Source organism: Specibacter sp. NPDC078709 (genome assembly GCF_040686795.1).
GTDB lineage: Bacteria > Actinomycetota > Actinomycetes > Actinomycetales > Micrococcaceae > Specibacter.
In genome coordinates this window covers 24321-79914 of sequence record NZ_JBFBLU010000007.1, presented here as the reverse complement: position 1 = coordinate 79914, position 55594 = coordinate 24321, and the positions used below count along the sequence as shown (strand labels likewise).

Below are 55594 nucleotides of genomic sequence, written 5' to 3'. Positions count from 1 at the left end.
CACAGCAATCTGCTGCTCACGAGTGGCATTCTCCGGGGCACCAACACCACCAAAGGCGGCCCATGTGCTCGGGGTGAACTGAAGCCCACCGGAGAAACCGTTACCTGTATTGATAGCCCAGTTGCCGCCACTTTCACACTGAGCTAGTGCGTCCCAGGTGCTACCGTCGGCCGCGTTGGCGCCGGTTCCGGCCATAGCCATGCCGCCACCGGCGATAGCGCCAATGACCAAGACACGGCCGATATTGCGAGTAAGTTTAGTATTTTTCATCGATGCATTCTCCTGCAGGTCACCTGCGCTCCATCCGTCCCCGGACATCTGCGCGCCACCGTCCAACCTATAGATATGGAGGTTGTTTCCGGAGCCTTCCCAATGACGGTGTGCGGTGCTGGAAGGCCCGGGCAATCGTGGGGGCATGAAGTGCCACCCGCCCAATAGGGCATAACTAAGGGTAAAGCGATATCAAATCGATACGCAAATCAGCAAACTGTTACCTAACTGTCATATCTTTTAACAGGCCGATGGTGTATTTAAGCACTTAGTGTTTTGGGGGGGACCCGAAAGGCAGGTTTTCGAAGCTAACTTCGTGGGCCTAAATTCTTCTCGCAGCGGCCATTAAGTGCACTGCTGGTGCGTAAATTCGGGTGCTGCAACGTTGTAGGCCACTTCCGAAAATCGAGGTCATCCTGGTGATGGGGACTGTGAGGACGGTAACCAGGAGGAAGGCGATCTATAACTAGCTCCGAAACAACAGACGCTATCGCGGCAATGGCTGGATTTTTGGAAACCCTATCGCACTGACTGCGATAGCGTTCACGAAAAACAGACCATTGCTGCGATAGCGTCTGGGGGCGGGGCGGGGCTAGGACAGGGTGTTCAGGGCCTGTTCCAGATCAGCCAGCAGATCAGCCACGTCTTCGATGCCTACGGAGAGGCGGATCAGGTTTTCCGGCACGGCCAGCTCGGTGCCCTTGACGGAGGCGTGCGTCATTTCCGAAGGGTAGTTCATGAGCGATTCAATGCCGCCGAGTGACTCTGCCAGGGTGAACAGGTGCGTGGATTCGGCCACCTTGCGTGCAGCAGCCTCGCCACCCTTGAACTGCACCGAGATCATGCCGCCGAAGCCGCGCATCTGCTTGGCAGCCAACTCGTGGCCGGGGTGATCGGGCAGGCCCGGGTAGAGCACCTTCTCAACCTCGGGCCGGGTCAGCAGCCACTCGGCGATGGCCTGAGCGTTGGTGCAGTGGCGGTCCATGCGGACGCCGAGTGTCTTGAGCCCGCGCGTGGTCAGCCATGCTTCCATGGGTGCTGAAACGGCGCCCACAGCGAACTGCACGAAGCCGATCTTCTCGGCAGCTTCGGCGTCGGAGAGGATGATGGCGCCGCCGGAAGCATCCGAGTGTCCGCCGATGTACTTGGTGGTGGAGTGCACCACAATGTCGGCGCCTAGGGCGAGGGGGTTCTGCAGGTACGGGGACGCGAAGGTGTTATCCACAACCAGCAGCGCGCCGGCGGCGTGGGCCACCTCGGCGAGTGCAGCAATATCGGTGATCTTCATCATCGGGTTTGAGGGGGTCTCCACCCACACCATCTTGGTCATGCCGTTAGGCCCGCCGGCGGCGACAGCGGCAGCCAGCGCCCCGCCGTCGGACATGTCCACCGCAGCGTTGCTGATGCCCCAGACCGACAGGACCCGGTTGATGAGCCGGTAGGTGCCGCCGTAGACGTCGTTGCCCATGATGATGTGGTCGCCGGGGACCAGCAGGGCGCGGATCAGGGCGTCCTCAGCGGCCAGGCCGGAGGCGAAACTGAACGCGAATTGGCCGCCTTCCAGGGCTGCGAGCTGGGTCTGGAGCGCGTCGCGGGTGGGGTTGGTGCCGCGGCCGTATTCGTAGCCGTTGCGCAGCTTGCCGATCCCATCCTGAGCGAACGTGGTGGTTTGGTACAGCGGCGGAATGACCGATCCGGTGGTGGGATCGGGGGTCTGCCCAGCATGGACGGCGCGGGTGTTGAAGCCTTCAGTCATGGTGTTCTCCTTGCAAATCAGTGGCAAATCAGTGGAAAAGCAGTCGGTAAATCAGTCGTTGAGGTAAGTCAGTAGATCGTGACGGGTCAGCACACCAACGGGTGCCCCCACAAACGTCACCATCAGCGCGTCCACATCCTGCAATTTGGTGCGGGCGGCAGAAATCGGTTCCAGCGAGCCGATAATGGGCAGCAGCGGCTGCATGTGTTCGGTAATGACGTCCGTCAGCTTGGCCTCGTGCCGGAACAGCTTGCCGGTCAGGGTGCGTTCATCGACCGAGCCAATCACCTCGCCCATCACCACGGGCGGTTCAGCGGTGAGCACGGGAATCTGGGAGACGCCGTATTCGCTCATCAAGTTGATGACATCACGCACTGTCTCGTTCGGATGAATGTGCACCAGCGCCGGCAGCTGCCCGGTCTTGGCCTTGAGCACATCGCCAATGGCTGGCTCGTCGGTGACCTTCAAGAAGCCGTACGACTGCATCCACTTGTCATCAAAAATCTTGCCCAGGTAGCCGCGTCCGCTGTCCGGAAGAAGCACGACGACGACGGCCTCAGGTCCCAGATCCTTCGCAGCTTCCAGCGCGGCCACCACGGCCATGCCGGAGGAACCTCCCACGAGCAGGCCCTCCTCGCGTGCCAAGCGTCGGGTCATGGCGAAGCTGTCGTTGTCCGTGACGGCGATGATCTGGTGCGGCACGCGCTTGTCGTAGGAGTCGGGCCACATGTCCTCGCCCACGCCTTCTACAAGGTACGGCCGGCCTGTGCCACCTGAGTAGACAGAGCCCTCGGGGTCGGCGCCGATGATCTTGACCTCGCCGCCGTCGGACTCGGGACGGTCCGCGGAGGCCTCACGCAGGAAGCGCCCGGTGCCGGAGATGGTGCCGCCGGTGCCAACGCCGGCCACAAAGTGGGTGACCTTGCCTTCGGTGTCGCGCCAGATTTCGGGGCCGGTGCTTTCGTAGTGGCTCAACGGGCCGTTCTGGTTGGAGAACTGGTCCGGCTTGTAGGCGCCGGGAATCTCCCTGACCAGACGGTCCGAGACGCCATAGTAGGACTGCGGACTGTCGGCCGCGACCGCCGTCGGGGTCACGACCACCTCGGCACCGTAGGCCTGCAGCACGGCGCGCTTGTCCTCACCCACCTTGTCCGGGACCACGAACACGCAGTTGTAGCCGCGCGCCTGGGCCACCATGGCCATGGCTACGCCGGTGTTGCCACTGGTGGGTTCCACCACGGTCCCGCCGGGCTTGATTTTGCCTTCTTTGGCAGCCTCGTCGAGCATTTTGACGGCGATGCGGTCCTTGGCGGAGCCACCCGGGTTCATGTACTCAAGCTTGACCAAAACGGTGGCGGCGATGCCCTCGGTCACCTTGTTCAATTTCACCAAGGGGGTGTTGCCAATAAGGTCCAAGACAGAGTTCGCATACTTCATACACCAAACGTAGTACCCCGCCGTGGAACTGGCCAAGACAGGTTACTCTTTAGGGCTTTGGGCGCAATAAACTGTGGAGCATGTTCACAGCCGCAGATCCTCCCCCGGAGCATCCGCAACGCATCCTTGTTGCCGGGGTTTCCGGTTCGGGAAAGTCCACCCTTGCCCGGAGTCTTGCCGCGCTGCTCGGGATTAGGTACACGGAGCTGGACAGTCTCTTCCACGGGCCCAACTGGGTGCCGCGCGCGGAGTTCATGGACGACGTCGAGAATCTCACCCAGGAGCCCACCTGGGTTTCGGAGTGGCAGTACTCGGCCGTGCGCCGGCTGTTGGCACAGCGTGCTGACACCCTCATTTGGCTGGACTACCCCATGCCGTTATCCATGGTGCGGCTTATTCGGCGCACGGTCCGGCGCCGGCGTCAGCGTGAGGAACTCTGGAACGGCAATTACGAAGGCCCGCTCTTGGGGATTTTCACCGACCCTGACCACATCATTCGGTGGGGCTGGCAAACCCGGAACAAGCTCAAGGCGCTGGTGCCGACGCTGGAGCGAAAATTTCCGGGGTTTCGTGTGGTGCGTTTGAGGTCGCCGCGTGAGGCAGATATGTGGCTGGAGCGCTTGGCTGCGGAGGTAACTGCAGCCTCTGCGAGCCAGGATCAACCAAGGCAGGACCAGGCCGTTCGGGAGCAGCTATTCCGGGACCAGTCATGACGCCGGAGGAGTTGGCCACACTCACGCTGCTGCGTAAGGCCCGGGACATGATTGACCGGGACTACGCCCAACCCTTGGATGTGCCCACCATTGCGGCGAAGGCCTTTATGTCCCCGGCGCATTTCTCCCGAAAATTTCGCGCAGCCTATGGGGAAACACCGTACAGCTACCTCATGACGCGGCGGATCGAACGTGCCGCGGCGCTGCTGCGGGCCGGTGTTTCGGTGACGGACGCCTGCATGGCCGTCGGTGCCACATCGTTGGGCTCCTTCAGCACACGATTCACCGAGATCATGGGCGAGTCCCCCAGTAGCTACAAGTCCCGGGACCACAGCGTGATTGAGGCTATGCCGCCGTGCTTTGCCCGGGTCACCACCCGGCCCCGCCGGGACGCTCAGCCACGCAGCGCAGGAAACACCAGCAGCGTGAGCAGTGCGGGGAAACCGAGCAGGATTCAAGAAGCGTCAGAGCGCACCGGACCATAAAATTGGTGCCATGACCATTTCACTGCAATACACGCATTTGACCGTCCACGATCCCGATCAAGCCATCGCGTTCTACCGCGACGCTCTGGGCTTGGAAGTCCAAAACGATGTCAGCAATGGCGACTTCCGCTGGGTCACCATGGGCACCAGTTCCCAGCCCGGACTCGGCATTGTGCTATCCGAACCGCACGCTGGCCGCTCTGAGGAAGACGGCGACGCCATGGCCCGGCTCTTGGCCAAAGGCGTGCTGCCCATGCTGAATTTCACTGCCACCGATCTTGATGCCACATTTGAAACGGCCGTGGCCGCCGGTGCCGAGGTGCTACAGGAACCCATCCAGCAGCCCTGGGGCCCTAAGGATTGCGCCTTCCGCGACCCGTCCGGCAACACGGTCCGCGTCGCACAGGCCTAACCGCATAATTGCCTGCGCCCGCGTGCGCCCCAGCAAAAAATGCGCCCGCCTCCCATAAATGAACCCTGTAGACCGGGCGCATTAATGGGAGGCGGGCGCATTTTTGTCAGGACGTAGGCAACAACCGGCCAGGTGATGCTCTGGCCCGCCGCGGCACGGCTCCAGAGTTATCCACAGGTCCGCTGGATCGCTCTTATACGGCAGCCCCATATCTGGAATCCTTGAAGGCATGGACACGCCACGGTTGATTCTTCCTTCCGATGTGGAGCTGGCCGGCCAGGATTCACGTCTTCTTGTCAGACTCTGCAACAACGGACGATACGTCCGTGTCCGCCGCAGCGTTTACACGGAAGCGGCGCAATGGCAGGAGCTTGATGAGGCGTCGCGGTATGGCCTTCGTGCCACCGCATTTCAGCTGACCACCAAGCGCCCGCCGATCTTTTCCCACACCACCGCAGCACTCCTGTGGGGATTGTGGGTCTTGGGCCTGCCGGAGAATTTGCACATTCTCACGGACGAGTCGAACGGTGGGCGCAGCCGCGGTGACATCACCCGTCATTTGCGACGGCAAGATGACGTGGTGGTACGTTGCGGGCCGTTTCTCCTTACGGACAAGCTCACCACCACGATTGAATTAATCACCCGGTTGAAATTTGAGCAAGCTGTCGCCGTGTGTGATTCCAGCATGCATCTGGTGAGATATCCCAAACCCGGCAACGTGTTCACATCATTGGCAGTCCCCACCAGCGATCATGCTCCACAGTGGAACACGGACACCCCGCAAGGCCAGCCCCTTTTGAAATCCAATCTCCTGAACGCCGCCGAGTCGCTGCCGTCCAGGTCTGCCCGCAATCGGGCGGTGGCAGTCGTTGAGTTTGCCTCCGGACTTTCCGGTTCTGCCGGTGAGTCCATCAGCAGAGTCCGCATGTCCCAGCTCGGTTTTGTCGCTCCGACACTGCAACATGGCTTCGTGCTCCGAGACGGCCGCAACGCATTTGTCGATTTTTGGTTCGAGAAACAACGCAAGGTCGGTGAATTCGACGGCAGGAAAAAGTACCTGCGCAAGGACTGGGCGGGCGGCAAGTCACTCGAGGACCGGATCATTGACGAGAAAAACCGCGAGGACCAGATTCGGGCCCAGTGCGCTGGCTTCTTTCGGTGGATTTGGGCGGACTTGATGGACCTCAATGGCTTTGAGCGACTTCTCCGACAGGCCGGCATTCCGAAAAGGTAATTCACCTGCGAGAAAATGCGCCCGCCTCCCATTAATGCGCCCGGTCTACAGGGTTCATTTATGGGAGGCGGGCGCATTTTTCGTCAGACGGACGGCCAGGCCTAGATCAACCCGTCCGAGAGGTTGTTGGGCGTGCCGAAGCGATGCGCCGTGATGCTGACGGCCTGTTCGTGCAGGAACGGCAGCATCTCCACACGCCCGGCCTCGGTAACCTCACCGTGGTAAATTGCCAGATCCGGGCGTCCGCCAGTTGCCTCGTATACCGCCAAGGCGTCCCCACTGATGAGGCGGATACGACCCGCTCCGAAGCGCCGCGCATGAGCCAGCCACTCGGCGTCCTTCTCTGCTGTGACGGTGATACGCAAGCTCAGCAACAGGGCCTTCAAGGCGTTGGGAAGTTCGACGCCGGAGGAGACTTCCGGGGTTGCCCCGGCCAGGATTCCTGCCGCAAGTACGCGCATGAGCCCGGCTACCGAGCCTCCCTCGGCAAGGCGAACCAGAGGGTTCAGCGGCAGGTAGCGGAACACATTGCGCTCGGCCGACAATGCTGAAACATCGCGTGCTTCGCCAAACTCGGAAGCCCATGCCGCGGCGTCGCTGTGCAACGAGCGCTTCAGGAACGCCTGCTCCTCGGCGGACAAATCCGAAGCCGCATTCAGCATCTTGCGGGCAGCATCGCCCAACGGTGCGGTTGCCGCAGCCGTGGCAGGAACCCAAGACCCCAGGCCCACCAAGTAGTTGGGCCCGCCAGCCTTGGTGCCCGCGCCGACGGCCGACTTCTTCCAGCCACCGAATGGCTGACGCTGCACAATGGCGCCGGTGATGCCGCGGTTGACGTACAGATTTCCGGCTTGGACGGTGTCCAGCCACAGACCAATCTCAGCGGAATCCAGCGAGTGCAGGCCGGAGGTGAGCCCGTAGTCAATGGCGTTGACCATGGCGATGGCTTCTTCGAGCGTCGCGGCCGTCATGATGCCCAGAACCGGGCCGAAGAACTCGGTCAGGTGGAAGTGCGATCCGGGCGCAACGCCAGTGCGAACACCCGGGGACCAGAGCTTGCCACTCTCATCCAACTGGCGCGGTTCGATGGCCCAGCTCTCGCCTGCATCCAAGGTGGTCAGCGCGCCAAGCAACTTGCCGGCGGCCGGTTCAATGATGGGTCCCATCTGTGTGGTGGCGGTTTCAGGGTACCCAACGGCAAGGCTGGAGGCCGCGTCGATGAGCTGATTATGGAAACGAGCAGATTGAGCCACGGATCCAACCATGATGACCAACGATGCTGCCGAGCACTTCTGGCCCGCGTGGCCGAACGCCGACTGCACCACATCCTTGGCGGCCAAATCAAGGTCGGCGCTGGGGGTGACGATGATCGCGTTCTTGCCGGAGGTCTCAGCCAGCAACGGTAGATCGGTGCGGAAGCTACGGAACAGTTCGGCGGTCTCATAGCCACCGGTCAAGATGACGCGGTCCACGGAGGGATGAGACACCAACGCCTTGCCGAGTTCGTTTTCGCCAAGCTGGACCAGAGCCAGTACTTCGCGGGGCACGCCGGCATCCCAGAGGGCCTTGACCATGAGGGATCCACTGCGCTGGGCTTGCGGGGCGGGCTTGATGACCACTGCGGAACCGGCGGCCAGTGCGGACAAAGTGGAGCCCGCTGGGATAGCCAACGGGAAGTTCCACGGCGGGGTCACCACGGTGAGCTTCGCTGGGACGAAGGTTGCGCCGTCGACCGTTTCTAGATCTTTGGCACGCTCGGCGTAGAAGTGGGCAAAGTCGACGGCCTCGCTGATTTCGGGGTCGGACTGGTCCAGCGTCTTGCCGGTCTCCGATGCCATGACCTCCATGAAATCGGCGCGGCGGGTGTCCAGGAGATCGCCGGCACGGTGGAGGATGGCCGCGCGCTGCGCACCGCTCATGGCACCCCACGCCGCACCGTGCTCAAGGGCGGTGGCCACGAGGGTATTCAGCACCTCCAGCTCGGTGACGGTGGTCTCGGCGACCAGGTCATTGCCCAGAACCGAGCCGGGGATGCGGGCCAGGATCTCCTTGCCCCACACCTGATTGGGCACCAGCGACGGGTCAGTGTCCGGGGTATTGGCGAACCCGGATGTGGCAGCTGGAATCGCAGGCAGGTTGCGGTCCTGGACACGGTTGCTGGGCGGCACCGTGGTGTCCAATTCGGCCAGAGAAGCCAGGAAGCGCTCCTGCTCGCGAGCGAACAGAGCCTCGTTCTCGGAGAGTTCAAAGACGGCTGACATGAAGTTGTCCTGGCTGGCGCCTTCTTCCAAGCGCCGGATCAGGTAGGCGATGGCGACGTCGAACTCGCCCGGGTGGACCACGGGTGTGTACAGCAGCAGCGAGCCCACATCCTTGCGGACGGCTTCGGCCTGACCGGTGGCCATGCCCAGCAGCATCTCAAACTCGAGCGCACCGCTGGTGGTATCGATGCCGCGCTGCTGAGCGAGCAACCAGGCGTGGGCCACGTCGAAGAGATTGTGCCCGGCAACGCCAATATGGACGTTGTTGATGTGCTCGGGGGTCAGCGCGTAGTTCACGATCCGCTTGTAGTTGGTGTCGGAATCCGCCTTGGTGCCCCAGGTAGCCAGCGGCCAGCCAAACACCGAAGCCTGGACCTGTTCCATGGGCAGGTTGGCGCCCTTCACGATGCGGACCTTGACGGCGGCGCCACCCTCTGCGCGGCGGGCGGCGGCCCACTCCTGCAGGTCAATCATGGCGGCGAGCGTGTCCGGCAGATAGGCCTGGAGCACAATGCCGGCTTCGAGATTCTTGAACTCGGGTTTGTCCAGAATGCGCTTGAACACCGCGATGGTCATGGTGAGATCCTTGTACTCCTCCATGTCCAGGTTGATGAACTTGGGCTTGGCGAAGGAGTTGGCCAACGTGTACAGCGGGGTGAGTTTCTCCACCACGTGGTTGACGGCGTCGTCGAAGGCCCACGGTGAGTGAGGCGCCACGGTGGAGGATTCCTTGATGGAGACATAGTCGACGTCGTCCCTCGCCAGTAGCTTGAGGGTCCCCTCGAGGCGTCGGGCGGCTTCGTTCTTGCCCAACACGGCTTCTCCGAGAAGGTTCACGTTGAGGTCAACGCCGTCCTTGCGGATCTTGGCGATGGCCGGACCCAGCTTGGCGTCGGTGGCGTCAACAATGAGGTGCCCCACCATCTCGCGGAGCACCTTGCGGGCAATGGGAATGACCAGCTGCGGCAGGACCGGGGCCATCACGCCACCGAGGCGAACGGCACTGCGCATGTACCAAGGCAGGAAGGCCGGAACCTTGGGCGCCAGGATGGCCAGGTTGCGGGCGGCGACGGATAGGTCCTCGGGACGGACCACGCCGTCAACAAAACCAACCGTGAAGTCCAGTCCGTTGGGGTCCTTCAAGACACCGGCCAGACGCTGGGCCGAAACATCGGCCGGGAATGTGGCGGCCTCGCTCAGCCAGTGCCGCACAAGAGCAATGGTTTCCTGGGCAAGATCATTGCTGGGAACCGGAATGTTCGCGGCGGTGGCCGCAGAGACGGTGCTTGTCATAGTTTTTACGGGCTTCTTTTCTGCTGGTGCCTGATGAGTTGCTGCTTAGTGATCAGGGAAGCGAGCGCACCTGACATTTGTGAGCCTGTGCGGCGGCGCGTAGCGTTCCCCTCAGCTCCAGTATGAGAGTAATGTTCAATTAGCAAAAGTGGTGATTTATGATGAATACTCAACACTTTTCCTAATCAAATCCTCATCAAACTTGGAGAAGCCATGCTCGAGCTGAAACGGCTGCGATTGCTGCGTGAATTGCACATTCGCGGAACCTTGGCCGACGTGGCCGCAGTGATGCAATACAGCCCCTCTGCCGTGTCCCAACAACTGGCACTGCTGGAGAAAGAAGTGGGTGTTCCGCTGTTCCGCAAGGTTGGCCGGCGCGTTCAGCTGACGGCTCAGGCAGAAATTCTGGTGGAGCACACCGCCGAACTTCTGAAAACTCTGGAACGCGCCGAGGCTGATATGTCAGCCTCTCTGACAACCGTGACCGGCACGGTCAAGATGGCCGTCTTTCAATCGGCAGCACTAGCCCTGATACCGGATATGCTCACCGCAATGGCGCAGCGCTATCCAGATGTTCGCATTGAGATGATCCAGCGCGAGCCGGAAACGGCCCTGCATGAGACTTGGGCTAGAGACTTCGATCTGGTTGTCGCCGAACAGTACCCCGGCCATGCCGCTCCCCTGCAGCCAGAGCTAGACCGAGTGGTGTTGACCACCGACGCCATCCGCCTCGCCGTCCCTGCTGCAGGCGTTAGTGGTGGGATGAGCCGTCTTCGCGCCGAACCCATCACTTGTATTGCGGACACCGAAAATCTTCCTTGGGTCATGGAACCTCGCGGTGCAGCCTCGCGGCACTGGGCCGAACAAGCATGCCGGCAAGCGGGATTCGAACCGGATGTGCGGTTCGAAACGGCTGATCTGCAGGCACAGATTCGCCTCATTGAATCCGGAAATGCCGTGGGGCTCATGCCCGATTTGATGTGGACTGGCCGCCCGACCCCGGTGACCCTGATCGATCTGCCCGAAGCACCCCGCCGCACCATATTCACCTCAGCCAGGCGCTCCAGCCGCAACCGCCCGGCGCTGCTGGCCTGCCGGGATTTACTGCAGCAGACAGCCGAAGAGCTGGCCGCCGCCGATCCTACCGCAGGCCCCTCCGCCGGCTCGACATCCGGCCACGCAGATTCCGATCAGGGCGCTTCCGGCCCGGTATAGGCTTCGTAGACCGGGTAGGGGGCCTCCAAATCTGGCGCTTCGAACCAGTCCGGAGGCGTGAAACCAACAGGTAGTTTGTCGGGTAGCGTCACCAGGTTGGGTGGTGGCACCTGGTCCGGATCAGGCATGAAGGCTGGCAGCGGCTTGGCAATAACCATCCCGATCGGAAATGCACTGCCACTGGAGCTGGCCTGAGTTTGTTCCTGCGCCTGTTTACGGACAAGATCGGCCGTTTCGCGCAGCATCGAGGTTGCCTGCTGGATTTTCTTTGCGTGACTGGCACGGAATTCGCCCTTGGCACGGTTCGCGTCCTCGCCGACCCACCGCACTCGTTGAAAATTGCTCAGCAAATCCGCTCGTGTCCCGTCGAGCTGTTCGGCGCTGTTGTCCATATGCTTGGCGAGGTTGCGGAGTTCTTCCGGGTCCGCTCCGATAAATCCTGACATTGTTGCCTCCACTGCGGGGCACCGCCCACGTCGATGTTCGTGATCTTTTTCGAGCCTACGCGCCACCGCAACGCCTTGCCATGGGTAGAGGTGCCCTCCGATTCCGGCCCAGGATCGGGAAAGTGCGACGCCGGATGGCTGGCTCAGTGAGCCAGTTCCCTAACGATGGGGCCCAGTAGGCGGCCCATGGCGTCGGGGTCTGACTGAATCTCAAAGCTCATGAGCACACAGTTGGGTGCCACCTGATGCACCCACAGCCCCGCCACCGGCAGGATCCGGAATTCAAGGTTGAAGGGAGCGGCCTTTCGACCCAGTTCCTTCTCGATGGAGTGCACCAGCTTGGGCAGCGCCAGTCCCGGGCTGTTCCTGCGGGTCCGCCATTGTTCAACTTCATATCGCTTGGCCGTTTCGGCTGCCCCTGTAGCCTGACGCAGCCGGTTTTCCACAGCCTGCAGGAAGGCCGGCGAGCGTTCCTCCAGCAACAGGCCAGCGACATCGTAAATGGAGGCCCGGCTGCGTACGAGCTCCCCAAACCAGTGGGCCCATTCAGCGGCCAGAGCAGTGTCTCCGGCAGGTCCGGTGACGGGAATATGCTCCGGAACTGCAGGCGACATGGGCGGCACGAAGAAAGGCCGCGTGGCGGGCAATCCGTAGACGTCACGGATGTAGAGGGCCACACTTAGCGGCCAGGAGATGCCTCCGCTAGCGCGCCAGCCCTGAGGCACACGCTCACTCGCTGCGCTTCTTTTCCACATAGCTGCCCCTCACCGTCGTGACATATTCGCCCAGCCTAGGTCCGGCGTCGTGCTTTGGCCACAGTAGAAAACTACGCCAGCTCCAACAGCTCCCCTACCTCGCAGTCCAACGCCTGGCAGATGGCCAGCAGCGTGGAGAAACGGATGGCCTTGGCTCTGTCATTTTTCAGGACGGAGAGGTTCACAATACTGATGTCTACCAGCTCGGCCAGCCGGGTCAGCGTCATGCCGCGCTGGGCCAACAGCTCATTAAGTCGGCAGTGGATCCCGGATTCTTCATCGTCCGCCATCAAATGAGCCCTGCCGCATCTTTTTGGACCTTACTGCCCTGACGGAACAGCTCAGCTAAGACCATGAGCACCAAGGCAACACCGATGGGCCAGAAATTGAATTCCCAAAAATAGGCCACGGACGGCATGCCCACAATATTGTGAATATCGGTCCATGCAATGGTTTCACCGCTCAGCTCCCACGCATTGGCACCGAGCACTTGTTCGGCAGCCATACTGCCGCCGAAGATTTGGCACGCCTGCCAGATCGTCCCGCCCATGAACACCACACCGGCAATTATTTGCACACCCTTGACCAGCGCAGGAACAAACAGTGTCCTGTTCATGACCGAGGTGCACAGTTTAATAATGACCAAACCGGCCCCCACAGCTAGGGCAGATTGCGCCACCACTGCTCCGGCGAGCATCAGTCGGGTCGCAATAGTCAGTCCACTGACGCTCACATTGGCCCACGTGAACCCACCCGATTCAACGGTGGCAAGAGGCGTGTCAATGGTTACGGTCCCTGGCAGCGCGGGCCAGAACTCCTGAACGGGCAGTTTCACGGTGACAGAATCACCCCACACCGTAGACACCATGGCGGTGAGGCCGCCGACAACACAGCCCGCTACGTAGAGCCAGGCAATGCGGCGAGTGGCCCTGACCATCCCCCCGCCAGCCACGGCTTCGGGGTCCTTGACCGAGCTCCTGCCTGCAAACAAGATCAACGCCACGATAGCTAGCACCGCCACCACCAACAGCCACGACCACATTGAAAAAGCCACCAGAATCCCCACCCTTAACGCTGATCGATAATAACGATAAACGTTAACCTAGCATGATTCCTCAGCTTGCACACCCCTTGTCAGTCGCGCGTGCGACCATGGATCTATGACCACCACGCACCAGGACTCCATCGCAGTTTGGGATGCCGGCGCCCCCTATTCGCTGACGCAGACGTTGGGCATCATTGGTCGCGGCCCGGGCGATCGGACCGTGCGGCTGACCCCGGAGAACGCGTGGTTGGCATTCAACACCCCCGCCGGCCCGGCAACCTTGGGCATTTCTCAGCGAGGCACCGAGCTGCATGCACGGGCCTGGGGGCCGGGCGCCGACCATGCGCTGGAATCCGCCCCTGCACTGCTAGGAGCCCACGACGACTGGTCCGCTTTCGACTCCCCCACCGTTACCGAGACGCTCCCGGCCCGCGTCCGGGAAGCACGACGACGGCACCCGGCCCTGCGCCTGCCTGCCACTGGGCGGATGGTTGACGCCCTGGTACCGGCCATCTTGGAGCAGAAAGTCACGGCCCTTGAGGCCCGCCGCGGCTATGCGGTTCTGTTGAGAAAGTTCGGCTTGCCCGCCCCCGGCGCTGGAACAAATGCAGCAGTCCCCACCGATTTGATGGTGGCCCCGACACCTGCCCAATGGGCTCAGATTCCGTCATGGGAGTGGCACAGGGCTGGCGTTGGACCACAGCGTTCGGCCACGGTCCAGCGGATGCTGCGCTCGTCGTCGGGCTTGGAGCGTTTGAGCGCGCTGCCAGCCGCAGAGGCTGGGGCCAAGCTGCAGAGCATTCCCGGCATTGGGGCCTGGACGGCAGCAGAAGTCACCCAACGCACGCACTCGGATGCCGATCAGGTGGCGGTGGGCGACTACCATCTGGCCGCCTATGTGGGCTGGGCACTGGCCGGAAAACCAGTGGACGATGCGGGCATGTTGGAACTTCTTGAACCATGGCGCGGCCACCGCCAGCGCGTGGTGCGGCTGCTCCAGCTCAGCGGTTTCCGCAAACCCACGTTCGGGCCACGAATGACTATTCAGGACCATCGAGGACACTAACTCACTGATCGGGACCCGCCCACGTCACTTTTGCGGATCTTGCGCACGCGTTCATAGAGCGGAACAACTTCCCGCCCGAACCCTCGCATCACTTAGGCTGGTTGCATGAGCGAGATCATCAACCTACAGGCCACTTTTATCCCCAACGAGGGCGAATTCTTCCGTGTGAAGCTTGCACTGGACATCGCGATTGAGCAGGTCGTCGAAGAGACCGGCTGCATTCAGTATGAAATCACCGAAGAATCGGAAGAGAAGATTGTTTTGACCGAGCAGTGGGCCTCCGAAGAGGACCTGACCAAGCACAGCAAGGGCATTGCCGTGCAGGACCTCAACGAATCTCTCAGCGCCCTGCTGGCAAAGCCGGTGGAACTGGTTCGCAGCTAAACCAGCTGGCCGTGGGGTCCTGAGCCCTCGGACACCCAAATGACCCGTTAGATAAGGTCGCTTAGATGGATCTAAGCGACCTTATCTAACGGGTCATTTGTGGTTGCGAACTTTGGCGAGTCCTTGGGCGCGGAACCCTATTCGGAAGCGGTGCCTTCGGCTGCCTTCGCAGCAACTGCTGCGTGAACTTCGCTCATGTCTAGGGCCTTGACGGCGTCAATGACAGAGTCAAGCTGGGTACCGTTCAACGCGCCGGGCTGGGCGAAAACCAGCACCTTTTCTCGGAACGCCATCAGTGTCGGGATGGAGGTGATATTAGCTTCGGCGGCAAGCTGCTGCTGCGCTTCCGTGTCAACCTTGCCGAACACAATGTCGCCGTGCTTTTCCGAAGCTGCCTCAAAAGTGGGCGCAAAGCGCACACAGGGCTGGCACCAAGATGCCCAAAAATCAACGATCACAATGTCGTTGCCCTCAATGGTGGGGCCAAAAGATTCTGTGGTGATTTCAACTGTAGCCATGCCTTAACCGTACGGGATTAGTCCGGCGTTTGGCTGTGGTTTCGCTCACCGCGTGAGGGAATGGGCAGCCCGTCCGCCTGCCGGTGTGGCACCCGGGCGGGCAAGGGAAGAGAAGCCAGCAGCCGGCGTCGTGCGCTCACAAAGACAAAGGCGCAGGCAGGTTCACGGAATTTTGAACGGAAAAACACCCTGAGTTCACGGCGAGTTCACCTTGTCCGGGCAAACTGTCGGTGTAAAGAAACGAGAACTGGAAGCAGCGATGACTTTCGTATCAGGAGAAACCATGGCACGACGCACTCACCACACAGCCTTCATTAACCCCGACAACCACGACGTGTGGCCGACGATGAGCAAGGACGCTCCGGTGGCTTTGGTCAACGACCGCGGCTGGCGTCTTTCGGGCCGCGTTGAAACACTGTCCCACGACCGCCAATGCTTGTGGATCCAGCTTGATTCCGGCATGGGGCGCCAGCTGATTCACCACCAGGACGGCTTTGTGCTGGAAGACGAAGCCAGCTAGGGCTGCCACTGAAAATAATTGCCCGGCCCTATAAACGGGACCGGGCAATTGCTGTTCCCGTTACTCGTCGGGCCCGATCATTGAAACGAATTCCAGCGCCTGTGCCTCGCCCACATCCGAATGATTCCGCAAGAGTCGGACGGCTTCGTCGTGATTTCCGGACAGGGCCAGCTGACGGATCTGCCCGTAGATTTCTGCGTTGAGGCGAGTACTGGCCACCTCACGGACTTCATTGCCCTGCGAAACGATGGCCCGGTATCGGTAGCTGCCAGTGGCGGCAACTGCAGGGGTTGCGGGTGTGGCAACCGACGGCGTGGCGCTGATGATGTCATCTACGGTCAGCGGCCCCTCCTTAATGCTGGGTGCAGTCTGCGTGGTGGGCTCATGCTGCGGGAGCTGTGCAGGTGTCGCGGGCTCAGGCCTGGGCTGCGGAAACTGTGCCAAGGCGGCTACAGCCGCGGCCGCATCTCCCAGCCCAGTCTTGGTGGCTTTGCGGTATTCCTTGACGGCATTGAGTACCTGGTGCTGGGCGATCAGGGCGTACACCCTCCGATGAGCTTCCGGGCTGAGCCTGGCACTGGCCTCCTGTGCGTCCTCCCGCGTGATTTCATTGCGGGAGCGCTTGCGGGCTGCCTCCGGAGCAGAAGATACCGAGTCCCGGTTTCGGTCGTGGACCGAGTGTGGGCCTTGCCTCGTATCTTGCCCAGGTGAGTGCTGCTGGCTGCGGCCCTGAGCTTGGGCGCCGCGCCGTCCCATGAACCGTGCACCAGCAATCACGACAATAACAATGACAAGCACAATGACCAGGGGCACGACGTATTCCATGCCTTAACTGTAGTTCGCGTTTGACGTCCCGTCCGGCCCCACTTTGGCTCTGGTACAACAAAAAACCCGGAACTTGCGATTTCTCGCGAAGTTCCGGGTTTCCGGTTTGGTGGCAGATACTGGATTCGAACCAGTGAAGGCGTTGCCAGCTGATTTACAGTCAGCCCCCTTTGGCCACTCGGGTAATCTGCCATGGCCACCACACCCAAACTTCGGGTCCGGCTTTCGCCCCCAACAAGTGGAAGCAGTAAAACAATACAAGGAATTTCGCCAAGAATCTAATCGAGAGGCCTCAGGCGCCGAAATCGGCGCGGACAGCAGTACATTCCCCTACAAAGTCGCTCATCAGCCGACGGTGTCAGGCCTTGTTTTGGATCCGCTTGACCAGCTCATTTTCTAGGAACGCTGCCTGCTCAGTTGTGAGTTGTTGCAGCTTCACGGCCCGGGCCATATCTTCATGGACGCCAGCAATCCGTGACGAGGCAGAATTTGGCGGAGACGTGATGATACTTCCCGGCTCCAAGCCATGGGCCGAGCCGCTCACCAGTCCGGGCCCGCTCAATACTGTCACCGCAGCCAGGGTCACCGCGGCCACAGCAGCACCTACCGATTTCCGTCCTACCGCGCCACGCCCTACCGACAGCGTGACGGCGGATGATGACGCGGGGCTTGATGATGCGGGGCTTGCGGGGCCTGGATTCATTGTCATTGTTTCTCCTAGAGCTAGGCGCTGGCAGTCTCAACACCTTCTACTCTGTCCTGCATAGATGTGCACTTGCCCCGATACTCCTTATAGGACACTGTGAGCGGCACGCTACACCGCAGAACGGGCGAGTAGGACAGCGGCCAGCTAGGCTAGGAGGCAAATCAACCGTTCAAGTTTTTGAGCTTTCGAACCTGTGGAGGAATCATGGCCAGTGAGTCAACGTTCGACGTCGTTAGCAAAGTCGATAAGCAAGAAGTCGCCAACGCTCTGCACCAGGCCCAAAAGGAAGTAGTCCAGCGCTACGACTTCAAGGGTGTGGGCGCCGAGATCGATTTCAGCGGCGAGAAAATCCTGCTGAAGGCCAACTCCGAAGAACGCGTCATGGCCATCATGGACGTCTTCGAATCTAAACTGATCAAGCGCGGCATCTCTTTGAAGTCCCTCGACGCTGGCGAACCTTACGCCTCAGGCAAGGAATACCGTCTGGAGGCTGAGATCAAAGAAGGCATCGCCCAAGACATCGCGAAGAAGATCAACAAGCTCATCCGCGACGAAGGCCCCAAGGGCGTGAAGTCCACCATTCAGGGCGATGAACTGCGCGTGAGCTCCAAGAGCCGCGACGACCTTCAGGAAGTCATGGCCATGCTGCGCAAGTTCGAGGACGCCGACCTGCAGTTCGTCAACATGCGCTAACTGCCACAGCTGTATATTTGCAGCTCCAAGCACAGTTGAGCTAAAAAGCGTCTGCTACTGAAATTCACCCCAAACTCGGGGGAAACTTTCAGCCAGCAGGCGCTTTTTGCTCTTGCCCGGGCGCCGCCCGGGGCATAGTCTTCCTTTGCCCCCTAGATCCACCTCCTAGATCCACCTCACAGCAACTGAAGACGTTTGGAGCTGCCATGAACCCTCAAGGAATTCCCGCCGGGGCACCGTGCTGGATTGATCTGTTGACCTCGGACATGAACAAGTCCAGGGAATTTTACACAGCCCTTTTTGGCTGGAGCTACGACGTAGGCGATGAGGAAAAATACGGCGGCTACACCATGGCTTTCAAGGACGGCAAGAGCGTCGCCGGCCTCATGCAGTCCCGAGAAGACACCGACGGCTATCCGGATATGTGGACAACTTACCTGCGGGTTGACGACATTGAGACGACTATCGGAGCAGCTAAAACTGCTGGCGCCATGGTCTTCATGGAGCCCATGGATGTCCCTGAGCAAGGCAAAATGGCCATGCTCGGCGATCCCAGCGGCGCCTCGGTTGGCCTGTGGGAGTTCGGCGGCCATACGGGCTTCCAACTGCACGAGGAAAACGGCGCTGCCGCCTGGCACGAGCTCCACAGCAAAGACTATCCGGAGGCGGTCACCTTCTATCGGGACGTGTTCGGCCTGACTACCTCCGTCATGAGCGACTCCTCCGAGTTCCGCTACACCAACCTCATGGCTGGCGAACAAAGGCTGGCTGGCATCATGGATGCTGCCAATTTCCTGCCTGATGAGGTGCCGTCCAGCTGGCAGATTTACTTCCAGACCGACGACGTCGATGCCTCCATCGCCACGGCGCTCACCTTGGGTGCCACCATCATCAACCCGGCCGAAGATTCCCCTTATGGCAGGATCGCCGGCCTCAGCGACTGCACGGGCGCCATGTTCAAACTGGTCCAGCCACCAGCCTAGAATCAACACACAAACAGCCCCCAGCAGTGGCCGCACCGGTTTATAGAAAACGGGATTGACCACTGCTGCGGGCTGTTTGTTCAAAGTAAGAAGTGCGGGGCGATAAACTCCAAGCGAGAAGAGTTAGAGACCCAACTCGCCCAGCTTCTTGATGGATGCCGAATTCAGCAGGGCCGTCGCCAGAACAGGGGTGGGGCTCAATCCAATCCACTTCTGGTTACTGCCCGTGTTACTGGCTGCGGAGGTCAAATGCCCGTCGGACCTATACGTCCACTGCTGAGCACCATTTGATGAGTCACACGCAGCCGGGCGGCTGGGATCTAGCCAAAATGGCAGCGCAGTCTTAGCCCTCCTTCGCCTCCCCGACGCCGGTGGCTTGCCACCCACGAATCAGCTTCCGGGTTCCACCAGACCGGTGTCATAGGCGAGCACTACGGCTTGCACCCTGTCGCGAAGATCCAGCTTGGCTAAAATCTTGCTGACGTGGGTCTTCACCGTTTGTTGGGCGATGAACAGCTCGGCCGCAATTTCCTGGTTTGATTGCCCTCGTCCAATCAACGTCATCACCTCAAGCTCCCTGTCTGTGAGTCCGGCCAGCCGTTCCTGGGAAAGTTCGGGCCTCGCTCGGGAAACCGCAAACTGCTCGATCAACCGCTTCGTCACCGACGGAGCCAGTAGCGCCTCCCCGGATGCCACGATACGCACGGCGGCGACCAGTTCTTCGGCGAGCGCGTCTTTGAGGAGGAAACCGCTGGCCCCGAGTTGAAGGGCATCGTAGACGTAGTCGTCCACGTCAAAGGTGGTCAGCATCAACACATGCGTGGCATTGACATCAGGGGACCCGGCAAGGATCAGGCGTGCCGCTTCCAAACCGTCCATGACGGGCATGCGGACGTCCATCAACACCACGTCCGGACGGTGCAGCGCGGCTAGGTCCACGGCAATGGCCCCGTTCTCGGCCTGCCCCACAATTTCAATGTCGTCCTGGGCGCCGAGCAGGGCCGCAAAACCCTCCCGGACCATTGCCTGGTCATCAACAACCAACACTTTAATGCTCATGATTTGGTGTTTCCTTTGCCATTATTGGCGCTGAGGGGCAGTTTTGCAGTGACCGAGAAGCCACCGTCGGACGTTGGTGCACAAACAACGGACCCGCCCACAATGGCTGCCCGCTCCCGCATGCCGATCAATCCCTGCCCTACGTGCGCGCCCTTGTCTAGCTGAGCCATGACCATTCCCACGCCGGAGCTGGAGTTGACCACGGAGATTTCCAACAGTCCCCCGATCACGGTAAACCGCACCTGCACGGTGGCTCCGGGTGCGTGCCGGATCACGTTGCTCAGCGCTTCCTGCACGATCCGGTAGGACGTCAGGGCAATAATCTCGCCAATGTCATGGTTTTCAATGTCGGTGAGGACCGGTTCGGGGATGCGCACCCCCGTGGACCGGGCCGATGCGAAGAGCTGCGGAAGGTCGGCCAGCGTTGGTTGTGGCCCCAGTTCGCGCCCGGCTTCGCTGTTGCGCAGCGATCCGAGCATGCTGCGCATTTCAGTCATGGCTCGCCTCGAGTTCGCGGCGATGTCATCAAATTCCTGTTTGAGTTCCTCGCTGAGCCCTGCGTGCCGGTAGCGTGCCGTAGTTGCCTGTACCACCACCACGGACATTCCGTGGGCCACTACGTCGTGGAGCTCACGGGCAATGCGTGCACGTTCCTCAGCCAGCCTGCGCCTGGACTGTTCCTCAGCGCTGACACTCCGTTCGGCGGCAAGTTCGGCCCTCAGGTGCTGCCATTGCTGAACCACCACGGCGGCCACCATGAGCCCACCCGAGACGGCAGCGAAGATGACAACATTGTTTTGGGCCCCCAGCGACTGGCCATTTGGCATGGTCAAGTAATTTAGAACCACACCCACCATGACACTTGCCAGCCATCCCGCGGCTGAAACCATCCAGTGCACACGTAGCCCGGCAATACAGATCACCAACACCTGGGTGATCATGGCAACCACGCTGAAAGGCATCGGGGCTGCCCCCACAGGGTCCGAGGCCAGCGGCATGACAGCCATCGGAATGAGTGAAACAATCACGCCGGCCACGGGCCGGGCTGCGGTCAGGCCCAAGGACGCCGAATGCAAGATCGCCATACCCAGCGCGAAGGGCAGGGCCATCTGGTACAAACTCATGTTCAGCGGTGCGCCCACGGCGAGAAGGGCGATACAGACGGCCGCCGTTCCCAGCCAGACCCAACTGATTCCCTTTAGCCGCCATAGATTGACAGAACTAAAGGGCGCAGTGGCTTCAATACCGCCGTGGGCAGTTGTCATCGCCGCAGTTGCCGTCTCGGGGCTGCGTCTCGCTGCTGGCTCAGCGGCCACGTTCACGGTCTTATTCTTAGCTGTTTTCATGCCCACAGGCTCAGGCTTCTGTAGTGATTTCCGCTGTGGGGCCATCAGCGTCCAGGCCGCTCAGTCCGCCAGCCGGCTTTCCCTGCCAAGACTGGATCCGCCAGCCTCCCGGCGCTGTTTTACCGGTCGGCTCGCCATCCAAGGTGACAATGCCGGTGTTTGAAAGATCATGGTATTTGGGGTCGGACCAGTCGATGTTGATGCCTCGGTGTCCAGCCCAGAAACGGATCATGGCACCGTGGCTGACCATGGCGGCGCTCTGATGAGTCTGGGCGGCTTCCTCCACCACCGCATCAAAGCGTTCCAGAATTTCGAAACCGTTGTCGGCCCCGGGCATCCGGACCGAGAGGTCACCTGTCAGCCAGGACTTGAGCGTGTTCAGGTACGCCTCAATCGAGGCCTTGTCGCCCTTCATTTCAAGATCGCCTGCGCTGATCTCCCGGAGCCCATCCCGCACTACAGGGGTGAGCTGGAGGGCGGCAGCGAGCGGGGCCGCCGTCAGCGCGGTGCGAGTCAGGTTCGAGATGTACAGGGCGTGCAGACTCTGTCCCGATACAGCGTCCGGGACCGCTGCTGCCTGCAACTCACCGAGCGGGGTCAACCCTGGCCCCGGGACGGCGGTATCCAGCAGGCTACGCACATTGTTGGGTGTTTGGCCGTGCCTAATCAAGATCAATCGCATGCTCCCATTCTGTCCTACTCCACTGAATTGCGTGCGACGCTCGACAACAGTGAGTTAGGCTGACAACAAATTCCACTGCCCGGGAGGTATGCGTGCCAGATACACGGGAGCAATTGCTCACATCGACGTTTTGGAGCATCCGCCGTCCCAAGTTCCCCTTGACCGAGGGCCATTTTGTGATCCGACTCAATGACCCCTCCATTGCTTTCGGCCCCGAGTCGGCCGCGGATTTGCTGCATTGTTACGGTGAGCTGCGGCGCGCCCTAACCGATTTGGTGGGTGCCACTGCGGCGCAACTGTACATCTCCCGGAATTGGCAGCCTGTGGGTGACGCCATTGGCGAGCCCATTGCCGAAACGTCCACCCCGTCGCTGCACACCTTTTTTGTCTGGCCGGGAAGTCCGACGCCGGCTGCCGCACTCACCCGCCCGGCTCACCGGCGCATTGCGGCAAAAAGCGCAGGAGATGTGGATGAGGAACTAGGCCGCTGGCTTGCACTGGCAACCGCGGCAACTGAGCCTGGAACAGAGACGACCCCGCCGGCGCCTGAACATTCGCCTGCCCTCGAGCCTCTGGAATCCCCGGTAGCGGGCCCGGAAAGCCCTGCAGGATCAGAAGGGTGGCAGAACCGGTCTTTTCTGGTTGCGCCTGTTGATCCGGCCCCCGGCGAATCCATGGGAGCCGGCCAGTGGAGTGCATCCCCTCATTCAGCTGTCGACTCACTGGACAGGATGAGCCTAGAAGCGCTGTTGGAGCTGGTCCACGGCATCGAGAATTTGGCATGGGAATCCAGCCCCCGGCATGTGGGCATGTCGGTGTGGGCAACGGATCTGTGGGCCATTTCGATGTCCATTAATATCTTTGCTCGTGAGCACGGCAACGATGGCCGACTTACCGCGTTCGTTAACGCCGGAGGGCTGGATCTGCCACTGTCATCGCGAACGGTGAGGACAAGCACCAGCCCATCGCCTACTGTGGAGAAATGACCAATAACCCCTCCCTCAACGAAGAACAGACGGCCCAGCTGATCGCCATAGCCATGGACTTTGCCCGCGAAGGTAAGAGCGCCGAGCTGGCGGAGTTCCTTGACCACGGGCTCGAGCTAAACGTCCAAGACGCCGGTGGCAACACGCTCTTGATGCTGGCCGCTTACAAGGGCAACGCCGAGACGGTTTCCATGCTGCTAACGCGCGGAGCCGACCCGGATCTGCGCAACGCCCGGGACCAGTCACCCCTCGCCGGAGCCCTGTTCAAGGGCGAGGACGCCGTGGCTACGCTGCTGGTGGCAGCCGGGACCGACCTCGACGCTGGCACGCCTTCCGCCCGCACCACAGCCGCCATGTTCGGCCGCGAACACCTCCTCGGCTAGCCCTCTCCGCCTGCCCCGCCCCTTCCCCAGCCCCTCTCGCGAGGCTGGTGAACCCAGAAACCGGCGTTAACCAACGACGGCGGCACTCACCGTCCGCAATATGCGAAGGTAAGTGCCGCCGTCGTACGTCTTTAAGGACTAAGCCTTGGACGCCTGGTGAGCCTCAATGGCCGCACGAACACCTGCGCCGTAAGCCGGATCGGCCTGGGTGCAGTTGTAGATGTGACGCTCGATGGTGGCCTGTGAGGCACCGTCGATGGCGCGGGCGGTGTTCTCGAAGAGCACCTGGCGCTGCTCGTCAGTCATCTTCTCGCGGAAGAGGATACCGGGCTGCTCGAAGTAGTTGGCATCATCTTCGCGGTAGTTGAATCGGTCCGCGACAGCGCCAATGGCCTGTGCCGGATCGGCGTAGGCCGGCTGTTCCTGCCAGCGGCCGTACGAGTTCGGCTCGATGCCGGGGGTGCGCCCCTGGTTGCCGTCAACGCGGCCCTGGCCATCACGGTGGTACGTGTTGGCCGAGGCGTTCTTCGGTGCGTTTACAGGGATCTGGTGGTGGTTGACACCGAGGCGGTAGCGCTGGGCGTCACCGTAGGAGAAGAGGCGTGCCTGCAGCATGCGGTCCGGCGAGAAGCTGATGCCGGGGACAACGTTGGCCGGTGAGAATGCTGCCTGCTCGACGTCGGCAAAGTAGTTCTCGGCGTTGCGGTTCAGTTCCCACTCGCCAACCTCGATCAGCGGGTAGTCCTTCTTGGACCAGACCTTGGTGAGGTCAAACGGGTGGTACTTGTAGGTCTCGGCGTCGGCCTCGGGCATGATCTGGACCATGAGCTTCCACTTCGGGAAGTCGCCGTTCTCGATCGAATCGAACAGGTCGCGCTGGCTGGACTCGCGGTCGGCTGCGACCACGGCACCTGCTTCTTCGTCGGTCAGGTTCTTGATGCCCTGCTGGGTCACGTGGTGGAACTTGACCCAGAAACGCTCGCCTTCGGCGTTGATCAGGGAGAAGGTGTGCGAGCCGAAGCCGTGCATGTGGCGGTAGCCGTCAGGGATGCCGCGGTCGGACATGACGATCGTGACCTGGTGCAGGGATTCCGGGAGGTTGGTCCAGAAGTCCCAGTTGTTCTCTGCACTGCGCAGGTTGGTGCGGGGATCGCGCTTGACGGCACGGTTCAGATCTGGGAACTTCAGGCCGTCGCGGAAGAAGAAGACGGGGGTGTTGTTGCCCACCAGGTCCCAGTTGCCCTCTTCGGTGTAGAACTTCACGGAGAATCCGCGGATGTCGCGCTCGGCGTCGGCAGCGCCGCGCTCACCTGCAACGGTGGAGAAGCGAGTAAAGAGCTCGGTCTGCTTGCCCACCTCGGAGAAGATGTTCGCCTTGGTGTACTTGGTGATGTCGTTGGTGACCGTGAAGGTACCAAAAGCACCGGATCCCTTGGCGTGCATACGACGCTCGGGGATGACCTCGCGGCTGAAGTGGGCCAGCTTCTCAAGGAACCAGGCATCCTGGAGCAGCATCGGGCCGCGGGGTCCTGCCGTGAGGCTGTCCTGGTTGTTAGCAACGGGCGCACCTGCGGCCGTTGTCAGGGGTGCGGTGTTTTCGAAAGTCATCTTTACTTTTCGCTCCTTGTGGTATTCAGATCTTGCTCGTTCAGAAGTCTCTTGGCTGTGCAATCTGGACAGGTTCCCCAGTAAATAACCTCGGCTTCATCAATGCTGAAGCCATGGCTATCAGAGGCATGCAAACAGGGTGCCGCACCGAGGGCGCAGTCCACATCTGCAATGTCTCCGCAACTGCGGCACACCACGTGGTGGTGGTTGTCCCCCACCCGTGTCTCAAACCGTGCAGGCGAGCCTGACGGTTCAATCCGGCGTACCAGATCGGCCTCTACCAGCGCCGCCAGCACGTCGTAGACGGCTTGCTTGGAGACGCTGCCCAGCTCGGTGCGAACAGCACCGATGATGGCGTCGGCATCGGCATGAGGGTGGTTGCTGACCGCACTGAGAACGGCAACGCGAGGACGAGTCACGCGCAGTGATGCTGCCCGCAATAAGTCCTCGATTGTTCGTTCCTTTTCCATGCCTCCCACCTTATCCACCTTTCTGGACTGAGTCCAGTAAAGGAGTTGCGGCGTGGCTCTTATTCCTCCACAGCTTCAGAAAAACGCCTACTCACGCACTAAAAGGCACACCACTCTAGCCCCTTTCCTGCCCCATCCCTAAGCTCAAACCATGAGTACATTTACCGGAATTCCCATGGCAGCAGTGGAGTTTTATGCCGCACTGGAGAAGAACAATAACAAGGAGTGGTGGCTTGGCCACAAGGACATTTACGACGCCGCTGTGAGGGCACCGCTGTTGGGTCTCCAACAAGCTGCGGAGGGAAAATTCGGCTCCGGAAAGATTTTTCGACCGTACCGCGATGTGCGGTTTTCTCCTGATAAGTCCCCGTACAAAATTGCGCAGGGAATGTTTGTCTCCAATTACGAAGAAGTGGGGTTCTATGTCCAGATTGACGCCGACGGTCTACTCGTGGGTGGCGGTTACCATTCCTCATCCCCGGCCCAGCTCTCCAGGTACCGGGCCGCGGTGGATTCTTCGGCGAGCGGCGCAGCACTCGAAACGATCCTGAAAGGCCTGGGCTCTGCGGGGTTCACCCTTGAGGGCCAAACCCTTAAGCGGGTTCCGCAGGGATTCGCTAAGGACCATCCCCGTGCTGAGCTGCTCAAGCACAAGACCGTGAGTGCGTCCAAGCATCTCGGTACCCCTCACTGGATGGAAACAGCGCAGGCCGAACAGGAAATTCTTTCCTCCTGGGAACAACTGCGTCCGCTGGTGGATTGGGTTATCCGCTACGCAGCGCCTTGAATCAGTCGTGCACGCCTCAGCTAACCGGGGATGCGGTTGAGGTAGAAGTGCATGGGTGCATGCCGGATCTTCCTCGGTGTGATGCGCACCAGCACGGCAGCTACTCTGAACACCGCTCGTAGAAGCCGATCTTTGTGTGGCGTCCACTTGAACCCGTACATGTCTCGCACAGTGGCCGGCAGCAAGCCAACCGTCAGTAGTCGGGCTAGCGGCATGAGGGTCCGCACCCAGAGAGGCGTGTGTGTGGCAGCCAAAAGTTCGGCGGCCACGCCACGAGTCGTTTCATCGACGCTCAACGTCTTCAGTTGCTGCGCCCAATAATCGGCAAAGTCAGCACGGGTTTTTGGCCACAGTTCAGCGGGCATACCCAGGGCCGTGCCCAGTGCTGCGTAGCTTTGATACACCGATTCCGCATCGGTCGAAGAGAGCGCCGGGAACACGGCGTCGTAGGTTTGCGAGGCGGTCTCATAGAGCGTTGCGGCGACCCACAATTGCAGCTGCGGATCAGCGGCGTCGTAGGCAGGTTTAGCGGGCGTTGCCACGGATTTCACGGGACGATGAGCCTTCTGGACTTGACGCCGCATAGCCTTACGCTGCCCAGGGGTGCCATTGCTGAGTGCGTAGATATAGCTCAAGGTGCCATGGAGCCGTTTGAGTGGATCCACGGCAAAACTGGAATGCTCCGCCACACCATATCCCACAGCCGGGTTGGCCAACTGCAGCAAGATGGCGCGTCCTGCGCCGGCCAGCAGCACCGATTCGGGCGCCACCTCCGACCACGTCTTAGCTTTTCCTTCACCACTGATCATGCGACTAAGCGTGGCACATCATTGGTCTCCTGACGGCAAAGCCCCCGTTTGGGCGCCGGGACATCTGGCTCATTTTCGGCATGGTCGCATTATTGGAAGGAGAGCCACGGAATTAATCTCTGCGGACTCAGGGCTGGCAAGGGCAGGCATTGCTGTGGCAACCATGGTGCCAGCCACCGCAAGTGCTGCGACAGTGCAAGTGCTGCGACAGTGCCGGCCACTTTGCGCCCCCGCCAAAGGTTTTTTCTCATCATGTGCAATAAACAACTTTCCCCTCACGCCAACCGCAGTTCCGGTCTGGCCACAGGGTTACTTCGTGGAGATGTTCACCATCTGCTCACGGTCCACAACCTTCACGCGCTCGCGCGTCACGTCAAGGCCCTCAGCGTGGACATAGCTGGCGCCCAGCTGCTTTTCATGGGCATCGAGCTTGTTCCAGCCCTCCCACGTGGTGAATTCAATGCCCCGGGATTCCAACAAGTTCACAATGGCTGCCTCATCAGGAAGTTCGGCAGTGGGGAGTCCCAAGCGGTCCTCCAGCAGGCAGCCAATGGTTTCCAGTGCATCGCCCTTGGTACTGCCGATCAAGCCAACAGGTCCACGTTTGATCCAACCCGTCGCATACAGCCCAGGCACTTGGGTGCCGTCCGATGCCAGCACGCGCCCGCCGTCGTTAGGGATGACGCCACGGCGGGAATCAAAGTCCACTTCGGGAAGCTCGGAACCGAGGTAGCCCACAGCGCGGTAAACGGCCTGGACCGGGTAGTCGATGAATTCTCCGGTGCCGCGGACATTTCCGGTGCCGTCGAGCTCATTGCGCTCAAACTTGATACCGGAGACCTTGCCATCGGTGCCGAGAACTTCCACTGGGGTGTGTAGGAAGTGCAGGTGGAGGCGGCGCGACGCCGGAACCCGCGTCGGATCGTGTTCTTCAGCAAGCCAGTTAGTCAGGGTGTTGACCATGATCTTGACCTGGTTGTTGGACTTAATGGCGGCGTCGGAGGCTTCGTCGAAATCAAAATCCTCCTCGTAGAGAACAATGTCCACGTCGCGGGAATGGCTGAGTTCACGCAGTTCAAGAGGCGTGAACTTGACCTGCGCCGGACCTCGGCGGCCAAAGATATGAACGTCGGTGACCGGGGAAGACTTCAGCCCAGCGTAGACGTTGTCCGGGATCTCGGTGACGAGCATGTCCTCGGCGTGCTTGGACAGGACTCGGGCCACATCAAGTGCCACATTGCCGTTGCCGATGACGGCGATTTCCTTGGCGGTCAGCGGCCATTCGCGGGAAACGTCGGGATGTCCGTCGTACCAGGAGACGAAGTCTGCGCCGCCGTAGGAGCCCTCTAGATCCATGCCCGGGATATCAAGCACGGCATCCTTGGTGGCGCCGGTGGCGAAAATAATGGCGTCGTAGTGCGAGCGTAGATCGGCCAACGTCACATCTCTCCCGTAGGTGACATTGCCGAAGAAGCGGATGTCTCCACGGTCCAGAACCTTGTGCAGGGCGTTCATGATGCCCTTGATGCGGGGGTGATCCGGAGCAACGCCATAACGGATCAGGCCGTAAGGGGCTGGTTGTGATTCGAAGAGGTCAATGCTGACTTGAACGTCGCCGCCGGCCACTTCCTGAGACTTCGTCAAAATGTCTGCCGCGTAGACGCCCGCAGGACCGGAGCCAACAATGGCAACGCGTAATGGGCGGGTGGCGTTCAAGTTAGCCAAGAAAGGAGTCCTTCCGAACTGGGGAATGGCAACATCAGCAAAGCTACTGCATCAACTGTTGCACACCGGGGCGCCAATTAAGCGCTACTTTTCTAGTCTAATTGGCAACGCTCAATGGCCGAAAGGGGCCGCCTACGAAAGTGACCAACTACTCACTTACCTCAGTACTGAACGGTAGTACTCAACGGCACCCGTCCACTCGATCCGAAGTGGACATGGCATTTAACCTGCATCGGTGTTGTTATGGGCTTTGTGACAATTAGCGAACCCCAGATAGACGGCACTCCCGGTAAACCACAAAAAGCACTCAAGCCCGCACGCTCCGAGAGCACCAAAGGCGCGCTCTACGGCGTAGGCGCCTACGGCCTGTGGGGCTTGATGCCGCTGTACTTCATCTTGCTCATTCCAGCTAACAGCATTGAAATTGTCGCCAACCGGGTGGTCTGGTCAGTGATTTTTTGTGCCCTCATCATCACCGTGTCCCGCGGCTGGGGCAAGATTGGCGCCGCCCTGCGGAGCCGGCGCATCATGGGGACCCTGACCGTGGCCGGTTTCCTGATCGTGATCAACTGGCTCACCTATGTCTTTGCAGTAACCACCGGCAACACCATCGAGGCCTCCCTGGGGTACTTCATCAACCCCCTCTTCTCGGTGCTACTGGGCGTGATTCTGCTCAAAGAACGGCTGCGCCCCTTGCAGTGGACAGCCGTCGGTATTGGTTTCGTGGCCGTCGTAGTGCTGACGTTCAGCTACGGCAAACTTCCCTGGATCGCACTCATTCTGGCCGCGAGCTTCGGCCTCTACGGCTTCGTCAAGAATCGCGTGGGTGGCCGGGTGGACGCCATCACCAGCCTCAGTATTGAAACCGCAGTACTGACGCCCTTCGCCATCGCCGCCATGGTGATCGTGACACTCATGGGCCAGGCCACGCTGACCGGGATGGGCGCTGGCCACTTCTGGCTGATGGCCTCCGCTGGCATTGTGACGGCCGTGCCACTGCTGTTCTTTGGCGCCTCGGCCCGGCGCCTGTCCATGACCGGCATCGGCTTGCTGCAGTTCATGACCCCGGTGGTGCAGTTCATCATCGCCATCACCCTCCTCGATGAACACATGAGCGTTGAACGGTGGATCGGCTTCGCTATTGTCTGGGTAGCGCTGATCATCCTCGTGGCCGACATGCTGCTGAGCTACCGCAAGACGTCCCGACTGCGGAACTTAACGCCAGCAAAATCCTGACGCCAGTTACGAAAGGAACACCATGACAACGGAGAATTTTGACCTGCTGGTGGTGGGAGGCGGCAAGGCTGGAAAGTCCTTGGCCATGGATCTGGCAGCGGCCGGCCAACGCGTAGCCATGGTGGAACGGGGCATGATTGGCGGCACGTGCATCAATGTCGCCTGCATCCCTACCAAAACACTCGTCAATAGCGCACGGCTACTGGCGCTTACTCGGCGGGCCGCGGAATTCGGCATTGACGCCACCGCCTCCCCGGCCATCAACCTCGAGCTGCTGCGCACCCACAAAGAGGACGTGGTGGGCACCATGGTTGCCGGTCAGCGTAAATCCTTCCTGGCTTCAGGCATGGAATTGGTGATTGGCGAGGCCCACTTCGCTGGCCCACGCACCATCGAAGTAACGGATGACGCCGGCACGCACCGCACGCTGTCCGGCACCAATGTTGTGGTAAACACCGGGATGGTGCCGCGGGTCCCGGACATTGCCGGCTTGCTGGCCGCGACACCTTTGACCAGCACCAGTATCTTGGCCCTGACCGAACTTCCCGAGAGCATCATCATCCTCGGTGGCGGCTACATCGGCTGCGAATTCGCCTCCATGCTGGCCATCATGGGCGTTGCCGTGACCATCATCCAGCGCGGCAAAGCCCTGCTCCCTCGCGAGGATGCGGATGTCTCGGCAGCCGTCACCGCCGCGCTAGAGGCCGACGGCGTGAACGTGCGCTTAGGCGTCTCCGCCGAATCGGTCTCCCGATCCAACGGCACTGTGAGGGTTTCACTCTCCGATGGCAGCACCGCAGAAGCAGCCCAAATCCTCGTGGCTCTGGGCCGCGAACCCGTCACGGCAGGGCTGGGACTGGAGTTGGCCGGCGTCGAACTTACGGAGCAGGGGCTGGTGCAGGTGGATGAATTCCTGCGTACGAGGGCACCGGGCGTGTGGGCGGCCGGCGATGTGGCCGGGACGCCCCAGTTCACGCATGCCTCGTGGAATGACTACCGCATTCTGAAAGCGAATCTTGCGGCAGCCTCTGAAACGGAGCGGCGCAGTACCCGTGATCGGCTCATTCCTTATGCAGTTTTCACCACCCCAGAGCTTGGCAGGGTGGGGCTCTCGGAAACGGAGGCTCGCGCCGCCGGACATGACATCCGCGTGGCGAGGATGTCCGTCTCATCGATCCCGCGCGCCCGCACTGTGGGTCACCTGGACGGCATCTGGAAAGCCGTGGTGGAGCGCGGCACGGACCAGATCCTCGGGGTCAGCCTGCTGGGGCATGAATCCAGCGAGGTGATTGCCGTGGTGCAGATGGCCATGCTCGGCAAGCTCCCTTACCAGCGTCTGCGTGACGCCGTCATTACCCACCCCACCACGGCAGAAGGCTTACAGCTCCTGTTCAGCGATGCTTTCATGGAGCCGTAAGCCTTCTTAGAGAATCTGCCCTCAGATTTCCGCGGATACGTAATCGCGGGGGACAACCACCATGGGCACCGGCAAGGACCGGAGGATCTTGTTAGCGGTGGAGCCAAGGAAGATCTTGCGTTTTTCGGCGAGACGGCTGGAACCGACGATCACCAATTCTCCTGACTTCCAGCCAATGCCGTCAATGGCTTCTTCAATGTTGCGGCCGTGTGCGAGCGTCACGGTGACCTTGTTGTCCGGGAGTTTCGCGGCGGCCGCTGCCAAGACAGTGTTTACGTGCTGTTTGGCCGGGCTCAGTGCGCTGTCGAGATCGAAATTGCTTTGCTCCAGTTGATCTATTTCCACGACAGATACCAGCCGCAGCGGCACCTGGCGACGCCCTGCCGCGACGATGCCGACGTCGAGCACGGCCTGCCAACCCTCGCGTACACCGGTCATGACGGTGAGCCGGGTCAGCGGGGCCTTACGGTTGTAGCCGCGCGGCGCAAGAGCCACGGGGACCGGTGATGCGTGCAGTAACCCATTGGCTACCGAACCCACCGTAAACCGTTTGAACAGGCCGTTACTGGCGGCTCCCATCACAATGATGACGGCGTTGTCTTCTCGAGCTGCGTCGATCAGGCCATGCGCGAACGATTCGGCTACGCGGGTGGAAAAACTTGCTTCAACATCACTGGGCACCAGTGCCAGCGCCTGTTTCTCGACATCGGCGCCCACGTTTTTACCCCCGCGGAGTACGTGGACCAGGTGCAGATGCGCACCCTGGGTTCTAGCGATAACCGCGGCGAGGGCAACAGCATCAGCGCCACGCTCATCTGGCCGATATCCCACTACATATTTCATGAAGCACCCTTTCGCACAGTGCCCGTCACATCATTGTGCAGGCGGTCGTAGCACTGACTGTACAACGGCGGGAGGCTTGAACAACAGCCTTCACTCGCCGTCGATGGCGTTGGCGTTGGCGGAGGCGGAGGCGTTGGCGGAGGCCTGTGCATCATCCTCTTCTGGCAGACGGTGGGTGGTGGCCAAGATGAGCACCCACCAGAACAACACCAGGGACCCCACGAGAATTATGGGCCCACCCGCTTGCGAAAGACTGAATGTCCAGGGTGATGTCAAGAAGCGCTGGTCCTCCAGATAGTCCACGGAGACGCCCCGTGCCAAGGGAAATAGTTGAGGGCAAAACCACGCCCAAACGCCAGCTGCAGTGATGAGCGCGCCTGTCCAAAACGTGGTTTTAGGCGTAGCAGCACCGGGGCTCCCTTTCTTATCCGGATGGAGGATCACCGCGAGAGCCAGAATGGCCGGTCCAAGAATCAGCAGCTGTGAGGCGGAGGACGCAAACGCTGAATACCAGGGTAAGGGATTGCTAGCCAGTTGGTAATCGATGGGATTGTAGAGCAATTCAGTGAAAAATTGTTCGCTGAACACTGCCATCAAAGCGAGTCCAAGCGTCACCAGTCCCACTAATCCGGCCGCGGCCTGAAAGTGCCATGCCCTTCTCGGATAGTGGCGTGCCGCCAGCAAAAACATGACCGCAAGCATGCCCAGGCCGGCCGTCAGGAGCGCTGGCCCTCCCAGGAAAATCACATACCCCCACGGAATCACCATCACGCCGTGAAACGCGGTTGGGTCCAGGCTTGCAGAACCAGGGATGAGCATGGTCGCAAAAAAGCAGAACGCCGATCCTGCAAAGACCAACACAATGGCTAGGCCGCAGATGATCCACGATCTGGTGGACCAATGGCTCACACGTCCAGGTGAAGGGGCAGCGAACTCTTCGTGGATCAGGTCGGGGGTCAGTTCGTCGTCGCCGTCCGGTTCGTGCACCTGGACTGCTTGTTCCACAACCGCAGCCTCCGGCTGGCCTCCAGAAGTTCTCGCTACGGGGGCGCGCGCCACACGAACACTGGCGCTGGTGGCCGGCTGCTGCGGCTGCTGCGGCTGCTGATCCGGCTCCGGCGGCGGCTGCGGGAAGTACTGTTGGGAGACGTGGTCTTCGCCGCCGGGCTGGAACATCGCAGGGTACCGCTGGTCAAAGTTGTTGTTCCCCATGACACCTAACTATGCCGCGTCCACTAGTGAAGATATTCCTGCCACCCTACACAAGCTCACTCCTGGGGCGCTCATCTCGAGCCGGGTTGGGTATGACAAGAGCGGCACCCGGGCGGGCATTAATGCCCAGCCAGGTGCCGTCGTCGTACGTCTGCAGCCTCGTGAAAAGCCGCCTATACGTGCCTTCTAGACTGCTGCGCGGATGGCGTCACTGAGGACGTCCAGGCCGTCGTTCAGCAGCTCGTCACTGATGACCAGCGGCGGGAGGAGTCGGATGACGTTGCCGTAGGTGCCGCAGGTCAGGATGATGACTCCGGCCTGCAGGCAGGCGCCGGCGATTGCCTTGGCGGCTTCGGCGTTGACTTCCTTGGTGGTGTTTGCGGTGCCGGGCTTGACCAATTCGATGGCCATCATGGCGCCGCGGCCGCGGATTTCGCCGATGATGCCGGCCTGACCCAATTCCTCAACGAGTGCCTCGAAACGCTCGGTCACGATGCGTTCAATGTTCGTGGCGCGGCCGTTGAGGTCGTGTTCCTTCATGGTGCGGATGGCGGCGAGCGCTGCGGCGCAGGCAACAGGGTTTCCGCCGTAGGTGCCGCCGAGGCCGCCGGGGTGCACGGCATCCATGAGGTCGGCGCGGCCGGTGATGGCGGAGAGCGGCAGACCGCCACCGATGCCCTTGGCCATGGTGATGATGTCCGGAACTACGCCTTCGTGCTGGGAAGCGAACCACTCGCCGGTGCGGCAGAAGCCTGACTGGACCTCATCGGCAATGAAGACCACGCCATTGTCCTTGGCCCAGGCTGCGAGAGTGGGGAGGAAGCCGTCGGCCGGGACGATGAAACCGCCCTCGCCCTGGATGGGTTCGATCAGGATTGCGGCAACAGAGTCTGCACCGATCTGCTTCTCGATCATGGTGATGGCGCGGCGGGCGGCCTCTTCACCCTTAATGTCGGCTTCTTCGCGGTAGGGGTAGCTCATGGGCACGCGGTAGATTTCCGGTGCGAACGGGCCGAAGTTGGTCTTGTACGGCATGGCCTTGGCAGTCAGCGCCATGGTCAGGTTGGTGCGCCCGTGGTAAGCGTGGTCGAAGGCGACGATGGCGTCCCGGCCCGTGGCCAGGCGTGCAACCTTCACGGCGTTCTCGACGGCTTCGGCACCGGAGTTGAACAACACAGTGCGCTTCTCGTGCGTGCCAGGGGTCAGTGCGTTGAGTTCCTCGGCGACCTCGATGTAGCTCTCATAGGGGGTGACCATGAAGCAGGTGTGGGTAAAGTGGCCAACCTGCTCGCGGACCGCCTCCACCACGTTGGCGTCCGATGCGCCGACCGAGGTGACGGCAATGCCTGAGCCCAAGTCGATGAAGGAGTTGCCATCGACGTCGGTGATGATGCCGCCATCGGCGTCTGCAACATAGACAGGCACGGTGGAGGCGACGCCGCCAGCTACTACCGATTTACGGCGTTCATTGAGCGCTTCCGACTTCGGGCCAGGGAATGCTCCCAGGATCTGACGCTTTTGGGCAAGGCGGTACTGAATATCGCTCATGGACATTCCTTTCAAGAGGGTGAGGCTGAGGGTTTTGGAAGGCGCGAACTACAACTGTGCGGCGCCAAAAGGTGCGGTTTGTGCGGGTGGTTCACGCGTGTGGTTCACGCGTCGAGGTTGCTCATGACGTGCTTGATGCGGGTGTAATCCTCCACGCCGTACATGGACAAATCCTTGCCGTAGCCGGACTGCTTGAATCCACCGTGGGGCATTTCGGCCGTGAGCATGATGTGGGTGTTGATCCAAACAGCACCAAAGTCCAAGTCGCGGGAGACGCGCATGGCCACTCCGTGGTTGGAGGTCCACACACTCGAAGCCAGCGCGAAGTCGACGTCGTTCGCCATCTCCACAGCTTCTTCTTCTGTCTTGAACGTCTGCACTGTGATGACGGGGCCAAAGGTTTCCTGCTGGACAATGTCATCGCTCTGCTTGACGCCGTCCACCACGGTGGGAGCAAAGAAGAAGCCCTGCTCCCCCACGCGCTTTCCGCCGGTGACAACAGTTGCGTAGTCGGGAATGCTCTCCACGACCTTGACCACGGCATTGAAGTGGTTGACGTTGTTGAGCGGCCCAAAGTAGTTCTTGGAGTCATCCGCGTTGCCTGTTTCCAGTCCCTGCGCGGCCGTGGCCAGAGCAGCGGTGAACTCGTCGTGCGCAGATTCCTCGACCAGCACACGCGTGATGGCGGTGCAGTCCTGGCCTGCGTTGAAGAAGGAGTACTCTGCGATTTCTTGGGCGGTCTTGCCGATGTTGGCGTCTGCAAAGACAATGGCGGGAGCCTTGCCTCCCAGTTCCAGGTGAGCACGTTTGAGGCCCTTAGCGGCACCCGTGGCAACGGCAATGCCGGCGCGGACTGATCCGGTGATGGAGACCATCGCCGGGGTCGTATGGTCCACCATTGCTGCGCCAGTTGCACCGTTGCCGAGCACAAAGTTCAATACGCCGGCAGGAACAATGTCCTTGGCAATATCGGCAAAGACAAGGGTGCTTTCCGGGGTGGTGTCGCTGGGCTTCAGGACCACGGTGTTGCCAGCCGCCAGGGCCGGACCAATTTTCCAGATGAGCATGAGGAACGGGTAGTTCCAGGGAGTTACTTGAGCGATGACACCCACGGGCTCGCGGCGCACATAAGAGGTGAAGTTCTCCATGTACTCACCGGCGGAGCGTCCTTCCAGAAGGCGGGCTGCTCCGGCGAAGAAGCGTAGTTGATCAGCACCGGCCGCGACCTCCTCATCGGCGATCATCTGCTTGACCTGGCCAGTGTTGCGGTGCTGAGCTTCTACGATCTCACTGCTGCGAGCTTCAATAGCGTCCGCAAGTTTGAGCAGCACGCTTTGGCGTTGTCCTGGCGTGGCCTTCTTCCAGGTCTTGAACGCGGTGGCGGCGGCATCCATGGCCGCATCCACATCGGCTTGGCTAGAGACGGGCGCTTTGGCCACAATGTCGCCGGTGCTTGGATTGACGATATCCAGTGACTCGGTACCGGTGACGGCAACGAATGTTCCATTGATAAAGTTCTGCAAGGTTTGGACCACAGTGTTCAACCTCTTTAGCTCGATGTGAAAAGGGCGAAAATACGCCTTCTATGCGACAGCCTAAGCCCGGACCCGTTCGCAAGCGAATAGCCAAATGCACCACCGGCTGCATTTGGCATAGTGCGTTTGTATAGTTGATGCATGGCACTTTCCTTGGCGGACCTTTTGGGCGTACCCGATCTGCACCTAAAGAATTTGGGTTCGACCCGGACCCCGCTCACCACCGCGATTGACTGGGTTGCCGTGACAGAGCTGGAAAACCCTCAAGCGTTTCTCAGCGGAGGCGAACTGGTCCTCACTACGGGTGCCCGGCAGGGAACCGCCGATGCCCAGAGATCCTTTGTCCGCCAAATTAAGCGTGCCGGGGCCGTCGGCATTGGTTTTGGCATTGGCTTTGAACATGACCGTGTGCCACCGGCACTGTTGGCCGAAGCGAACCGATGGGCAGTGCCGGTGGTTGAGGTGCCATACAGCACACCATTCATTGCCATTGGAAAACTCGTTGCCGATGCCCGCTCCTCGGACCACTACATCAAGCTGGAACAGCTACTGCGGGAACACCAAATCTTGGCGCGTGCGCTACTGACGGGCGGTGGTTTGCCGGCCCTCCTCAAGAAACTCTCGGCCATAGTCGCAGCCGATTTGATCATCACCCAGTACGGCGGAGAAGTCGAGTCAACCTCCCCCGGTACTTTCCCCGAAGCACCTAGCTGGCACCCGGTGGCATTGTCCACGGGCAAACGTGATGCCAGCACGCTCTGGCTGCGTCAGCCCTTTCACGACAATGGCATTGTTGACTACGCCCGCGGGCTCATCAGCATCGAATTGAACAACCTCGTACAGCGGCGCCACAGTGCACGCCAAATCGCCGGGCAAGTTATTTCCGATATTGTGCGGGGAACACTGGAAGCCGCCGATTCGGCTGTCCGGCTCGAGAACCTGGGGATCTCGCCGACAGCCAAGAACTTTGTTTTGCTGGTGAGCACGGACGCGGGCAAATTCAGCACCCTTTCAACCATCACGCTGCCGCCCGGACTAGAAACGGCAGTTGCCGCTATCATCAGTGCCGAAGGCCGTCAGGAACTACTGCTGGTGCTGCCAACTCAGGCAGGTGATCCTGCTGCCCTGGGCCGGGCACTAAGCCACCAGATGCACAACATTGGGATCACTACGCCGGTGGGGATCGGCGGGGCATATTCACAGGCTAACGGATTGCGCTGGAGCTACTTTGAAGCACGTGAAGCCGCCACCCGCGGGCTGGAAGTCAACGTTCCCGAACGGCTGAGCCTAACCTCGCTCCTGCTGGCCAGTGAGGACGTGCCCATGGTGGACATGGCCGCTGAGGCCTTGGGTCCACTCACCGCATTCGATACCGCGCACGGCGCCGAACTCGTGGACACTTTGGAAACCTATTTGCGGCTCAACGGTTCCGTAGCGGCCGTTGCCGAAGCCCTGGCTCTGCACCGCAATACGGTCAGATACAGGCTGACGCAGATTGCCGAACTAACAGGCTACGACCCCGCACTGACACCCGACCGTGTGCAGTTGTGGCTGGCCCTGGCCGTGCGCAGGATCGCGCCGCAAGGCTAAGCGCAGCAAGGCTAAGCGCAGCAGAACGGCGTGGCTAAACCGTGCTAATTCGGGGCGGCCCGGGTACAGATTCAGCCCTTGCCGGGGATCTTGCACCGCGCGTAGAGTTTTGAGCACCTTCCAAAAATGAGGTGTGCCATGTCTGTTTCAGAGGATCGGATCGCTGTGTTTCAGAGGATCGGATCGCTGTGTTTCATCGTTTGCATTCCGAAGGATGTTTTGTGATACCCAACCCTTGGGATCCGGGGAGCGCACGGGCCCTGGAACAGCTGGGATTTTCGGCATTAGCCACCACCAGCTCCGGATTCGCTTGGACATTGGGCCGCCCCGACACCAAAGCCAGTCTCGAGGAAGTCCTTACCCACCTCCGCTCCATCGTCGATGCAGTCAGTGTTCCGGTCAACGCTGACTTCGAAGGCGGCTACGCAGCTGAACCGGAAGCAGTTGCTGTGAACGTCAAACGGACCGTGGCAAGTGGGATCGCAGGGTTATCCATCGAAGACGCATCAGGAGACCCGCAAGATCCGCTCTTTGACTTCGATATCGCCGTGGACCGCATCCGTGCTGCCCGGGAGGCGATCGATCAAACCGGAACCGCGGTCCTCCTCACTGGCCGGTCTGAAGGATTCGTACATGGGCGCCCGGATATCACCGAAACAATTCGGCGGCTGCGCGCCTATGCCGAGGCAGGTGCCGACTGCCTTTACGCACCGCGCATCACCTCCACCGAGCATGTCAGCGCCATCGTCGCGGCGGTGGCACCGAAGCCGGTGAATCTGCTCATCAACGCCCCTTTTATGACGGTGGCGCAAGCGGCCCGGCTGGGTGTGCGGCGCATCAGCGTTGGTGGAACGCTTGCGCGAACCGCTTGGGGCGGCTTTCTGCAGGCCGCCAAGGAGATCGCCGAACAAGGAACTTTCACCCGCTTTGACGGTCTACCGAATGTGGATGGGATCCTCGGAGGCTGACGAATCCGCGAACGGGCCGGACCACTTCGGGCGACGCAGCAAAAATGCCACCGTTTGACGTAAATGCCATAGTTCAAACCCTGGCATTCGCGTCAAACAGTGGCATTTTCGGCTAGCTCACCACGGAGGAACGCTAGCTCACCACGGAGGCGCCGCGGGAAACAGCCACCATGTCCTCGCGCGGCACCACCTTGATGCGTTCGCGCTGCACCGGACCACCCTCGGAAGCAGCTGCGCCGAGCGCCTTTTCGTGGGCGTCCAGTTCCAGCCAGCCTTCCCAAGTGGTGAATTCCACGCCACGGGAGTCCAGCAGCTCAACCACGGATTCAGGTGCAGCCTCCACGGCCAGCGGCAGCTCTTCACGGTCGGATAGCAAATGCGTGATGGTTTCGAGCGCATCGCCCTTGGTGCTGCCGATCAGGCCAACCGGACCGCGCTTGATCCAGCCCGTCGCATAGATGCCCGGCACGTGGGTGCCGTCGGCGCCCAGGACGCGACCGCCGTCGTTCGTGACAACGCCGCGCTGGTGGTCAAACTCAACGTCTGGCAGCGCCGAGCCGAAGTAGCCTACGGAGCGGTACACGGCCTGGACCGGGTAGTCGATGAATTCGCCGGTGCCGCGCGCGTTGCCAGTGCCATCGAGCTCGGTGCGCTCAAACTTGATGCCCGTGACCTTGCCGTCGGCGCCCGTGATCTCTACCGGGTTGTGCAGGAAGTGCAGGTGCAGGCGGCGGGAGGCGCCGGTGCTTGGATCCGCGGCGTCCTCCGAGTCGTCCTGCTCAGCGAGCCAGTTGGTGAGCGTGTTGACCATGGTCTTGACCTGGTTGTTGGACTTGACGGCTGCATCGGAGGCCTCGTCGAAATCGAAGTCCTCCTCGTACAGGACAATGTCCACGTCCTTGGAATGGCTGAGCTCGCGCAGCTCCATGGGCGTGAACTTCACCTGGGCGGGTCCGCGGCGGCCGAAGATGTGCACATCGGTGACCGGGGAAGACTTCAGCCCGGCGTAGACGTTGTCCGGGATCTCGGTGACGAGCAGGTCATCGGCGTGCTTGGACAGGACGCGTGCCACATCCAGTGCCACGTTGCCGTTGCCGATCACGGCGATTTCCTTGGCGGTCAGCGGCCATTCGCGGGAAACGTCCGGGTGCCCGTCGTACCAGGAGACGAAGTCTGCGCCGCCGTAGGAGCCATCCAGTTCGATGCCCGGGATGTTCAGATCGGCATCCTTGATGGCGCCGGTGGCGAAGATGACGGCGTCGTAATGCTTCTGCAGATCCTCCAGCGAGAGGTCGGTGCCGTAATCAACGTTGCCGAAGAAGCGGATGTCGCCGCGGTCCAACACCTTGTACAGAGCGTTGACAATGCCCTTGATCCGCGGGTGATCGGGGGCCACGCCGTAGCGAATCAAGCCATACGGCGCCGGATAACGGTCAAAAAGGTCAATGCTGACAACCAGTCCGTCACGTACCGCCTCGCTCTTGGTCAGCATGTCGGCGGCATAAACTCCGGCCGGACCTGAGCCGATCACGGCGATGCGTAGCGGGCGATCCTGGGTTCCGGGCGCTACTGAAGGGTGTGAAGACACGGCTGTGCTCATTTCTTTGTGATTCAAAGGGGCTTAGGGATAAGTCTAAGAGAGAGAACTGATAGTTTCCCGCGTGCCGTAGTAGGCTGTGGCGATTTCGGCCGGTGCCAGGGGGCTAACCCTCACCACGTCACCAACGACGACGACCGCCGGGTTACGCACCTGGCTCACCTGAGCGAGGCTCACGATGGTGCCAAGGGTGCCGATGGTGACGCGCTGATTCTTGGCGAAACCATTCTCGATGATGGCCACGGGGCAGTCGCTGCCACGGCCGGCAGCCTCGAGAATGGGCATGGAGCGGTTCAGCGTGCCTACCCCCATCAGCAGCACCACCGTGTGATCGCTGCCGTGCGGGACGTTTTCAAGTTCTTCATGACCGCTGATCATGGTGAAGGCCTTCGCCAGGCCGCGGTGCGTGACCGGGATCCCTGCTGCAGCCGGGACGCTGACGGCGCTGGTGACACCGGGGACGACTTCCACATCCACGCCGTTCTCCCGGCAGGCGATGGCTTCCTCGCCGCCACGGCCCAGGACGTACGGGTCACCGCCCTTGAGCCTGACCACCCTGTTGCCCTTTTTGGCTTCGCGGACCAGGATCGCGTTGATTTCCGTTTGCGGAACCGGGTGATGGCCGGGAGTCTTGCCGACCTCAATGATTTTGACGTTTTCGCCCAAGGTTTCCAGCAGCCCGCGCGGGCCCAGCCGGTCGGCAACAACTACATCGGCCTCGGCCAGGAGCCTGCGCCCACGCACTGTAATAAGGTCTTCGGCGCCGGGCCCGCCACCAACAAGGGCCACGGAGCCCTCTCTGTGATCGAGCTTGTCGAGATCCGGGCTGTCCGGTCCGCCGGCGGTACCTCGGTACCTTTGCAACGGCAGATCGCCGGTTTCAAGAGCTGCGGCGATGGCGTTGCGGATAGCCATGGCTCGCAGCGGGTCTCCCCCGGCATTGACTGCCACCTTGACGTCTTCAACGGTGGCTACGGCGGGTGTCCAGGCAGCAGATTCCTGCGCGCTGGAGTGGTTGACGCACCAGACACGATTTGCTTCGGCGTCGGCAGCCACTTGATTGTCTATAGCCACGTCGTTCGTGGCGGCCACTGCATACCAGGCATCGGCCATGTCCTCTGATTCATAGCCGCGGGCGAGCCAGCGTACTAGGCCGGCATCCGCCAATTCCCGTGCCGGGGCGCACAGTTCCGGAGCCACCAGCGTGACTTGGGCGCCGGCGTCGAGCAATGCCTTGGCTCGGCGTGCAGCAACAGTGCCGCCGCCCACAACGAGGACGGGACGGCCCAGAAGCCGGAGAGAGGTTGGGTAGAGATCCACGATTGCCATGGAACAAAACCTTAGAGAAGTGAAATATTCCTGAACAAGGTTCCCGTTACACCCGTTCACGTAACGTCACCTTAGGACACATTTCTGCGGGCGCGGCCACTGCTAAGGGAGTGGACAAGGACAAGACCTTATTGCCAGCCCTGTGGTGCCTCATGTCAAGATGCTCGCCAAATGATTCCTGCGTGCCTCATCCATTGTGCTCGCGAAAGTGTCATGCTGCGTGGGGTGATTGGGAGCAGGTCTTGGCGGCGGCCAGTCGGATGAGTCGCGGCTGGATCTCGTTGATCCGGTTCGTCGGGCCGGCCAGGTCAAGGCTGGCGTAGAGCTCGGCTAGCTGGTGGCGCTGGGGTATAAGTATGATCCCGGTTACCTTCTTGGTCGGCAGGAACAAGTTCTTGCGCAGGTTCACCAGAGGCCAGAGCTCGTTGCGCAAACCCCGTTCAGTAACGGTGTCGTAGCGGTAGTTGAACGCCGAGCGGCGCACCACGACCCCGGACTTGAACGGCGTACTTACGTGATGCATCCGTACTGGGCATCGATCGCGTTCCTCGGAACCACCGGGGGCGGGCTCGACGTCGAGGTCTCAGATCCTGAGCTGGAAACTCACCCACACACGAGGAAAGTGATTGCCGGGGATCGCCTAAAGTTCTGCGCATTCTTTGGATTCGGTGAGCTCCGGCCAGTGGAACTCGTTGATCTCGAGTACCAGATCGCGCAGAAGATTCACGCCGTGACCGATCCCGGCTTCGACCGCGCGCACGATCTGGTTGACCTGCACCTGTTGTGGAACGCCGGCCCCGATTTGCCTCGCCTCAGAGCTCTCTGCGTCCGTACCTTCGCTTGGCGAAACCAACAAACATGGCCGCCCCTTCCGTTGCGAGCAATGGACGGCTGGTCGCCCGCTTACGCAGATGCGCGCGAAGGGACCGAAGAGACCGAAGTCAGCGGTCAGCGGGTGCTGCCGGCCAACAAGCCCCGACCGCGCAACAGGCGCTTTTCCACGGGGGCAAACACCACCAGTTCCACCAAGATGCCCACGAACAAAATGATCAAGATGGCTGACATGACGATCCCCATGTCTGAGAGCTGGCGGCCCTGTTCTAGCAGCGAACCCAGCCCGAAGCCGAGCGAACCGCCCATGGCAATGATCTCGGCAGCCATCAGCGACCGCCATGAGAACGCCCAGCCCTGCTTGAGCCCACCAACATAACCGGGCAATGCGGCGGGGAGCACCACGTTGACGGCCATCTCCCACCGCGAAGCACCAAGGATCTGGCCCATGCGACGGTACTGCGGCGGGATCTGGTCCACCCCGGCAATGAGTCCGTTGATGATGGAGGGGATGGCGCCCATGAACATGACAAAGTAAACGGTCGCGTCGGTCAGTCCGAACCAGATGATGGCGGCCGGTACCCATGCCACGGATGGCAGGACCTGCAGCCCGGATATCAGCGGCCCAAACGCCCGGCGCAACACCCGCACCTGCGAGAGCAGCAAACCAATAGGCGTAGCCACCACAATGCTGATAGCGAAGCCCATGATGCCCCGTTGCAGCGACGTCCAAACAGCCTCTTGGGCGGTCCCTTCACCCCACAATGCGCCAAGGGAACCGAGCACATCCAACGGTCCGGGGACCAGATCACGGCGGCGCAGCCCCAGCGAAACATAGAACTGCCAGGCCAGCAGCACCACGATGAACGCGGCCAGCGGCAGTAACACCCGGGACCAATCGATCCCGCGGCCTTCAACGGCCTCGGATTGCAGTGAGTCAAGCCCTGCTTCGAGGGACCGCATTTCCTCTTCAGTGCCGCTTTTAATCATCGGCGACGTTACTGTTTCAGGCATGTTTGCGGATCTCCTGGCGCAATCGGGTGGTGATGTCGGCGGTGAGCGCACCGGCCGCGCCGGCGTCCGTGCGGTGTTCCTCGGATACGTTCCATTCGGCCACCACGCGTCCCGGCCTAGAGGACAGCAGCAAGACGCGCTGCCCCAGACGCACGGCCTCGCGGACGTTGTGAGTAACAAAAATGATGGTCCGGCCGGTCTCTTTCCAGACCCGTTCCAGCTCGTTGTGCAGCAGGTCCCGGGTGATGGCATCCAGCGCAGCGAACGGCTCATCCATGAGCAGCAGCGGCTTATCCTGCGCCAGCGATCGAGCGAGTGCCACGCGTTGGCGCATACCGCCGGAGAGCTCGTGCGGGCGTTTGTCCATGGAGTGGCCCAGGTTCACCAAATCCAGCAGTTCGGCGGCCCGAACCCTCCGTTCGGTATGCCCCACACCACGTAATTTCAGCGCCATTTCCACGTTGCCGCGCGCACTAAGCCACGGGAACAAGGAGGCGTCCTGGAACATGAATGCCGCACCCTCCTCGGGCACCTCGAGGGCACCGGAAGAGGGCACATCGAGCCCGGAAATGATGTTTAGCAGCGTCGATTTCCCACAACCCGAAGCCCCCAGCAGGGCCACAAACTCGCCCTGATAGACCGTGGCATTGACGTCATCCAGCACGGGGGCGCCAGCACCAAAGCGCTTGCCCAGGTTCTCAAGGACGACGGCGGGTGCCCGGCTTTCAGCGTCGGCGTTCCGCACTTCGCGGGTGAGAGCTTCCTGCCCTGCTATCAACAGCTTGGTCATTGTGTTCCCAATCCTGCCGCCGTGACGGGTTCTCCGCCGGCAGCTTTTAGTACCTTGTTCAGCAACGTCAGATCGAAGAGTCCGTTGAGGTCTGCGGGTTTTGAAACGCCCGCACTCACGCCATGGTCCAGCAGTGTGGGGAAGGTGGCTGCTAGCGGATCGGAGGTGAATTTCAGTTCCGAGATGGACCGCGCAATCACGTCATCTTCCAGTGGCTGGCCAATAGCTACCTTGAGCGCCGCATTGATAACTGTGGTTGCTTCCCTAGGGTTGTCATCGAGCCACTTGACGGAATCCACATGTCCTCTCAGCAGAGCCTCAACAGTTTCGGGATGTTCCGCCAAGAAGCTCTTATTCACGGCGAGCACGGTGGTGCTGAACTCGCCTTTGTCCCAGAGATCGGCCTCATTGACCAGTACCTTGGCCCCGGCCTGGAGTACCAGGCGCGAGGTCCACGGTTCGGCGACCCATGCGCCGTCGATCTTTCCATCTTGAAACAGACGCAGCGTCTGAGCATTGGTGGTGGGGGTGATGGTCACATCGCCGCCGCCGGAGGTGTTGGTTTCCAGTCCGCGATCGGCCAGCCACTTGCGCAACGCCACATCCTGCGTGCCACCCAACTGCGGGGTGGCGATGGTCTTCCCGCGAAGGCCCTCAACCTCGCTGATGCCGGGGCGGACCACGAACTGTGCCCCGCCCGATGCCACGCCAGCAATGATTCGGATGGACTCGCCACCGCTTTGAACGAAGGAGTTCAATGCGGGGTTGGGGCCCAGATACGCGGCGTCGATGGCTCCGGCGTTGAGCGCCTCAATCGTGGCCGGGCCCGTGGTGAACACCTGGGTCTCCAGCGTGGTGGCGCCCAGATCCTTGGCGAAGAGGCCCTGTTCCACGCCCACCAGAGCGGGTCCGTGAGTGATGTTTCCGAAGTAGCCAAGGTTGAGAACCTCGGCCGGGGCTGTGGACGTTGCGGCAGCAGATTCTTCGCCGGCACTTTTGGCGTTGACGCTGGCGACGGCCGCGCCCGATCCAATGAGGGCAACCAGTGCGGTGACTACCAGGATCTCCAGGCCACGAATTTTGTGCTTGGCCTTCTCGCCGGCAACGACACGCTTGAGCCGCAACGGTTGAGCTGGCAGCGGCGGGCTTGGCTGCGTGTCCTGATGGCTTTCCCGTGTACTCATAGTCAAACGGTAGGGAAAGCGCAGCGGCCGCTTCAATGAACGGGACACTCGAGGTCACGGTAGTTCACGCAACGTCACATTGCTTGCCGCGGTCCCAAACAGTCAGTCCAGGCCACTTGCGGAGACAGCAGTTTTACCATTTTTTGTCAGGATCTTATTCAGTGGTCCCAGCTCGAAGATGCCCGAAAGGTTGGCCTGTTTTCCTACTCCGGCGGTGACACCGTCAGCCAGCAATTTGGGGAAGGTGCGGGCCAGCGGGTCGGTTGAGAAGTCGAGTTCAGAGAGCGCCCTCTCGATCACATCACCGGGCAGCTCTTTGCCCGCAGCCTGTTTGAGCGCCGCATTGACCTGCCCAGGGGCCTCGGCAGGATGGGCGTTGAGCCAATCGATGGACTCGGCATTACCTGCCAGCAGGGCGCCCACGGTTTCCGGATGAGCTTCGAGGAAGGTCTTGCTGACAATCAGGATGGTGGTGGCGAATTCACCCTGCTCCCACAGCTCGGCTTCGTTGACCAAAACTTGGCCCCCAGCTTCGAGCACTAGGCGCGAGGCCCACGGTTCCGGCAGCCAGGCGCCATCGATCTTTCCTTCTTGGAAGAGTTTCAGCGTACTGGCGTTATCGGTGGGGTTGATGGTTACGTCTCCGCCACCGCTGGGCGTGGGGGCCAGATTTTGGCTGGCGAGCCATGAACGCAGCGCCACGTCCTGGGTGCCACCCAATTGCGGGGTGGCCAAGACCTTGCCGCGGAGTTGATCCGCCGAGGTGATCTCCGGTTTCACCACCAGTTGCGCCCCGCCACTGGTGGCACCGGCGATGATGCGCAGCGACTCGCCGCCGCTCTTGACGAATGAATTGATGGCCGGGTTGGGACCCAGATAGGCGGCATCAATGGCCCCGGCATTCAACGCCTCGATGGCTGATGGGCCGGCGTTGAACAGCTGCGTTTTCAGGGCGGTGGCCCCCAGATTCTTGGCCAGAATGCCGTTGTTGACACCGATCAGGGCGGGCGCGTGGGTGACATTGGGAAAATAGCCCAGACGAAGCTCGGCTGCGGGTCCGGCAACGTCCGCTGCATTCTCCGTAGAGCCCTTGTTGTTGCTGGCCACGGCGGCTGCGGTGGCCACGGCCGCACCCCCGCCAAGCAGGACAACAATCGCGGCGAGGGCCACAACCTCCACCCCACGTAGCTTCCGGCGCTGCTTTTTAGCTGCCTCTATCCGGACTGTTCGCAAAGGTTTTGAGGTGTCAGGGCTGGGTTGGTCAGGATTTTTTTGTGCTGGGTTTTTTGTCATTTCCCAAGGTTAGGAACCGGTTCCGGGCAGGCTCAAGGGTTCCGACGTGCCCGGTCATGCGGGTTCATGCACCGTCACAAATCTCGCCGGTAGCTGCTGGGAGTGATGCCCAGGACGCATCGAAAATCATGAGTCAGATGCGCTTGGTCTGCGTAGCCAAGCTCTGCGGCCACGGCAGCCAAATCGACATCTGGATGCGTTCGGACGCGCTCGGCAGCCTCCTGCAGTCGGCGACCGCTTTGCCAGCATCCGCGATCCCTTTGGCGTCCGCTGGTCCATCATGACCCGCGTGGAAGACATCTCCGAAGCGGAAAGCGGCGCGCGCGTCGCAGAATGGGCCGCACAACAGGGCTGAGCCCAGCTCAGTCTTCCTGCTGGCTATCCCACTCGGTGCGGAGTCGGCGCAGACGTGAACGTAGCTTGGATTCACGGTTCCTATCGCTACCCACGGACTTCGTGGCGTCCACATACGATTCGCCGAAGGACTGCAGCAGCAGGTCGTCAGCGATACGCACCTGGCCTGGATTGAACCGGTATTCCATGAGTTTGGCTACCTGATACGGGTCAATGGAGCGGAACCATTCCTCGGCCGCGCTGACGGTGTCGATCCCGTTGGCGGCTAGCACGTGCACCATCCAGTCGTACTGGTTTTCCTTGCTGCTGCGGTACTGCGGGAAGGCGCGGGTCAACACTCCCTGGAGGGATCCGGCGTCGAGCGGCTGAGCCTCCGCAACGGCCTCAAGGGCACCCTCAGACTGCAGCCGCTTGAGGGTGTCTGCGATGTTCACGAACTGCTGATCTGCCAGTTCAATCAGCGTTGAGGCCATGGTGAAGGCACGGCTGATTTCGGCATTGTCACCACTGGAACCCTTGAAACGGATGTCGTGCTCAAATTCGGCCCAAGCGTGTTGGAGGACGGTGCGGATCTGCACCTCGAAACGGTAGCCGGTGTATTCCTTGCAGTTGGTGGGCGGATGATCGGCAGGAACTTCCAGCGTCAGATGCCGTCCGGCGTAACCAATACCGCCGTTTTTACGCATCATGGCCGTTTTGTCTTCGTCGTCGTGGCAGATGAACTGGCTGGTGAGAGCGATCGCCACCGCGTCAATGTCCGATTCCACGTACAAGATGACGCGCACCCCGATCAAGTCATCAAGATTCGCCAGCCCTCCGGGGTATTTCAGTTCGCCGTCATCGCCGCGGCGTCTCATCTTTTCGGCCGCGGACTCGGGCTTCTTGACCCGGAACTGGACGTCGTGGTGGTTCAGACCGTCGTCGTGAAGCCTGCCCACAATGGTGTTGCGGATGGCTTGCGCGGCCTCCTGGAGGGCTTGTTCCTGGAATCGTGATTCCTCAACTGCACTTCGCGCGACTTCCACGGCCTGACTTTCGATGGTGTCCCCCCTTGCCAATCCAGACCGCAGTGAAAATCCGGTCCTTTATCAAATTCTCCCAGCTTTGCAGGTCTTGTCCAGCTCAACGGAGGCGGTTGTGGAAAGGTTCCACCGGGTGCGCTCCCCTCGCCTTCCAGACTCAGCTTCCGGGCCGGGACCAAGGCGGGGAAATCCATTCGCTTCCTACCGTGAAGAGCGACGCCGGAGCCCCCACCGCCTGCACCTTTGCTCCCGTGGGGGTCAAGGATGCGCGCATTTTCCGGGTGAAGTTTCCAGCCGGCAGATCCGTCTGCCACACCGCTGTATAGATGTCTCGGAGCGCCGAAAGCGTGAATTCTTTCGGAACCAACTGCGCGGCGATGGTGGTGTATTCCATTTTTCCAGCCAGCCGTTCCAGCCCGGCAGCGAGGATATCTGCATGGTCGAAAGCCAGACTTGTCAGATCCAGTTCATGGACGGGCAGCCACTGGGCGCGGGCCGCGTCCGTGCCAGCCATCAAGTCCGGCACGCTAGTGCCGTTTCCAGCCAGAAGGACCAGATGCGCCACCGAGACCACTCGCATGCGCGGATCCCGGTGCGGTGCGCTGAAGGTGGCCAGCTGTTCTACGAACACGCGGTGCGTGCCCAGATCCAGTCCGGTTTCTTCAACGAGTTCCCGGTGCGCGGCCGCTAGGGCATCTTCTGCGGGTCCCACAAATCCCCCGGGGAGAGCCCATCTGCCCAGGAACGGTGGGGCGCCGCGTTCAACCAGCGCCACTTGGAGCACCTTGTTGACCACCGCGAAGACCACCAGGTCCACGGTCACCGCCACGGCAGGGAAATTCGCGGGGTCGTAGCTAGCTAGAAAGTCTGCCTCGGTGGTCGAGCCTGTCGAGATCTCAACACCATCCTCGGGGCGGTTCATGCTGCGACCTCCAGAACAGTCCGGCTCTGCCAAGCAGGCGAGGTAAAGGTATTTTGCTGGGCCAGCATGGCGTCGATGACGGCCGTGGCAGTGGCGACGCGACGTTCGGGGCTGCCGGTGACCAGGATCCACGAATGACCTTCGTCGGTGAGCGTTTCCTTGAACCATTCGGTCATTTCGGGGCGGCGGTGTTCGCCTTCACGCCAGCCGTCGTCCTCGAAATCGACACCGTTGTGATCGGTCAGCAGGTACACGTCGCGGCGGGGCAAGTGAGCCTGGGCGTCGTACGCTCCATAACTGCCATCGCCCAAGTAGTAGCGTTCCCAGAGCGTGGTGGCCAAGGCGTCGGTGTCCGCGATGACCAGCGGGGCGGCTTCAGCAGCTGCCTGTTCCAGTGTATTTTGGCGGTTGGCGATGATGCCGAAATCGGTATCGGTCCAGACCAGATCCGCCACGGTTGCGTCGGGGTTCCTCAGCTGCAAAGCCTCGAGCAACTCATAGGTGTAGTAGCGGCCGTACTCGGGAACGTCGGCGAGTTCCGGGAACTGTTGGCGGTAATGTGCCCGCAAGTCTTCACTGAGCGTGGTGGTTCCGGTCGATTCCGCACCCACCACAATGACCCGTACAGCCAGTCCGCGCCGGGCCGCCGGCACCAGGTGCTGCCAGTTCCCAGTCAGCTCCTCGCGGCACATGGTGCCGCTGATGGGGTGGGTTGCCCGGGCTAGATCGACGAGGACGTGGACGGCGTTGAAGGCTGCGGCCAGGCGGTCGCCGTAACTTTCCGAGGTGTAGACGGCGTCGATCTTCTCCACGCCGTGAGCCTTGAGCGCCCAGCGCATGTTCTCCAGCTGCGCGGTCCAAATCTCATCGCTGGCGTAGTCTTCGGGGCAGTCGTTGCGGACCGGCAGGATGGTGACGTTGGCGCCGTCGAACTCTTCTGTCAACCAGTCCGCACGCTGCGTCGCGGTGAGCGTTTCAAAGCGACTCCCCTGGACTAGGACGTAGGCGTGGTCGGCGCCGGCAGCGGCCGTTTCGATCAGGAGCCGGTGGCCGGCGTGGGGCGGGTAGAACTTGCCGATGACGAGTGCGTTCGTGGTCATTTTCAGACTCCTGCCATGTGGTTGTTGACGGTGTTTGCCGTGGTGCGGAGGCGGTTCCAGCCCACCAGGCCGTAGACGCACAGTGCGAGGAAACCTATGTAAAGGATGGCGGTCAGGGCTAGTCCGCGGCTGAAGTAGAGCGGGATCGAGACCAAGTCAATCACGATCCACACGTACCAGTGTTGGAAAATCTTCTTGGCTTGAGCGTAGGTGGCCACGAGCGATGCGGCCAGCACGAACGCGTCGGGGATGGGGACTTGCGAATCCGTCCCGGCGTGGAGGAGGTAGGCGATGGCCACCGTGGCGAGCACGACGGCGGTCACTCCGGTCCCGATTTCGGCTCGCGTTGCGTTGCGGACAGGCAGATCGTTGCTCCCAGCTTCTCCGCTGGCTCCGCGCGACCACTTGAGCCAGCCGTAGACGGCAATCGCAGCGAAGATTATCTGCAGGAGCGTTTCACCGTACAGGCCGGCACCGAGGAACAGGATCATGAACGCAATGTTGTTCAGGATGCCGATTCCCCAGTTCCAGATCTTCTGCCGGGCTACTCCCCAGACACAGGCGGCACCGGTGACGAAGCCGATGACCTCAACCCAGCTCACGGGGTTGGCGAGCAAGGTGAATGCCGTGGCGTTGAGCCAGTCGATGAGCGTTGTCATAATGCCTCCGATGATTGTTATTATCAACTTGACAATAACAATAGCACAGGGTGGAACTGAGCCGTCAACGTCCGTCGAGAAATATCGCCTGAACTGGCGATAATGTGGGCATCATGGAGAACGCAGATTTTGATGGCCCGGCGCTCACGCTATTCACCACCGCCAGCAGGATTGAGCTCGCCCGAAAAACCCACCGATCGGTGACCCTCAGCTTCTTTGTTATTTTCGGAATTTTGACTGTCATTATCCTCACCGTCGGCCTGATCTGGATCCCAGAATTAACCAGCACCGCCGGAGTCCTTGCGGTAGCCGGAGCATTCGTGTCCGTACCCTTTTTTACCAAGCTGTGGATTCGCCGCATGGAACGGCGGGCCGAGCTGTTCCTGGCTGCCGACGGCACCACGGTCATCGAGGTCAACCCACATGGCCTAACCTTGGCCGACGTCGTTCTTCCCTACGATCGAATCACCTGCCTGTACGCAAATGCGGAACAGGAGCACTATTCCAGCGGAGGCCTACTCGGGGAAGCAATGGCGTACCGCCTGAACTTAACGGAGGACCGGCCGACAATTGGCAGGGGCGTTGGTGCGCTCATGGGCACGGGGTTGCGCCGGCGACTTTATGCTGACGGGGCCAAGAGCGGGATCTTTCTCTGCATCGGAGTGGACCAAAAGGCCACCATTGCCGCTCCTGCCGGCATGGTGAAAAAGGTGCCTGGGACCCCGCAGCGAGGTGATGATCCGGGCCGAATTATCATGCCGTTCGGTGCGTATCTGGGCCTCGCGGAGCTCGAAGCACTGCTATCCGCTGTCCGCGAGGTGCCCGGCGGGCAGCTATTTCCCTCGGGACTGGTCAGCGGCACGTGGAATTGGAATGCGGCGCAAGTGGGTGCGAGCGAAACCCGCGAGAAGATTTGGGAAGACTCCACACAGGTCCTAGCCAGCTAATGCACAGCTCCGCTCGAGCTACTTCGCAGCGCTAGGCTATGGGCCACCAGTGCGGCATCAGCGCGCGTAAATCCTCCATAAAGTCTTCTTCCGGGCGTGGCTCAACCTCCAGGATCCTGGTTTCGAAGGCTCCGACTACCGCATAAGCAAGAAATCTGGCCATCATGGCCGTAGGAACCGGCCGGCCGGTCACTCCACGAACCACGATGTCGCGATGCTCAATGAGCAGCAGCGCTGAGCGCTCAAAGTGGGCCCCGAGCATGGAATGCAATGCTGCGGCACCGCCGCCAGATTCTAGTCCCTGCCGATAGACCCCTCGGCGTGCATCGATATGCGCCACGACGCCGCGCGTGAGTTCCGCCAAAGCCACTGCGATGTCTCCGCTTGCCTCCAGATGCTCAGCCCGCACCACGTCCAGTTCCGCGGAAAGGACTGATCGCAGCAGTGACGCCGGCGAGGCGGCATGTTGATAAAACGTGGAGCGGTTGACCCCTGCCTCTGTGGCTACCTGCGCGACCGTCAAGGTGTCAACGTCCGACGCCTCCGCCAATGACAAAATCGCCGCCGCCAGTTGCTCACGACTACGCAGCGCTCGGGGGTCCATTGCAGAACTATCTACGACCAAAGACCCTTCGTTCCCCTCTGAGTGTGCGCTCACGCAACCCTCCCCCACTTAGTGATGCAGACCATCATGTCTGGCCTTTTTGGCTGTTCAAGCGTAACCTAGGGACTATCCAACAAGTGTTGGATAGTTAGAATTTTCTGATTGCCATGCTCGGGCGTGGCCCACATGAATGAGGAGAAAGCAATGAACCGCTTTGCTGGACGTGTTGGCATCATCACCGGAGGCGCTAGTGGCATCGGACGCGCCACGGCTGTGCGCTTCGCAGCCGAGGGTGGCAGCGCCGTCGTCGCCGACGTGCAAGACCAGTTAGCTAATGAAGTGGTTGCTGAGATACAAGCAGCCGGTGGCGTTGCTCGCGCACTTCACCTGGACGTGACGAGCGAAGAGGGCTGGGCCAGTGCCGTGGCCTTCACCCTCGGCGAGTTTGGCCGACTCGATGTACTGGTCAACAATGCTGGCATTGGCGACAACGAACCCATTGAAGTCACCAGCTTGGACACCTACAACAAGGTGGTCGCTGTGACTCAAACCAGCGTGTTCCTTGGCGAGAAGGCAGCTGCGGAAGCATTGAAGGCGTCCGGGAACGGTGCAGTGGTCAACGTATCCTCCATGTTCGGGATCGTCGGCGGCTTTGGCACTTCACCTGCGTACGCGGCTGCCAAGGGAGCCGTGCGGACACTGACCAAAAATACCGCACTCGGCTGGGCCACCGAGGGCGTGCGGGTTAACTCGGTGCACCCGGGATTCATTGAGACTCCCATTCTGGGCGAAACAGACCGCGAGCTTCTGACCGCAACCACTCCCATGGCCCGCCTCGGCCGCCCGGAGGATGTGGCCGCCGTCATCCTGTTCGCGGCCAGCGACGACGCCGCCTTTATGACTGGTTCCGAGCTGGTCGTTGACGGCGGCTACACCGCACGGTAATTGAAGCTTAGGGACCGAGCTGGTCCAGACATGGATCTGGGCCAGCGACAGAACCGCCGCTTCAACTTCGGCTAATTCTCCTGTTGCTCCGACAGAAACGCTTCGGGACCCTGCTCGGCAGCCCTCGGGTCCATCCACAAAACGCTGAACCAGTTGCCGTCAGGGTCCTCGAAGTCACGGGAGTACATGAAGCCCATATCTTGAGCAGGCCGGGGCTCCCTGCCACCAGCCGCAATCGCCTTTTCCAGCAATGCATCAACATCTTCACGGCTATATCGACTCAGTGCCGTCTGTACCTGCAATGATGTGGCTGGATCCGCAATGGGTTTGTCGGTGAACGTGGCGAAGAAATCATGCGTCAACATCATGAGGAAGATATTCTCGTCGATCACTACACAGGCCGCATTTTCGTCGGTGAAGTTGGGTTCGATCTTCCATCCCAGCCCGGAGAAAAAATCCTTGGAACGGTTGAGGTCTGCGGTGGGCAGGTTGATGAAAACTTGTGTTGTCATGATGGTGACTCCCTCAATGGAGTGTTGCCGGGACCGTAATTATTCGGACCACTTCATGCTTTCCGCCTCCGCGAACCATGTCAAGGGAAAGCCCCGCGAAAAATGGTCGCGATCCCGCTTTTCGGCACCGGGATTGGCGAGTTCAAGGATTGGTGTCGAAAAGCGGGATCAGTGGGATCTTTGCAAGCCAGATTCTCAGATTTCCTGGAACCTGACCCGACGCAACATCATCAAGCCCATACCGACCATGAGGCTCGCGATGGACCCGAAGATCGGCCACAACCCGGTGCCTGTGTAAGCCAGCTGGGCAGTTGCCCCGTTACTCATCGCCTGAATACCAGACCCCATAGCTTGCAGACCGGGAGCATGTACTGCCTGTACGTCCGGGTTGGCTGGGCTGTGCGGTAGTGCCGGGGTTGCCGGCAGTGACGGCGCGCTCGGGGTTGTTGGTGCTGTGGGCGTTGTCGGCAAAAGCGGGGTTAGCGGAGTTGTGGGCAATGTGGGAGTTTCCGGGGTTGTCGGTAACACCGGAGTGAGCGGTGTGACGGGCAGAGACGGCGTACCTGGTGTCACTGTGTTCACAGCAGTGGAACCTGTGGAAAGCGCATTGCCCAAGACACCGACCGCGTTGCCCGAAACATTCACCGGAACAGTGACCGGAACAGCCACCTGAACGTTATCCAACACATCACCAACCACACCGCCAAGCAAACCGTCCAACAACCCACCATCCGTTGAGGAACCAGAGCCTTGGCTGGAACTCTGGTTTACATCCGGAGCAACCGTCGTGTTCACCGCCGATGAATCCTTGGAATCAGCGTTCCCAAGAACACCCACCGCGTTGCCCGAAATATTCACCGGAACAGTGACAGGAACAGCCGCCTGGACGTTGTCCAACACGTCACCAACCACACCGCCAAGCAAACCGTCCAACAACCCACCATCCGTTGAGGAACCAGAGCCTTGGCTGGAACTCTGGTTTACATCCGGAGCAACCGTTGTGTTCACCGCCGATGAATCCTTGGAAACAGCGTTCCCAAGAACACCCACAGCGTTGCCCGAAACGTTCACCGGAACAGTGACCGGAACAGCCACCTGAACGTTATCCAGCACGTCACCAACCACACCGCCAAGCAAACCGCCGTCGATAGCGGAAACAGCTGGGGCTTGGTTAGAACTCTGGTTTACATCCGGAGCAACCGTTGTGTTCACCGCCGATGAATCCTTGGAAACAGCGTTCCCAAGAACACCCACAGCGTTGCCCGAAACG

Annotated in this window: 56 protein-coding genes, 1 tRNA gene and 3 pseudogenes (1 of these 60 running past the window's edge); 21 read left to right on the top strand and 39 right to left on the bottom strand. The window is 60.8% G+C overall.

The genetic code is table 11. The features are described 5' to 3' along the window. From AB0P14_RS13575 to AB0P14_RS13565, 3 genes are all read right to left on the bottom strand, one after another. A protein-coding gene (locus AB0P14_RS13575; RefSeq protein WP_363843145.1) for a transglycosylase family protein crosses the window boundary here: on the bottom strand, positions 1–270 show its 5' end (the start). Its footprint begins 408 nt before the window's first position; 270 of the gene's 678 nt are visible here — the first part of the coding sequence; it begins with the start codon at positions 268–270; its stop codon lies off the left edge, out of view. A 592-nt stretch (positions 271–862) separates the two neighbouring features. Then, positions 863–2026, bottom strand: a complete 1164-nt coding sequence (locus AB0P14_RS13570; protein WP_363843142.1) for a cystathionine gamma-synthase — start codon at positions 2024–2026, stop codon at positions 863–865. 51 nt (positions 2027–2077) lie between these two features. Beyond that, a complete protein-coding gene (locus AB0P14_RS13565; protein ID WP_363843139.1) occupies positions 2078–3463 on the bottom strand; it encodes a cystathionine beta-synthase in 1386 nt (461 codons plus the stop codon). Between the two features lie 80 nt (positions 3464–3543). Between AB0P14_RS13565 and AB0P14_RS13560 the strand changes: the two genes are divergently transcribed. From AB0P14_RS13560 to AB0P14_RS13545, 4 genes are all read left to right on the top strand, one after another. Then, positions 3544–4176 carry an AAA family ATPase gene (locus AB0P14_RS13560; protein ID WP_363843136.1) on the top strand — a complete coding sequence of 211 codons (633 nt, stop codon included), beginning with the start codon at positions 3544–3546 and terminating at the stop codon, positions 4174–4176. Continuing rightward, on the top strand, positions 4173–4661 hold the full coding sequence (locus AB0P14_RS13555) for a helix-turn-helix transcriptional regulator (RefSeq protein ID WP_363843132.1): 489 nt from the start codon (positions 4173–4175) through the stop codon (positions 4659–4661). The genes AB0P14_RS13560 and AB0P14_RS13555 overlap by 4 nt, the downstream gene beginning before the upstream one ends. Positions 4662–4671: 10 nt before the next feature. Next, entirely contained in the window at positions 4672–5073 is a 402-nt protein-coding gene (locus AB0P14_RS13550) for a VOC family protein (RefSeq protein ID WP_363843129.1), read from the top strand. Positions 5074–5302: 229 nt separating this feature from the next. Further along, positions 5303–6307 (top strand): hypothetical protein, encoded by a 1005-nt coding sequence (locus AB0P14_RS13545; protein WP_363843126.1) that lies wholly within the window; start codon positions 5303–5305, stop codon positions 6305–6307. 101 nt (positions 6308–6408) lie between these two features. On the opposite strand, the gene AB0P14_RS13540 is transcribed toward AB0P14_RS13545, so the two are convergent. Beyond that, positions 6409–9861, bottom strand: coding sequence for a bifunctional proline dehydrogenase/L-glutamate gamma-semialdehyde dehydrogenase (locus AB0P14_RS13540; protein WP_363843124.1), 3453 nt, complete (start codon positions 9859–9861; stop codon positions 6409–6411). A gap of 213 nt (positions 9862–10074) precedes the next feature. Between AB0P14_RS13540 and AB0P14_RS13535 the strand changes: the two genes are divergently transcribed. Further along, a complete protein-coding gene (locus tag AB0P14_RS13535) occupies positions 10075–11076 on the top strand; it encodes a LysR substrate-binding domain-containing protein (RefSeq protein WP_363843121.1) in 1002 nt (333 codons plus the stop codon). Here AB0P14_RS13535 and AB0P14_RS13530 read toward each other — a convergent pair. From AB0P14_RS13530 to AB0P14_RS13515, 4 genes are all read right to left on the bottom strand, one after another. Continuing rightward, positions 11052–11522: a hypothetical protein gene (locus AB0P14_RS13530; RefSeq protein WP_363843118.1), complete on the bottom strand. Its 471-nt coding sequence runs from the start codon at positions 11520–11522 to the stop codon at positions 11052–11054. The genes AB0P14_RS13535 and AB0P14_RS13530 overlap by 25 nt on opposite strands. 143 nt (positions 11523–11665) lie before the next feature. Continuing rightward, positions 11666–12136, bottom strand: a complete 471-nt coding sequence (locus tag AB0P14_RS13525) for a hypothetical protein (protein WP_363843115.1) — start codon at positions 12134–12136, stop codon at positions 11666–11668. A 212-nt stretch (positions 12137–12348) separates the two neighbouring features. After that, on the bottom strand, positions 12349–12567 hold the full coding sequence (locus AB0P14_RS13520; protein WP_363843112.1) for a helix-turn-helix domain-containing protein: 219 nt from the start codon (positions 12565–12567) through the stop codon (positions 12349–12351). After that, a complete protein-coding gene (locus AB0P14_RS13515) occupies positions 12567–13331 on the bottom strand; it encodes a hypothetical protein (RefSeq protein ID WP_363843109.1) in 765 nt (254 codons plus the stop codon). The genes AB0P14_RS13520 and AB0P14_RS13515 overlap by 1 nt, the downstream gene beginning before the upstream one ends. Positions 13332–13437: 106 nt before the next feature. Between AB0P14_RS13515 and AB0P14_RS13510 the strand changes: the two genes are divergently transcribed. Together AB0P14_RS13510 and AB0P14_RS13505 are read left to right on the top strand one after the other, a co-directional pair. Continuing rightward, entirely contained in the window at positions 13438–14388 is a 951-nt protein-coding gene (locus AB0P14_RS13510) for a 3-methyladenine DNA glycosylase (protein ID WP_363843106.1), read from the top strand. 105 nt (positions 14389–14493) lie between these two features. After that, on the top strand, positions 14494–14772 hold the full coding sequence (locus AB0P14_RS13505; RefSeq protein ID WP_363843103.1) for an antibiotic biosynthesis monooxygenase: 279 nt from the start codon (positions 14494–14496) through the stop codon (positions 14770–14772). A 137-nt stretch (positions 14773–14909) separates the two neighbouring features. Here AB0P14_RS13505 and AB0P14_RS13500 read toward each other — a convergent pair whose 3' ends face one another. Beyond that, positions 14910–15290 (bottom strand): thioredoxin domain-containing protein, encoded by a 381-nt coding sequence (locus tag AB0P14_RS13500; RefSeq protein WP_363843100.1) that lies wholly within the window; start codon positions 15288–15290, stop codon positions 14910–14912. 283 nt (positions 15291–15573) lie between these two features. On the opposite strand from AB0P14_RS13500, the gene AB0P14_RS13495 reads away from it, so the two are divergent. Then, positions 15574–15810, top strand: a complete 237-nt coding sequence (locus AB0P14_RS13495) for a hypothetical protein (RefSeq protein WP_363843097.1) — start codon at positions 15574–15576, stop codon at positions 15808–15810. Between the two features lie 60 nt (positions 15811–15870). Here the strand turns inward: AB0P14_RS13495 and AB0P14_RS13490 are convergent, their stop codons facing one another. The 3 genes from AB0P14_RS13490 to AB0P14_RS13480 all read right to left on the bottom strand — a co-directional run bounded on the left by AB0P14_RS13490 (position 15871) and on the right by AB0P14_RS13480 (position 17344). Then, positions 15871–16635, bottom strand: a complete 765-nt coding sequence (locus AB0P14_RS13490; RefSeq protein WP_363843094.1) for a hypothetical protein — start codon at positions 16633–16635, stop codon at positions 15871–15873. A 107-nt stretch (positions 16636–16742) separates the two neighbouring features. Further along, positions 16743–16827, bottom strand: a tRNA-Tyr gene (locus AB0P14_RS13485). A gap of 166 nt (positions 16828–16993) precedes the next feature. After that, positions 16994–17344 (bottom strand): hypothetical protein, encoded by a 351-nt coding sequence (locus tag AB0P14_RS13480; RefSeq protein WP_363843091.1) that lies wholly within the window; start codon positions 17342–17344, stop codon positions 16994–16996. A 201-nt stretch (positions 17345–17545) separates the two neighbouring features. On the opposite strand from AB0P14_RS13480, the gene AB0P14_RS13475 reads away from it, so the two are divergent. Continuing rightward, positions 17546–18034: a YajQ family cyclic di-GMP-binding protein gene (locus tag AB0P14_RS13475; protein WP_363843088.1), complete on the top strand. Its 489-nt coding sequence runs from the start codon at positions 17546–17548 to the stop codon at positions 18032–18034. Between the two features lie 206 nt (positions 18035–18240). After that, the gene (locus tag AB0P14_RS13470) at positions 18241–19017 is read left to right on the top strand and encodes a VOC family protein (protein ID WP_363843085.1); all 777 of its coding nucleotides are present in this window, start codon (positions 18241–18243) and stop codon (positions 19015–19017) included. A 123-nt stretch (positions 19018–19140) separates the two neighbouring features. Here AB0P14_RS13470 and AB0P14_RS13465 read toward each other — a convergent pair whose 3' ends face one another. The 4 genes from AB0P14_RS13465 to AB0P14_RS13450 all read right to left on the bottom strand — a co-directional run bounded on the left by AB0P14_RS13465 (position 19141) and on the right by AB0P14_RS13450 (position 22104). Then, positions 19141–19266, bottom strand: coding sequence for a hypothetical protein (locus AB0P14_RS13465; RefSeq protein ID WP_363843082.1), 126 nt, complete (start codon positions 19264–19266; stop codon positions 19141–19143). 141 nt (positions 19267–19407) lie between these two features. Further along, positions 19408–20076, bottom strand: coding sequence for a response regulator transcription factor (locus tag AB0P14_RS13460; protein WP_363843079.1), 669 nt, complete (start codon positions 20074–20076; stop codon positions 19408–19410). Then, positions 20073–21422, bottom strand: coding sequence for a histidine kinase (locus tag AB0P14_RS13455; protein WP_363843076.1), 1350 nt, complete (start codon positions 21420–21422; stop codon positions 20073–20075). Before AB0P14_RS13455 ends, AB0P14_RS13460 begins: the two co-directional genes overlap by 4 nt. 10 nt (positions 21423–21432) lie before the next feature. Next, the gene (locus tag AB0P14_RS13450; RefSeq protein WP_363843073.1) at positions 21433–22104 is read right to left on the bottom strand and encodes a histidine phosphatase family protein; all 672 of its coding nucleotides are present in this window, start codon (positions 22102–22104) and stop codon (positions 21433–21435) included. Positions 22105–22196: 92 nt separating this feature from the next. Here AB0P14_RS13450 and AB0P14_RS13445 point away from each other — a divergent pair, with 92 nt between their 5' ends. Then, positions 22197–23090: a hypothetical protein gene (locus AB0P14_RS13445; protein WP_363843070.1), complete on the top strand. Its 894-nt coding sequence runs from the start codon at positions 22197–22199 to the stop codon at positions 23088–23090. Continuing rightward, positions 23087–23473 carry an ankyrin repeat domain-containing protein gene (locus tag AB0P14_RS13440; RefSeq protein WP_363843067.1) on the top strand — a complete coding sequence of 129 codons (387 nt, stop codon included), beginning with the start codon at positions 23087–23089 and terminating at the stop codon, positions 23471–23473. The genes AB0P14_RS13445 and AB0P14_RS13440 overlap by 4 nt, the downstream gene beginning before the upstream one ends. 138 nt (positions 23474–23611) lie before the next feature. Here the strand turns inward: AB0P14_RS13440 and AB0P14_RS13435 are convergent, their stop codons facing one another. Together AB0P14_RS13435 and AB0P14_RS13430 are read right to left on the bottom strand one after the other, a co-directional pair. Then, positions 23612–25081, bottom strand: a complete 1470-nt coding sequence (locus AB0P14_RS13435) for a catalase (protein ID WP_363843064.1) — start codon at positions 25079–25081, stop codon at positions 23612–23614. Between the two features lie 2 nt (positions 25082–25083). Then, positions 25084–25551, bottom strand: coding sequence for a Fur family transcriptional regulator (locus AB0P14_RS13430; RefSeq protein ID WP_363843061.1), 468 nt, complete (start codon positions 25549–25551; stop codon positions 25084–25086). A gap of 151 nt (positions 25552–25702) precedes the next feature. Between AB0P14_RS13430 and AB0P14_RS13425 the strand changes: the two genes are divergently transcribed. Next, positions 25703–26338, top strand: coding sequence for a DUF2461 domain-containing protein (locus tag AB0P14_RS13425; protein ID WP_363843058.1), 636 nt, complete (start codon positions 25703–25705; stop codon positions 26336–26338). Between the two features lie 20 nt (positions 26339–26358). Here AB0P14_RS13425 and AB0P14_RS13420 read toward each other — a convergent pair whose 3' ends face one another. Beyond that, positions 26359–27147 carry an oxygenase MpaB family protein gene (locus tag AB0P14_RS13420; protein WP_363843055.1) on the bottom strand — a complete coding sequence of 263 codons (789 nt, stop codon included), beginning with the start codon at positions 27145–27147 and terminating at the stop codon, positions 26359–26361. Positions 27148–27456: 309 nt separating this feature from the next. Beyond that, entirely contained in the window at positions 27457–28872 is a 1416-nt protein-coding gene (locus AB0P14_RS13415) for an FAD-dependent oxidoreductase (RefSeq protein WP_363843052.1), read from the bottom strand. A gap of 273 nt (positions 28873–29145) precedes the next feature. Here AB0P14_RS13415 and rarD point away from each other — a divergent pair, with 273 nt between their 5' ends. Next, the gene (gene rarD / locus AB0P14_RS13410; protein ID WP_363843508.1) at positions 29146–30108 is read left to right on the top strand and encodes an EamA family transporter RarD; all 963 of its coding nucleotides are present in this window, start codon (positions 29146–29148) and stop codon (positions 30106–30108) included. A gap of 22 nt (positions 30109–30130) precedes the next feature. Next, positions 30131–31525, top strand: a complete 1395-nt coding sequence (locus AB0P14_RS13405; protein ID WP_363843050.1) for an FAD-dependent oxidoreductase — start codon at positions 30131–30133, stop codon at positions 31523–31525. A 21-nt stretch (positions 31526–31546) separates the two neighbouring features. On the opposite strand, the gene AB0P14_RS13400 is transcribed toward AB0P14_RS13405, so the two are convergent. The 4 genes from AB0P14_RS13400 to AB0P14_RS13385 all read right to left on the bottom strand — a co-directional run bounded on the left by AB0P14_RS13400 (position 31547) and on the right by AB0P14_RS13385 (position 36663). Then, positions 31547–32368 (bottom strand): universal stress protein, encoded by an 822-nt coding sequence (locus AB0P14_RS13400; protein WP_363843047.1) that lies wholly within the window; start codon positions 32366–32368, stop codon positions 31547–31549. Between the two features lie 90 nt (positions 32369–32458). Next, on the bottom strand, positions 32459–33580 hold the full coding sequence (locus AB0P14_RS13395) for a hypothetical protein (protein ID WP_363843044.1): 1122 nt from the start codon (positions 33578–33580) through the stop codon (positions 32459–32461). Between the two features lie 186 nt (positions 33581–33766). Next, positions 33767–35134 (bottom strand): 4-aminobutyrate--2-oxoglutarate transaminase, encoded by a 1368-nt coding sequence (gene gabT / locus AB0P14_RS13390; RefSeq protein WP_363843505.1) that lies wholly within the window; start codon positions 35132–35134, stop codon positions 33767–33769. Positions 35135–35232: 98 nt separating this feature from the next. Next, entirely contained in the window at positions 35233–36663 is a 1431-nt protein-coding gene (locus AB0P14_RS13385; RefSeq protein ID WP_363843042.1) for a gamma-aminobutyraldehyde dehydrogenase, read from the bottom strand. Positions 36664–36804: 141 nt separating this feature from the next. Here AB0P14_RS13385 and AB0P14_RS13380 point away from each other — a divergent pair, with 141 nt between their 5' ends. Both AB0P14_RS13380 and AB0P14_RS13375 read left to right on the top strand, forming a co-directional pair. Then, on the top strand, positions 36805–38253 hold the full coding sequence (locus AB0P14_RS13380; protein ID WP_363843039.1) for a PucR family transcriptional regulator ligand-binding domain-containing protein: 1449 nt from the start codon (positions 36805–36807) through the stop codon (positions 38251–38253). A 131-nt stretch (positions 38254–38384) separates the two neighbouring features. Next, positions 38385–39221: an isocitrate lyase/phosphoenolpyruvate mutase family protein gene (locus AB0P14_RS13375; protein ID WP_363843036.1), complete on the top strand. Its 837-nt coding sequence runs from the start codon at positions 38385–38387 to the stop codon at positions 39219–39221. Between the two features lie 133 nt (positions 39222–39354). Here the strand turns inward: AB0P14_RS13375 and AB0P14_RS13370 are convergent, their stop codons facing one another. From AB0P14_RS13370 to AB0P14_RS13360, 3 genes are all read right to left on the bottom strand, one after another. After that, on the bottom strand, positions 39355–40821 hold the full coding sequence (locus AB0P14_RS13370) for an FAD-dependent oxidoreductase (RefSeq protein ID WP_363843033.1): 1467 nt from the start codon (positions 40819–40821) through the stop codon (positions 39355–39357). Between the two features lie 33 nt (positions 40822–40854). Beyond that, positions 40855–42147, bottom strand: coding sequence for a uroporphyrinogen-III C-methyltransferase (gene cobA / locus AB0P14_RS13365; RefSeq protein WP_363843030.1), 1293 nt, complete (start codon positions 42145–42147; stop codon positions 40855–40857). A gap of 211 nt (positions 42148–42358) precedes the next feature. Further along, positions 42359–42670, bottom strand: a complete 312-nt coding sequence (locus AB0P14_RS13360) for a hypothetical protein (protein WP_363843028.1) — start codon at positions 42668–42670, stop codon at positions 42359–42361. Between AB0P14_RS13360 and AB0P14_RS13355 the strand changes: the two are divergent. Further along, positions 42665–42955, top strand: a pseudogene (locus tag AB0P14_RS13355) (nucleotidyl transferase AbiEii/AbiGii toxin family protein); the annotation flags it as partial. The gene AB0P14_RS13360 and the pseudogene AB0P14_RS13355 overlap by 6 nt on opposite strands. Before the next feature lie 140 nt (positions 42956–43095). On the opposite strand, the gene AB0P14_RS13350 reads toward AB0P14_RS13355, so the two are convergent. The 5 genes and pseudogenes from AB0P14_RS13350 to AB0P14_RS13330 all read right to left on the bottom strand — a co-directional run. Continuing rightward, positions 43096–43992, bottom strand: a complete 897-nt coding sequence (locus AB0P14_RS13350; protein ID WP_363843025.1) for an ABC transporter permease — start codon at positions 43990–43992, stop codon at positions 43096–43098. Beyond that, positions 43985–44782, bottom strand: coding sequence for an ABC transporter ATP-binding protein (locus tag AB0P14_RS13345; RefSeq protein WP_363843022.1), 798 nt, complete (start codon positions 44780–44782; stop codon positions 43985–43987). Before AB0P14_RS13345 ends, AB0P14_RS13350 begins: the two co-directional genes overlap by 8 nt. Further along, on the bottom strand, positions 44779–45966 hold the full coding sequence (locus tag AB0P14_RS13340) for an ABC transporter substrate-binding protein (RefSeq protein ID WP_363843019.1): 1188 nt from the start codon (positions 45964–45966) through the stop codon (positions 44779–44781). The genes AB0P14_RS13345 and AB0P14_RS13340 overlap by 4 nt, the downstream gene beginning before the upstream one ends. Positions 45967–46068: 102 nt before the next feature. Continuing rightward, on the bottom strand, positions 46069–47259 hold the full coding sequence (locus AB0P14_RS13335) for an ABC transporter substrate-binding protein (RefSeq protein WP_363843017.1): 1191 nt from the start codon (positions 47257–47259) through the stop codon (positions 46069–46071). Positions 47260–47333: 74 nt separating this feature from the next. After that, positions 47334–47492 (bottom strand): annotated as a pseudogene (locus AB0P14_RS13330) (helix-turn-helix domain-containing protein); the annotation flags it as partial. On the opposite strand from AB0P14_RS13330, the pseudogene AB0P14_RS13325 reads away from it, so the two are divergent. Then, positions 47489–47614: pseudogene (locus AB0P14_RS13325) on the top strand (VOC family protein); the annotation flags it as partial. The pseudogenes AB0P14_RS13330 and AB0P14_RS13325 overlap by 4 nt on opposite strands. A 7-nt stretch (positions 47615–47621) precedes the next feature. Here the strand turns inward: AB0P14_RS13325 and AB0P14_RS13320 are convergent. The 4 genes from AB0P14_RS13320 to pnuC form a co-directional block, all read right to left on the bottom strand. After that, positions 47622–48638, bottom strand: a complete 1017-nt coding sequence (locus AB0P14_RS13320) for a hypothetical protein (protein WP_363843014.1) — start codon at positions 48636–48638, stop codon at positions 47622–47624. Between the two features lie 154 nt (positions 48639–48792). Next, complete coding sequence (locus tag AB0P14_RS13315) at positions 48793–49557, bottom strand: NUDIX hydrolase (RefSeq protein WP_363843011.1); 765 nt, start codon at positions 49555–49557, stop codon at positions 48793–48795. Beyond that, positions 49554–50657 carry an AAA family ATPase gene (locus AB0P14_RS13310; protein WP_363843008.1) on the bottom strand — a complete coding sequence of 368 codons (1104 nt, stop codon included), beginning with the start codon at positions 50655–50657 and terminating at the stop codon, positions 49554–49556. The genes AB0P14_RS13315 and AB0P14_RS13310 overlap by 4 nt, the downstream gene beginning before the upstream one ends. 2 nt (positions 50658–50659) lie before the next feature. After that, the gene (gene pnuC, locus AB0P14_RS13305) at positions 50660–51316 is read right to left on the bottom strand and encodes a nicotinamide riboside transporter PnuC (RefSeq protein WP_363843005.1); all 657 of its coding nucleotides are present in this window, start codon (positions 51314–51316) and stop codon (positions 50660–50662) included. 113 nt (positions 51317–51429) lie between these two features. On the opposite strand from pnuC, the gene AB0P14_RS13300 reads away from it, so the two are divergent. Then, positions 51430–52263, top strand: a complete 834-nt coding sequence (locus AB0P14_RS13300) for a hypothetical protein (protein ID WP_363843002.1) — start codon at positions 51430–51432, stop codon at positions 52261–52263. Between the two features lie 31 nt (positions 52264–52294). On the opposite strand, the gene AB0P14_RS13295 is transcribed toward AB0P14_RS13300, so the two are convergent. Continuing rightward, the gene (locus tag AB0P14_RS13295; RefSeq protein WP_363843000.1) at positions 52295–52921 is read right to left on the bottom strand and encodes a TetR family transcriptional regulator; all 627 of its coding nucleotides are present in this window, start codon (positions 52919–52921) and stop codon (positions 52295–52297) included. 150 nt (positions 52922–53071) lie between these two features. Between AB0P14_RS13295 and AB0P14_RS13290 the strand changes: the two genes are divergently transcribed. Next, positions 53072–53812, top strand: coding sequence for an SDR family oxidoreductase (locus AB0P14_RS13290; protein ID WP_363842998.1), 741 nt, complete (start codon positions 53072–53074; stop codon positions 53810–53812). A gap of 71 nt (positions 53813–53883) precedes the next feature. Here the strand turns inward: AB0P14_RS13290 and AB0P14_RS13285 are convergent, their stop codons facing one another. Continuing rightward, positions 53884–54324: a VOC family protein gene (locus tag AB0P14_RS13285; RefSeq protein ID WP_363842995.1), complete on the bottom strand. Its 441-nt coding sequence runs from the start codon at positions 54322–54324 to the stop codon at positions 53884–53886. Between the two features lie 195 nt (positions 54325–54519). Further along, positions 54520–55594, bottom strand: a 1075-nt coding sequence (locus AB0P14_RS13280; protein WP_363842992.1) for a chaplin family protein, incomplete at its 5' end; no start/stop codon positions are given.

Bases quoted from the DNA above. Each gene is read 5' to 3' on its own strand.
- AB0P14_RS13335 (WP_363843017.1), bottom strand. From the start codon at position 47,259: ATGACAAAAAACCCAGCACAAAAAAATCCTGACCAACCCAGCCCTGAC.
- AB0P14_RS13495 (WP_363843097.1), top strand. From the start codon at position 15,574: ATGGCACGACGCACTCACCACACAGCCTTCATTAACCCCGACAACCAC.
- AB0P14_RS13420 (WP_363843055.1), bottom strand. From the start codon at position 27,147: ATGATCAGTGGTGAAGGAAAAGCTAAGACGTGGTCGGAGGTGGCGCCC.
- AB0P14_RS13490 (WP_363843094.1), bottom strand. From the start codon at position 16,635: ATGGAATACGTCGTGCCCCTGGTCATTGTGCTTGTCATTGTTATTGTC.
- AB0P14_RS13505 (WP_363843103.1), top strand. From the start codon at position 14,494: ATGAGCGAGATCATCAACCTACAGGCCACTTTTATCCCCAACGAGGGC.
- AB0P14_RS13430 (WP_363843061.1), bottom strand. From the start codon at position 25,551: ATGGAAAAGGAACGAACAATCGAGGACTTATTGCGGGCAGCATCACTG.
- AB0P14_RS13395 (WP_363843044.1), bottom strand. From the start codon at position 33,580: ATGGGGAACAACAACTTTGACCAGCGGTACCCTGCGATGTTCCAGCCC.
- AB0P14_RS13315 (WP_363843011.1), bottom strand. From the start codon at position 49,557: ATGAACCGCCCCGAGGATGGTGTTGAGATCTCGACAGGCTCGACCACC.
- AB0P14_RS13435 (WP_363843064.1), bottom strand. From the start codon at position 25,081: ATGACTTTCGAAAACACCGCACCCCTGACAACGGCCGCAGGTGCGCCC.
- AB0P14_RS13520 (WP_363843112.1), bottom strand. From the start codon at position 12,567: ATGGCGGACGATGAAGAATCCGGGATCCACTGCCGACTTAATGAGCTG.
- AB0P14_RS13310 (WP_363843008.1), bottom strand. From the start codon at position 50,657: ATGACCACGAACGCACTCGTCATCGGCAAGTTCTACCCGCCCCACGCC.
- AB0P14_RS13540 (WP_363843124.1), bottom strand. From the start codon at position 9,861: ATGACAAGCACCGTCTCTGCGGCCACCGCCGCGAACATTCCGGTTCCC.
- AB0P14_RS13470 (WP_363843085.1), top strand. From the start codon at position 18,241: ATGAACCCTCAAGGAATTCCCGCCGGGGCACCGTGCTGGATTGATCTG.
- AB0P14_RS13345 (WP_363843022.1), bottom strand. From the start codon at position 44,782: ATGACCAAGCTGTTGATAGCAGGGCAGGAAGCTCTCACCCGCGAAGTG.
- AB0P14_RS13500 (WP_363843100.1), bottom strand. From the start codon at position 15,290: ATGGCTACAGTTGAAATCACCACAGAATCTTTTGGCCCCACCATTGAG.
- AB0P14_RS13475 (WP_363843088.1), top strand. From the start codon at position 17,546: ATGGCCAGTGAGTCAACGTTCGACGTCGTTAGCAAAGTCGATAAGCAA.
- AB0P14_RS13550 (WP_363843129.1), top strand. From the start codon at position 4,672: ATGACCATTTCACTGCAATACACGCATTTGACCGTCCACGATCCCGAT.
- AB0P14_RS13300 (WP_363843002.1), top strand. From the start codon at position 51,430: ATGGAGAACGCAGATTTTGATGGCCCGGCGCTCACGCTATTCACCACC.
- AB0P14_RS13425 (WP_363843058.1), top strand. From the start codon at position 25,703: ATGAGTACATTTACCGGAATTCCCATGGCAGCAGTGGAGTTTTATGCC.
- AB0P14_RS13510 (WP_363843106.1), top strand. From the start codon at position 13,438: ATGACCACCACGCACCAGGACTCCATCGCAGTTTGGGATGCCGGCGCC.
- AB0P14_RS13455 (WP_363843076.1), bottom strand. From the start codon at position 21,422: ATGAAAACAGCTAAGAATAAGACCGTGAACGTGGCCGCTGAGCCAGCA.
- AB0P14_RS13380 (WP_363843039.1), top strand. From the start codon at position 36,805: ATGGCACTTTCCTTGGCGGACCTTTTGGGCGTACCCGATCTGCACCTA.
- AB0P14_RS13290 (WP_363842998.1), top strand. From the start codon at position 53,072: ATGAACCGCTTTGCTGGACGTGTTGGCATCATCACCGGAGGCGCTAGT.
- AB0P14_RS13480 (WP_363843091.1), bottom strand. From the start codon at position 17,344: ATGACAATGAATCCAGGCCCCGCAAGCCCCGCATCATCAAGCCCCGCG.
- AB0P14_RS13530 (WP_363843118.1), bottom strand. From the start codon at position 11,522: ATGTCAGGATTTATCGGAGCGGACCCGGAAGAACTCCGCAACCTCGCC.
- AB0P14_RS13555 (WP_363843132.1), top strand. From the start codon at position 4,173: ATGACGCCGGAGGAGTTGGCCACACTCACGCTGCTGCGTAAGGCCCGG.
- AB0P14_RS13370 (WP_363843033.1), bottom strand. From the start codon at position 40,821: ATGAGCACAGCCGTGTCTTCACACCCTTCAGTAGCGCCCGGAACCCAG.
- pnuC (WP_363843005.1), bottom strand. From the start codon at position 51,316: ATGACAACGCTCATCGACTGGCTCAACGCCACGGCATTCACCTTGCTC.
- AB0P14_RS13340 (WP_363843019.1), bottom strand. From the start codon at position 45,966: ATGAGTACACGGGAAAGCCATCAGGACACGCAGCCAAGCCCGCCGCTG.
- AB0P14_RS13525 (WP_363843115.1), bottom strand. From the start codon at position 12,136: ATGTCGCCTGCAGTTCCGGAGCATATTCCCGTCACCGGACCTGCCGGA.
- AB0P14_RS13350 (WP_363843025.1), bottom strand. From the start codon at position 43,992: ATGCCTGAAACAGTAACGTCGCCGATGATTAAAAGCGGCACTGAAGAG.
- AB0P14_RS13570 (WP_363843142.1), bottom strand. From the start codon at position 2,026: ATGACTGAAGGCTTCAACACCCGCGCCGTCCATGCTGGGCAGACCCCC.
- AB0P14_RS13535 (WP_363843121.1), top strand. From the start codon at position 10,075: ATGCTCGAGCTGAAACGGCTGCGATTGCTGCGTGAATTGCACATTCGC.
- AB0P14_RS13460 (WP_363843079.1), bottom strand. From the start codon at position 20,076: ATGAGCATTAAAGTGTTGGTTGTTGATGACCAGGCAATGGTCCGGGAG.
- AB0P14_RS13400 (WP_363843047.1), bottom strand. From the start codon at position 32,368: ATGAAATATGTAGTGGGATATCGGCCAGATGAGCGTGGCGCTGATGCT.
- AB0P14_RS13285 (WP_363842995.1), bottom strand. From the start codon at position 54,324: ATGACAACACAAGTTTTCATCAACCTGCCCACCGCAGACCTCAACCGT.
- AB0P14_RS13360 (WP_363843028.1), bottom strand. From the start codon at position 42,670: ATGCATCACGTAAGTACGCCGTTCAAGTCCGGGGTCGTGGTGCGCCGC.
- AB0P14_RS13565 (WP_363843139.1), bottom strand. From the start codon at position 3,463: ATGAAGTATGCGAACTCTGTCTTGGACCTTATTGGCAACACCCCCTTG.
- AB0P14_RS13440 (WP_363843067.1), top strand. From the start codon at position 23,087: ATGACCAATAACCCCTCCCTCAACGAAGAACAGACGGCCCAGCTGATC.
- AB0P14_RS13545 (WP_363843126.1), top strand. From the start codon at position 5,303: ATGGACACGCCACGGTTGATTCTTCCTTCCGATGTGGAGCTGGCCGGC.
- AB0P14_RS13560 (WP_363843136.1), top strand. From the start codon at position 3,544: ATGTTCACAGCCGCAGATCCTCCCCCGGAGCATCCGCAACGCATCCTT.
- AB0P14_RS13405 (WP_363843050.1), top strand. From the start codon at position 30,131: ATGACAACGGAGAATTTTGACCTGCTGGTGGTGGGAGGCGGCAAGGCT.
- AB0P14_RS13450 (WP_363843073.1), bottom strand. From the start codon at position 22,104: ATGCGATTGATCTTGATTAGGCACGGCCAAACACCCAACAATGTGCGT.
- gabT (WP_363843505.1), bottom strand. From the start codon at position 35,134: ATGTCCATGAGCGATATTCAGTACCGCCTTGCCCAAAAGCGTCAGATC.
- cobA (WP_363843030.1), bottom strand. From the start codon at position 42,147: ATGGCAATCGTGGATCTCTACCCAACCTCTCTCCGGCTTCTGGGCCGT.